48 protein-coding genes (1 of these 48 running past the window's edge) are annotated in these 57,671 nt (G+C 38.5%); 43 read left to right on the forward strand and 5 right to left on the reverse strand.

Annotation, left to right across the window (positions count from 1 at the left end):
• Positions 1-259: 259 nt before the first annotated feature.
• The 3 genes from QEZ38_RS08325 to QEZ38_RS08335 are packed head-to-tail and all read right to left on the reverse strand — an operon-like array spanning position 260 to position 2,071.
• Positions 260-991, reverse strand: a complete 732-nt coding sequence (locus QEZ38_RS08325; RefSeq protein WP_281335606.1) for a hypothetical protein — start codon at positions 989-991, stop codon at positions 260-262.
• Between the two features lie 15 nt (positions 992-1,006).
• Positions 1,007-1,702: an ABC transporter ATP-binding protein gene (locus QEZ38_RS08330; RefSeq protein WP_000173159.1), complete on the reverse strand. Its 696-nt coding sequence runs from the start codon at positions 1,700-1,702 to the stop codon at positions 1,007-1,009.
• Positions 1,703-1,705: 3 nt separating this feature from the next.
• Positions 1,706-2,071, reverse strand: a complete 366-nt coding sequence (locus QEZ38_RS08335) for a GntR family transcriptional regulator (protein WP_000119157.1) — start codon at positions 2,069-2,071, stop codon at positions 1,706-1,708.
• A 139-nt stretch (positions 2,072-2,210) separates the two neighbouring features.
• Here QEZ38_RS08335 and nrdR point away from each other — a divergent pair, with 139 nt between their 5' ends.
• The 12 genes from nrdR to glmS all read left to right on the forward strand — a co-directional run bounded on the left by nrdR (position 2,211) and on the right by glmS (position 18,284).
• Positions 2,211-2,684, forward strand: coding sequence for a transcriptional regulator NrdR (gene nrdR / locus QEZ38_RS08340; protein WP_001203674.1), 474 nt, complete (start codon positions 2,211-2,213; stop codon positions 2,682-2,684).
• Positions 2,685-3,851, forward strand: coding sequence for a DnaD domain protein (locus tag QEZ38_RS08345; protein WP_223338289.1), 1,167 nt, complete (start codon positions 2,685-2,687; stop codon positions 3,849-3,851).
• Positions 3,852-4,748: a primosomal protein DnaI gene (gene dnaI, locus QEZ38_RS08350; RefSeq protein WP_049549027.1), complete on the forward strand. Its 897-nt coding sequence runs from the start codon at positions 3,852-3,854 to the stop codon at positions 4,746-4,748.
• Positions 4,745-5,458, forward strand: coding sequence for an NADPH-dependent oxidoreductase (locus QEZ38_RS08355; RefSeq protein ID WP_281335607.1), 714 nt, complete (start codon positions 4,745-4,747; stop codon positions 5,456-5,458). The genes dnaI and QEZ38_RS08355 overlap by 4 nt, the downstream gene beginning before the upstream one ends.
• Before the next feature lie 13 nt (positions 5,459-5,471).
• Positions 5,472-6,782: a ribosome biogenesis GTPase Der gene (gene der, locus QEZ38_RS08360; protein WP_281335608.1), complete on the forward strand. Its 1,311-nt coding sequence runs from the start codon at positions 5,472-5,474 to the stop codon at positions 6,780-6,782.
• 643 nt (positions 6,783-7,425) lie between these two features.
• Entirely contained in the window at positions 7,426-9,939 is a 2,514-nt protein-coding gene (secA, locus tag QEZ38_RS08365; RefSeq protein WP_281335609.1) for a preprotein translocase subunit SecA, read from the forward strand.
• Positions 9,940-10,020: 81 nt separating this feature from the next.
• Positions 10,021-11,052: a 3-deoxy-7-phosphoheptulonate synthase gene (locus QEZ38_RS08370; RefSeq protein WP_000232201.1), complete on the forward strand. Its 1,032-nt coding sequence runs from the start codon at positions 10,021-10,023 to the stop codon at positions 11,050-11,052.
• A 1-nt stretch (position 11,053) separates the two neighbouring features.
• Positions 11,054-12,085, forward strand: coding sequence for a 3-deoxy-7-phosphoheptulonate synthase (locus QEZ38_RS08375; RefSeq protein WP_075228792.1), 1,032 nt, complete (start codon positions 11,054-11,056; stop codon positions 12,083-12,085).
• A gap of 45 nt (positions 12,086-12,130) precedes the next feature.
• Positions 12,131-12,493, forward strand: coding sequence for a holo-ACP synthase (gene acpS / locus QEZ38_RS08380; protein ID WP_281335636.1), 363 nt, complete (start codon positions 12,131-12,133; stop codon positions 12,491-12,493).
• Complete coding sequence (gene alr / locus QEZ38_RS08385; RefSeq protein ID WP_281335610.1) at positions 12,483-13,586, forward strand: alanine racemase; 1,104 nt, start codon at positions 12,483-12,485, stop codon at positions 13,584-13,586. Before acpS ends, alr begins: the two co-directional genes overlap by 11 nt.
• A 24-nt stretch (positions 13,587-13,610) precedes the next feature.
• Positions 13,611-15,626 carry an ATP-dependent DNA helicase RecG gene (recG, locus tag QEZ38_RS08390; RefSeq protein ID WP_281335611.1) on the forward strand — a complete coding sequence of 672 codons (2,016 nt, stop codon included), beginning with the start codon at positions 13,611-13,613 and terminating at the stop codon, positions 15,624-15,626.
• Between the two features lie 849 nt (positions 15,627-16,475).
• On the forward strand, positions 16,476-18,284 hold the full coding sequence (gene glmS / locus QEZ38_RS08395) for a glutamine--fructose-6-phosphate transaminase (isomerizing) (protein ID WP_281335612.1): 1,809 nt from the start codon (positions 16,476-16,478) through the stop codon (positions 18,282-18,284).
• A gap of 214 nt (positions 18,285-18,498) precedes the next feature.
• Here glmS and QEZ38_RS08400 read toward each other — a convergent pair whose 3' ends face one another.
• The gene (locus QEZ38_RS08400) at positions 18,499-18,774 is read right to left on the reverse strand and encodes a hypothetical protein (RefSeq protein ID WP_045762826.1); all 276 of its coding nucleotides are present in this window, start codon (positions 18,772-18,774) and stop codon (positions 18,499-18,501) included.
• Positions 18,775-18,953: 179 nt separating this feature from the next.
• Positions 18,954-20,438: a DUF1846 domain-containing protein gene (locus QEZ38_RS08405; protein ID WP_281335613.1), complete on the reverse strand. Its 1,485-nt coding sequence runs from the start codon at positions 20,436-20,438 to the stop codon at positions 18,954-18,956.
• A 152-nt stretch (positions 20,439-20,590) separates the two neighbouring features.
• On the opposite strand from QEZ38_RS08405, the gene QEZ38_RS08410 reads away from it, so the two are divergent.
• The 31 genes from QEZ38_RS08410 to QEZ38_RS08560 form a co-directional block, all read left to right on the forward strand.
• The gene (locus tag QEZ38_RS08410) at positions 20,591-22,201 is read left to right on the forward strand and encodes a glycoside hydrolase family 13 protein (protein ID WP_281335614.1); all 1,611 of its coding nucleotides are present in this window, start codon (positions 20,591-20,593) and stop codon (positions 22,199-22,201) included.
• A 167-nt stretch (positions 22,202-22,368) separates the two neighbouring features.
• Positions 22,369-24,336 carry a peptide ABC transporter substrate-binding protein gene (locus QEZ38_RS08415; protein WP_281335615.1) on the forward strand — a complete coding sequence of 656 codons (1,968 nt, stop codon included), beginning with the start codon at positions 22,369-22,371 and terminating at the stop codon, positions 24,334-24,336.
• 159 nt (positions 24,337-24,495) lie between these two features.
• Entirely contained in the window at positions 24,496-26,454 is a 1,959-nt protein-coding gene (locus QEZ38_RS08420) for a peptide ABC transporter substrate-binding protein (protein WP_281335616.1), read from the forward strand.
• Positions 26,455-27,115: 661 nt separating this feature from the next.
• Positions 27,116-28,561 (forward strand): LCP family glycopolymer transferase CpsA, encoded by a 1,446-nt coding sequence (cpsA, locus tag QEZ38_RS08425; RefSeq protein WP_281335617.1) that lies wholly within the window; start codon positions 27,116-27,118, stop codon positions 28,559-28,561.
• Between the two features lies 1 nt (position 28,562).
• Positions 28,563-29,294: a capsular polysaccharide biosynthesis protein Cps4B gene (gene cps4B / locus QEZ38_RS08430; protein WP_281335618.1), complete on the forward strand. Its 732-nt coding sequence runs from the start codon at positions 28,563-28,565 to the stop codon at positions 29,292-29,294.
• An 8-nt stretch (positions 29,295-29,302) separates the two neighbouring features.
• Positions 29,303-29,995 (forward strand): CspC family polysaccharide chain length determinant protein, encoded by a 693-nt coding sequence (locus tag QEZ38_RS08435; protein WP_281335619.1) that lies wholly within the window; start codon positions 29,303-29,305, stop codon positions 29,993-29,995.
• Positions 29,996-30,005: 10 nt separating this feature from the next.
• Positions 30,006-30,695 carry a tyrosine-protein kinase gene (locus QEZ38_RS08440; protein WP_281335620.1) on the forward strand — a complete coding sequence of 230 codons (690 nt, stop codon included), beginning with the start codon at positions 30,006-30,008 and terminating at the stop codon, positions 30,693-30,695.
• A 15-nt stretch (positions 30,696-30,710) separates the two neighbouring features.
• On the forward strand, positions 30,711-32,081 hold the full coding sequence (locus tag QEZ38_RS08445) for a sugar transferase (protein WP_281335621.1): 1,371 nt from the start codon (positions 30,711-30,713) through the stop codon (positions 32,079-32,081).
• Between the two features lie 3 nt (positions 32,082-32,084).
• Positions 32,085-32,828 (forward strand): WecB/TagA/CpsF family glycosyltransferase, encoded by a 744-nt coding sequence (locus QEZ38_RS08450; RefSeq protein ID WP_281335622.1) that lies wholly within the window; start codon positions 32,085-32,087, stop codon positions 32,826-32,828.
• On the forward strand, positions 32,825-33,646 hold the full coding sequence (locus QEZ38_RS08455; RefSeq protein WP_281335623.1) for a LicD family protein: 822 nt from the start codon (positions 32,825-32,827) through the stop codon (positions 33,644-33,646). The genes QEZ38_RS08450 and QEZ38_RS08455 overlap by 4 nt, the downstream gene beginning before the upstream one ends.
• A gap of 4 nt (positions 33,647-33,650) precedes the next feature.
• A complete protein-coding gene (locus tag QEZ38_RS08460; protein ID WP_281335624.1) occupies positions 33,651-34,532 on the forward strand; it encodes a glycosyltransferase in 882 nt (293 codons plus the stop codon).
• 25 nt (positions 34,533-34,557) lie between these two features.
• Positions 34,558-35,640 (forward strand): glycosyltransferase family protein, encoded by a 1,083-nt coding sequence (locus QEZ38_RS08465; protein WP_025170933.1) that lies wholly within the window; start codon positions 34,558-34,560, stop codon positions 35,638-35,640.
• 19 nt (positions 35,641-35,659) lie between these two features.
• Complete coding sequence (locus tag QEZ38_RS08470) at positions 35,660-36,904, forward strand: polymerase (protein WP_281335625.1); 1,245 nt, start codon at positions 35,660-35,662, stop codon at positions 36,902-36,904.
• Positions 36,905-36,911: 7 nt separating this feature from the next.
• A complete protein-coding gene (locus QEZ38_RS08475; RefSeq protein WP_281335626.1) occupies positions 36,912-37,814 on the forward strand; it encodes a glycosyltransferase family 2 protein in 903 nt (300 codons plus the stop codon).
• Between the two features lie 98 nt (positions 37,815-37,912).
• A complete protein-coding gene (locus tag QEZ38_RS08480) occupies positions 37,913-39,847 on the forward strand; it encodes an HAD-IA family hydrolase (RefSeq protein ID WP_281335627.1) in 1,935 nt (644 codons plus the stop codon).
• A complete protein-coding gene (locus QEZ38_RS08485; RefSeq protein ID WP_342760443.1) occupies positions 39,837-41,282 on the forward strand; it encodes a flippase in 1,446 nt (481 codons plus the stop codon). The genes QEZ38_RS08480 and QEZ38_RS08485 overlap by 11 nt, the downstream gene beginning before the upstream one ends.
• 60 nt (positions 41,283-41,342) lie before the next feature.
• On the forward strand, positions 41,343-42,431 hold the full coding sequence (wecB, locus tag QEZ38_RS08490) for a non-hydrolyzing UDP-N-acetylglucosamine 2-epimerase (RefSeq protein WP_281335637.1): 1,089 nt from the start codon (positions 41,343-41,345) through the stop codon (positions 42,429-42,431).
• A gap of 41 nt (positions 42,432-42,472) precedes the next feature.
• Complete coding sequence (gene rfbA / locus QEZ38_RS08495; RefSeq protein ID WP_281335629.1) at positions 42,473-43,342, forward strand: glucose-1-phosphate thymidylyltransferase RfbA; 870 nt, start codon at positions 42,473-42,475, stop codon at positions 43,340-43,342.
• Positions 43,343-43,936, forward strand: a complete 594-nt coding sequence (locus QEZ38_RS08500; protein ID WP_153225226.1) for a dTDP-4-dehydrorhamnose 3,5-epimerase family protein — start codon at positions 43,343-43,345, stop codon at positions 43,934-43,936.
• A gap of 12 nt (positions 43,937-43,948) precedes the next feature.
• Positions 43,949-44,998 carry a dTDP-glucose 4,6-dehydratase gene (rfbB, locus tag QEZ38_RS08505; RefSeq protein ID WP_153225224.1) on the forward strand — a complete coding sequence of 350 codons (1,050 nt, stop codon included), beginning with the start codon at positions 43,949-43,951 and terminating at the stop codon, positions 44,996-44,998.
• Between the two features lie 66 nt (positions 44,999-45,064).
• Positions 45,065-45,916, forward strand: coding sequence for a dTDP-4-dehydrorhamnose reductase (rfbD, locus tag QEZ38_RS08510; protein ID WP_281335630.1), 852 nt, complete (start codon positions 45,065-45,067; stop codon positions 45,914-45,916).
• A 234-nt stretch (positions 45,917-46,150) separates the two neighbouring features.
• On the forward strand, positions 46,151-46,789 hold the full coding sequence (locus tag QEZ38_RS08515; RefSeq protein WP_075231294.1) for a DUF1919 domain-containing protein: 639 nt from the start codon (positions 46,151-46,153) through the stop codon (positions 46,787-46,789).
• 606 nt (positions 46,790-47,395) lie between these two features.
• Positions 47,396-48,769 carry a cell division protein FtsA gene (ftsA, locus tag QEZ38_RS08520; RefSeq protein WP_281335631.1) on the forward strand — a complete coding sequence of 458 codons (1,374 nt, stop codon included), beginning with the start codon at positions 47,396-47,398 and terminating at the stop codon, positions 48,767-48,769.
• Between the two features lie 17 nt (positions 48,770-48,786).
• A complete protein-coding gene (gene ftsZ / locus QEZ38_RS08525; RefSeq protein WP_075231296.1) occupies positions 48,787-50,043 on the forward strand; it encodes a cell division protein FtsZ in 1,257 nt (418 codons plus the stop codon).
• A 5-nt stretch (positions 50,044-50,048) separates the two neighbouring features.
• A complete protein-coding gene (locus QEZ38_RS08530) occupies positions 50,049-50,720 on the forward strand; it encodes a YggS family pyridoxal phosphate-dependent enzyme (protein WP_248035604.1) in 672 nt (223 codons plus the stop codon).
• A 9-nt stretch (positions 50,721-50,729) separates the two neighbouring features.
• Positions 50,730-51,281, forward strand: a complete 552-nt coding sequence (locus QEZ38_RS08535) for a cell division protein SepF (RefSeq protein WP_075231297.1) — start codon at positions 50,730-50,732, stop codon at positions 51,279-51,281.
• Positions 51,281-51,544 (forward strand): YggT family protein, encoded by a 264-nt coding sequence (locus QEZ38_RS08540; RefSeq protein WP_281335632.1) that lies wholly within the window; start codon positions 51,281-51,283, stop codon positions 51,542-51,544. The genes QEZ38_RS08535 and QEZ38_RS08540 overlap by 1 nt, the downstream gene beginning before the upstream one ends.
• Complete coding sequence (locus QEZ38_RS08545) at positions 51,541-52,326, forward strand: YlmH family RNA-binding protein (protein WP_281335633.1); 786 nt, start codon at positions 51,541-51,543, stop codon at positions 52,324-52,326. The genes QEZ38_RS08540 and QEZ38_RS08545 overlap by 4 nt, the downstream gene beginning before the upstream one ends.
• 9 nt (positions 52,327-52,335) lie before the next feature.
• On the forward strand, positions 52,336-53,094 hold the full coding sequence (locus QEZ38_RS08550) for a DivIVA domain-containing protein (RefSeq protein WP_075231300.1): 759 nt from the start codon (positions 52,336-52,338) through the stop codon (positions 53,092-53,094).
• 274 nt (positions 53,095-53,368) lie between these two features.
• Positions 53,369-56,161, forward strand: a complete 2,793-nt coding sequence (gene ileS / locus QEZ38_RS08555) for an isoleucine--tRNA ligase (protein ID WP_281335634.1) — start codon at positions 53,369-53,371, stop codon at positions 56,159-56,161.
• 741 nt (positions 56,162-56,902) lie between these two features.
• Positions 56,903-57,671, forward strand: part of the annotated coding region (locus QEZ38_RS08560; RefSeq protein ID WP_281335635.1) for a lectin-like domain-containing protein (this coding region is incomplete at its 3' end). The annotated region continues 2,953 nt past the right edge of the window; 769 of its 3,722 annotated nt are in view.

The raw sequence follows: 57,671 nt of genomic DNA on the forward strand, positions 1-57,671 counted from the left end.
TCTTAGTATGTTTTCTACACAAAAATAGGTTCCATAATATCTATAGGGGATTTACCCACTACAAATATTATAGAGCCGATAATATGCGTTTTATCATAGACAGATCTATTTCATTTTCTACTATAGTTGATTGAAATAAGATATGAACAAAGAGGTTAGGAAAGTCAAAACAATGTCTAATAAATGTTTTAGAATCCATGGCATACTACTCTAAGTTCAATCCACTATAAAATTAAGTTTTTGACCATCCTCTGAATGATTACTGAAGATTAACCTTGTTTTTCAAGATGTAGTAGGTTCCGAGATAGAAGACTGCGATAAGGATTAGGTCTTTGAAGATTTCATAAGTAAGCATCATATTGTAATGGGTACCAAAGTTTAAGAAGAGATCACTGAATCCAAGGACAACATGAATGACAATATAGGCTAAAACTGCAAGAGCTGTACGGTATTCATTAAAGAGTTGTCCGATTGAGATTGCCAAGTAGATGCATAGTATGCCTGCTACAGTGCTGAGGATGAATGAAATCAGAGATAAGCTGATACTGTCTAGGTACTGTTGGAACAAGTCTTTAAAAGCAAGGAAATCAACAGAATTAGGCTCAATTATCACAAGAATGATATAAATGCTCAGAACCAAGACTGCTGAACTGATCAGAGACCAAATGAAGGCCCCCAAGAGTTTAGCTAAGATAATCTGGTGTTCGGAAACTGGCAAGGTCAAAGTGAGATAACCTTGTCGGTCATAGACACTACCCTTGAAGCGACGGATGATCAAAATCAAGGTTGAAATCCCAAGCGTAATCATCAAGCCACCAAATACGAGTGCTAGAAAAACAAGTAGAATAGGTTGACTTTCTTTGATGGGTAGATTGTTATAGGTCTTTGCTTGAATTCCGATAAGACCAGAAAGTGCTAACACAGCACCATAGAGGGCTAAATACCATTTGTTAACATTTTTAAATTCATAACGAACTAAATTCCAAAACATAATAATCTCCTTTATCTAGGCTTTGAATTCATGACGGAAGAGCTGGTCGATAGACTCTCCAGACTCATAGCGAATATCATCAACATTTCCTTGACGGACGACTTTTCCATCCTTGAGGAAGATAATCTCATCCAAGATTGGTTCGATATCTGAAATCAAGTGAGTTGAAATCAAGACAGTCGAAGTTGGAGAGTAGTTGTTAATGATGGTGTTCAAGATATAGTCACGAGCTGCTGGGTCGACACCACCGATTGGTTCATCAAGAACATATAGACGAGCATCACGACTCATGACAAGGATCAACTGAACCTTTTCTTTGTTCCCTTTTGAGAGTTTCTTGAAACGGCTATTTTCATCAATACCAAGGTCACGAAGAAGACCTTGAGCACGTTCCAGATTGAAATCTTGGTAGAAGGTCTTGAAATAAGTGAGAGCTTCCTTGACCTTCATCTGCTCGTTGAGGTAGGTCGTATCAGGGAGATAAGAAACAATTGCTTTAGTTGCTGGGCTTGGTTCCATGCCATTGATAAGGATACGCCCTTCCTCTGGCTGTAGCAAGCCGTTGATTAGTTTAATCAAGGTTGTCTTTCCAGAACCGTTTGGACCAAGGAGGCCAACGATTTTTCCAGCTGGAATTTCAAGGGAAACATTCGTAAGAGCAGGGCTTGCTCCATAGGATTTTGACACATTTTCAAATGCTAACAAGGTCATAGTTTAAACTCCTTCAATATAATCTCTCAAAACAGTCGGTAGTTCTTCTTTTTCATAGCCAAATTCTACCATGCCTGTTACAAACTGTTGCAGCTGTTCTTCTGACAGTTGCTTACGGGATTGGAGGATCAAGTCCAAATCCTCTGTGACAAAGCGTCCAGATGTCCGCTTGGTATAAACGAAGCCTTCTCTTTCCAAGTCCGATAGGGCGCGCTGGATGGTGTTGGGATTGACACCTGCCTCGCTAGCTAATTCTCTAACGGTTGGAAGCTGTTGATTGGGCTCGAGTTTATGGGAAATAATCTGTAATTTGATTTTCTCCATAATCTGCAAATAAATGGGTTTATTGTTATCAAATGTCCAAGACATCACGATCTCCTTTCTATTTACCTTTGTGTTAATTCAATAATACAACAAAACAAAAAACTTGTCAAGCCAAAAGGAGAATTATTTTGGGAATCTCCTAAAAAATGGTATAATGAAAAGAAAACGACAAGGAGGGAAAGGCATGCGTTGTCCAAAATGTGGCGCTACAAAATCAAGTGTGATCGATAGTCGCCAGGCTGAAGAAGGAAATACAATCAGAAGAAGACGTGAGTGTGAAGAGTGCCAGCATCGTTTTACAACCTATGAACGTGTTGAAGAGAGAACACTGGTTGTGGTAAAAAAAGATGGTACACGGGAACAATTTTCAAGAGATAAAATCTTTAACGGGATTATTCGCTCAGCCCAGAAACGTCCAGTGTCTAGTGATGAGATTGGCATGGTTGTCAATCGCATCGAACAAAAACTCCGTAGTCGCAATGAAAATGAAATTCAGAGTGAGGTTATTGGTTCCTTGGTTATGGAAGAGTTGGCAGAGCTAGATGAGATTACTTATGTCCGTTTTGCCAGTGTCTACCGTAGCTTTAAGGATGTGAGTGAGCTTGAAAGCCTACTCCAGCAGATTACACAATCCTCTAAAAAGAAAAAGGAAAAATAAATGAAGCCAAATGACCGTTTTTCTTTTGTAAAGAATAATCGGGTGTCGCAAGATACCTCATCAATGGTGCAGTGCTACCTCCCGATTATCGGTCAGGAGGCGCTGAGCCTCTATCTTTATGCTGTGATTTTTTGGGATGATGGTCAAAAGGAGCATCTCTTTGCAGCCATGCTCAATCATTTGAATTTTGGGATGGATAGTCTTTTAAAGGCTTTTAAAACTCTGACAGCCATGAAATTGGTGACCCTCTATCAACAGGGGGAGTCCTATAACTTGTTACTTCATTCTCCCCTATCGACTCAAGAATTTTTACAACATACAGTTTATCGGACCTTGTTAGAAAAAATGATTGGGGATAGTGCGGTTGCAGCCATGAGACAGGAAAGTGTTGAAGGGGAACCTATCTCGGTGGCCTTGAGTCAAATCTTCCCTCAGTTATCCGAGTCTGCGAGTCAAGAACCCTCTAGCAGTCAGCCAGTAGCAGATGATTTTGATTTGGAGCATTTTCGTCAGCTCATGGCCCGTGATGGTCTTCGTTTTCAAGATGAGACTTCGGATGTTTTGGCCTTGTTTGCAATAGCAGACGAGCAGAGGTGGACTTGGTTTGAAACTTATCAAGTAGCCAAAGCGACAGCAATGTCGCAAGTGATTTCTGTCAAACGCATCCGCGAAAAGATAGCGCAAAAGCCTGTGACTTCTGACTTTAGTCCCAAGGAAGCAACCATTATCCGAGAGGCTAAGAGAAAGACAGCCTTGCAGTTCCTTGCTGAGATTAAGCAGACCCGCAAGGGAAGTATTACTCAGACTGAACGGGACCTGCTCCAGCAGATGGCTGCCTTGGGCTTGCTGGATGAAGTGATTAATGTTATCTTGCTCCTGACCTTTAATAAGGTTGATTCGGCCAATATCAATGAAAAATACGCCATGAAGGTAGCTAATGACTACGCCTATCAAAATATCCGTAGTGCTGAGGAGGCTGTCCTCCGAATTCGTGAACGTGGCCAAAAAGCAAAAACGCAAAAGCAGAATCAGAATGCCCCAGCAAAAACCAATGTGCCTAAATGGAGTAATCCTGAATATAAGAATGAAACTAGCGAAGAAACTCGCTTAGAACTAGAACGTAAGAAAAAAGAAATGTTAGCTCGATTAGAAAAAGGAGGAGACTAGATGGAAAGTGTCGGAGACGTGCTCAAGCGTCAACCAAGCCGATTTCAGTATCAGGATTTAGTCCAGCAAATTGTGAAGGACCCTGATGTTGCAGCCTTTATCCAGAAAGAATCTCTCAGTCAGGAGGAGTTAAACCGTAGTATTTCCAAGTTTAACCAATACATTACTGAGAGAGATAAGTTCCTCCGAGGAGATACAGACTATATCGCGCGTGGCTACAAACCTATCCTAGTCATGAATCATGGCTATGCAGATGTCTCTTATGAAGAGACTCCAGAGCTAATTGCAGCGGAAAAAGAAGCAGCGATTAAAAACCGTCTCAAGCTAATCAATCTTCCAGCTAGTCTTAAAAAAGCTAGCCTAGCTCAAGTTGATTTAGATGATTTGGGGCGCTTGCCAGTTTTTGAAAAGCTCCTAGCCTTTGTGGAGCAATATCCAGCTATTCGAAAAGGTCTCTACTTATATGGAGACTTTGGTGTGGGTAAAAGTTTCATGGTGGCTGCCCTAGCCCATGATTTGTCTGAAAAACGTGGTGTTTCATCAACGCTCCTCCACTATCCTAGCTTTGTCATCGATGTCAAAAATGCTATCGGTGATGGAAATGTTAAGACCTTGGTGGACGAGATTAAGCTGGCTGAAGTTTTGATTTTAGATGATATTGGTGCTGAGCAATCAACAGCTTGGGTGCGTGACGAGATCCTGCAGGTTATCCTCCAATATCGTATGCAGGAAGATTTACCGACCTTTTTCACCTCCAACTTCAACTTTGAAGATTTGGAGAAGCATTTCGCTAAAGGGAAAAACGGAAATGACGAAACCTGGGAAGCTAGACGCGTTATGGAGCGTATCCGTTATTTAGCAGAGGAAACAAGATTAGAAGGAGAAAATCGTCGATGACAGAAACGATTAAATTAATGCAAAGCCACTCATCAGTGCGCAGATTTAAGGAGCAAGAGATTCCTCAAGAGGACTTGAATGAGATTTTGAAAGCTGCCCAAATGGCTTCAACTTGGAAAAATTTCCAATCTTATTCAGTGATTTTAGTAAGAAGTCAAGAGAAGAAAGATGCTCTGTATGAACTAGTTCCTCAGGAAGCTATTCGTCAATCAGCAGCATTCTTGCTCTTTGTTGGTGATCTAAACCGTGCAGAAAAAGGAGCTCGTCTCCATACAGATACTTTCCAACCTCAAGGGGTGGAAGGACTCCTCATCACTTCAGTAGATGCTGCGCTTGCTGGGCAAAATACCTTGCTTGCGGCAGAAAGCCTAGGCTACGGTGGAGTGATTATCGGTTTAGTGCGTTACAAGTCTGTTGAATTAGCAGAATTGTTCAAACTTCCTGACTATACCTATCCAGTCTTTGGGATTGCACTAGGTGTGCCAAATCAAAAGCATGATGTAAAACCAAGATTGCCACTTGAGAATGTTGTCTTTGAGGAAGAATACCAAGAACAGTCAACTGAGGCTATTGAAGCCTATGACCGTGTACAGACTGAATATGCAGGTGCGCGTGCGACTACAACTTGGAGTCAACGTTTGGCAGAGCAATTCGGCAATCCAGAACCAAGCTCGACTCGAGAAAATCTTGAGCAGAAGAAGTTATTGTAGAAAGTGAGAAAACATGGCCTTACCAACTGTTGCCATTGTGGGACGTCCCAATGTTGGGAAATCAACCCTATTTAACCGTATCGCGGGAGAACGCATCTCAATCGTAGAAGATGTTGAAGGTGTAACGCGAGATCGTATTTATGCCACAGGTGAGTGGCTTAACCGTTCTTTTAGTATGATTGATACTGGGGGAATCAATGATGTCGATGCTCCGTTTATGGAACAAATTAAGCACCAGGCAGAAATTGCCATGGAAGAAGCAGATGTTATCGTCTTTGTTGTGTCAGGTAAAGAAGGAATTACAGATGCGGACGAATACGTTGCCCGTAAACTTTATAAAACTCATAAACCAGTTATCCTAGCCGTTAACAAGGTTGACAATCCAGAGATGCGAAATGATATCTATGATTTCTATGCTCTAGGTTTGGGCGAACCACTACCGATTTCATCTGTGCACGGTATTGGGACAGGGGATGTACTGGATGCTATTGTGGAAAATCTCCCGCATGAAGTCGAAGAAGAAAATCCAGATGTTATTAAATTCAGCTTGATTGGACGTCCAAATGTCGGCAAATCTAGCTTGATCAATGCCATTTTGGGAGAAGATCGCGTCATTGCTAGCCCTGTCGCTGGTACTACTCGTGACGCCATTGATACCCATTTTACAGATGCTGACGGCCAAGAGTTTACCATGATTGATACTGCTGGTATGCGTAAATCTGGTAAAGTCTATGAAAATACTGAGAAATACTCGGTTATGCGTGCTATGCGTGCTATTGACCGTTCAGATGTAGTTTTGATGGTCCTCAATGCCGAGGAAGGTATTCGTGAGTATGACAAACGTATCGCTGGATTTGCCCACGAAGCTGGTAAAGGGATGATTATCGTGGTCAATAAGTGGGATACGCTTGAAAAAGACAACCATACCATGAAAAACTGGGAGGAAGATATTCGTGAGCAGTTCCAATACCTGCCTTACGCACCGATTATCTTTGTTTCAGCTTTGACCAAGCAACGTCTCCACAAGTTACCTGAGATGATTAAGCAAATCAGCGAGAGTCAAAATACCCGTATTCCATCAGCTGTCTTGAATGATGTGATTATGGATGCTATTGCTATCAACCCAACACCGACAGATAAAGGGAAACGCCTCAAGATTTTCTATGCGACTCAAGTGGCAACCAAACCACCAACCTTTGTTATCTTTGTCAACGAAGAAGAGCTCATGCACTTCTCTTACTTGCGTTTCTTGGAAAATCAAATCCGCAAGGCCTTTGTTTTTGAAGGAACACCAATCCATCTCATCGCAAGAAAACGCAAATAAAAAAGTAGAATCTGGAAGGACATTTCCAGATTTTTTGCTATAATAAAATAAGGAACGCGTTGGAGAGGTAAGGAGATGGAAAAACTATTAAAATTCTTGATTTTGGCACCCTACTTTTACTTTTTTCGTTGGCAAGGGAAGGTACAGCCAGGAAGTAAGTACTTTTCTGTCTTTTACTATTTTTCTTGGTTTTATATGCCTCTAGCAGCCTTGTTTAGTCTAGTTTTCACTCTTTTTTCGCTAGTCTTATTTAACTTTATTTTACAAGAACCAAGGGATCTTGCTAGATGGATGATCTGGCTACTTTTAGTCCTTTTATCCTTAGTCAATGACTGGAAAATCTATGCTTGTCTAAAATTTATGAATAAGCTGCGATTGGAAAAGAAAAAATCCAGTCTTCCTTGAAAGAAATAGGCAAACTTGTATCTGATAGAAAATGATGGTCAATTTTTCATGGAAAAACTAGCTAGAAGCATTAATGAAGAAAACTAGCCTCGGAATAGGAATTTTAAGGGAACTAATCACCTTGGTTAGCCCTTTTTTCGTCCTAAGGGAAAACGGAATATTTCTTGAAAAAATTGGGCAAATATGCTACAATAAAAAGAACATTCTAAAATATTCAGAATTTAAAGTAAGGAAAAAAATGGCAAATTTACTAAAAACAATCATCGAAAATGATAAAGGAGAGATTCGTCGTCTGGAAAAGATGGCGGACAAAGTCCTAAAATATGAAGATGAAATGGCTGCGTTAACAGACGAGCAATTGAAAGCAAAAACAGAAGAATTCAAACAACGCTACCAAAATGGTGAGACTCTTGACCAACTTTTGTATGAGGCGTTTGCTGTTGTGCGCGAGGGAGCTAAGCGTGTTCTTGGTCTTTTCCCGTATAAGGTTCAGGTTATGGGGGGAATCGTTCTTCACCATGGTGACGTTCCTGAGATGCGTACTGGTGAAGGGAAAACCTTGACAGCGACTATGCCTGTATACCTCAATGCTCTTTCAGGTAAAGGGGTTCACGTAGTTACGGTCAATGAATACCTTTCTGAACGTGACGCAACTGAGATGGGTGAGTTGTACTCATGGCTTGGCTTGTCAGTAGGGATCAACTTGGCGGCCAAATCTCCAATGGAGAAAAAAGAAGCCTATGAGTGTGATATCACTTACTCAACCAACTCAGAAATCGGATTTGACTACCTCCGTGATAACATGGTCGTTCGTGCGGAGAATATGGTTCAACGTCCACTCAACTACGCCTTGGTCGATGAGGTTGACTCAATCTTGATCGACGAAGCTCGTACTCCGTTGATCGTTTCAGGAGCCAATGCAGTTGAAACCAGCCAACTCTATCATATGGCTGACCATTTTGTGAAGTCTTTGGATAAGGATGACTATATCATTGATATTCAGTCTAAGACAATTGGTCTATCTGATTCTGGTATTGACAAGGCTGAAAGCTACTTTAAACTAGAAAATCTCTACGATATCGAAAACGTAGCCTTGACTCACTTTATAGACAATGCCCTTCGTGCTAATTACATCATGCTTCTCGATATTGACTACGTGGTCAGCGAAGAGCAGGAAATCTTGATTGTCGACCAATTTACAGGTCGTACTATGGAAGGTCGTCGTTATTCTGATGGCTTGCACCAAGCGATTGAGGCTAAGGAAGGTGTGCCAATCCAGGACGAAACTAAGACTTCAGCTTCTATCACCTACCAAAACCTCTTCCGTATGTACAAGAAGTTGTCTGGTATGACAGGTACTGGTAAGACTGAGGAAGAAGAATTCCGCGAAATCTACAATATTCGTGTTATTCCTATCCCAACAAACCGTCCAGTTCAACGTATTGACCATCCAGACGTACTTTATGCTAGTCTTGAAGCTAAATTTAAGGCTGTTGTCGAAGATGTAAAAGCTCGCTACCAAAAAGGTCAACCTGTCTTGGTAGGTACTGTTGCAGTTGAAACTAGTGATTATATTTCTAAAAAATTGGTAGCTGCAGGTGTTCCTCACGAAGTATTGAATGCCAAGAACCACTACAAAGAAGCTCAAATTATCATGAACGCTGGTCAGCGTGGTGCAGTTACAATCGCGACCAACATGGCCGGTCGTGGTACTGATATTAAGCTCGGTGAAGGTGTTCGTGAACTTGGTGGACTTTGTGTCATCGGTACAGAACGTCATGAAAGCCGTCGTATCGATAACCAGCTTCGTGGACGTTCAGGACGTCAAGGGGATCCAGGGGAATCTCAATTCTACCTTTCTCTTGAAGATGATTTGATGAAACGTTTCGGTTCAGAGCGCTTGAAGGGTGTCTTTGAACGTCTCAATATGTCAGACGAAGCGATCAAATCTCGTATGTTGACACGTCAGGTTGAAGCAGCACAAAAACGTGTTGAAGGAAACAACTACGACACACGTAAACAAGTCCTTCAATACGATGATGTCATGCGTGAGCAACGTGAGATTATCTACTCACAACGTTACGATGTCATCACTGCTGATCGCGACTTGGCTCCTGAGATTCATGCGATGATTAAACGCACCATTAATCGTGTTGTTGATAATCATGCGCGTGCTAAACAAGATGAAAAACTAGAGGCTATCTTGAATTTTGCAAGATACAACTTGCTTCCAGAAGATTCAATTTCACTTTCAGACCTAGAAGGTTTGTCAGACCAAGCAATCAAAGATGAACTTTACCAACGTGCCTTGCAAGTCTACGATAGCCAAGTTGCTAAGCTTCGAGATGAGGAAGCTGTTAAAGAATTCCAAAAAGTCTTGATCCTACGTGTTGTAGACAACAAGTGGACAGACCATATCGATGCTCTTGATCAGTTGCGTAATGCTGTTGGCCTTCGTGGTTATGCACAAAACAACCCTGTCGTTGAGTATCAAGCAGAAGGTTTCCGTATGTTTAATGATATGATCGGTTCCATTGAGTTTGATGTGACTCGTTTGATGATGAAAGCACAAATTCATGAACAAGAGCGTCCACAAGCAGAGCGTCATATCAGTACTACAGCGGCTCGTAATATTGCTGCACAACAGACTGAGCTTCCTGCAGATTTGGATCTTAGCCAAGTTAAGCGTAATGACTTGTGTCCATGTGGTTCTGGTAAGAAATTTAAAAACTGTCACGGTAAACGACGTTAAGAATGACTAATTTTCAGGCGGATGCCTAGTGAAAAGTGAATTTTCGCTTGGCATCCGTTTGCTTTATAAGGAGGATGAATCATGGTATTTACAGCCAAAAGCCCTAAAATTAATATTGAAGAAGTTCGTAGTTTGTCTAAATTAGAAGGACAAGCACTTGCCAATAAACAACAACGCGATCAAGAACTTGAAGCGATTATTCGTGGTGAAGATCAACGCATTTTGTTAGTGATTGGTCCGTGTTCGTCTGACAATGAAGAAGCAGTTCTTGAGTATGCCAAGCGTTTGGCAAAACTGCAAGAAGAAGTAAAAGACCGCGTCTTTATGGTGATGCGTGTCTACACTGCTAAACCACGTACTAATGGTGATGGTTATAAGGGCTTGATTCACCAACCAAATGCCAAAGAAGCACCTAGTCTCATCAATGGGATCAAGGCGGTTCGTCACCTGCATTACCGTGTTATTTCTGAAACAGGAATGACGACTGCGGATGAGATGTTGTACCCAGAAAACCTTCCTTTGGTAGATGACTTGATTTCTTACATGGCAGTTGGAGCTCGTTCGGTTGAAGACCAACAACACCGTTTTGTAGCTAGTGGAGCAGATTTTGCGACAGGTTTTAAAAATCCAACGTCTGGAAATCTCAATGTCATGTTCAACGGTATTTATGCGGCTCAAAACAAACAAAGTTTCCTTTTCCTAGGGAAAGAAGTTGAAACGACTGGAAATCCTCTATCGCATGCTATTCTCCGTGGTGCCCTCAATGAATACGGGAAAAACATTCCGAACTATTACTACGATAATTTAATGGATACTATTGCCCAGTATGAAAAGATGGGCCTTGAAAATCCATTTATCATCATTGATACCAACCATGATAACTCAGGCAAGCAGTATATGGATCAGATTCGTATTGTACGTCAGACCTTGATTAACCGCGACTGGAATGAAAAGATTAAAAAATATGTCCGTGGTTTCATGATTGAGTCTTATCTAGAAGATGGTCGTCAAAATGAACCAGAGGTCTTTGGAAAATCTATCACCGATCCATGTCTAGGATGGGAAAATACTGAGGCTCTTGTACGCGAAATCTACCAAAGACTAGGAGAATAATATGGCATTTATTGAAAAAGGTCAAGAAATCGATATTGAAGCGATCAAGGCGGAAACACAACTATCTGCAGAAGCCTTGCAACATAAGGAAAGCCGAGACCAAGAACTGGCTGATATTCTATCTGGTAAGGATGACCGTATTCTTTTGGTCATTGGACCTTGTTCATCTGATAATGAAGAAGCAGTGCTTGAATATGCTCGTCGTTTGGCAGACTTGCAGAAAAAAGTTGCGGATAAGATTTTCATGGTCATGCGTGTTTACACAGCTAAGCCACGTACCAATGGAGATGGCTACAAGGGTTTGGTTCATCAGCCAGATACTTCTAAAGCACCAAGTTTGATTAATGGTTTGCAGGCTGTTCGTCAGCTTCATTATCGAGTGATTACAGAAACTGGATTGACCACAGCGGATGAAATGCTTTATCCATCCAATCTAGTCTTGGTTGATGACTTGGTGAGCTACCATGCAGTGGGTGCGCGTTCAGTAGAAGATCAGGAACACCGTTTTGTAGCTTCAGGGATTGATGCACCAGTGGGTATGAAAAATCCAACCTCTGGAAATCTGTCTGTTATGTTTAATGCCATCTATGCTGCACAAAACAAGCAAACATTTCTTTACCATGGACAAGAAGTTGAGACTTCAGGTAATCCCCTAGCTCACGTTATCCTTCGTGGAGCTATGAATGAATATGGGAAGAATGAACCAAACTTCTACTATGAAACTCTCTTAAATGCTATCGGGCGTTACGAGTCTATGGGGCTTGAAAATCCCTTTATCATGATTGATACTAACCATGATAATTCAGGGAAGCAGTATATGGAGCAAGTTCGAATTGTTCGCCAAGCTCTGCTCAACCGTGACTGGAATGAAAAGATTAAGAAAACAGTTCGAGGTTTCATGATTGAATCCTACTTGGCAGATGGTCGACAAAATCAACCGGAAATCTTTGGTTGCTCTATTACAGACCCATGTCTAGGATGGGAAAACACAGTAGCCCTGGTAGAAGAAATCTATACTACCTTAACAAAATAAGTGAAAAGGATGGAGTTGGGGGTATCTCAACTCCTTTTGACGAAAATGATAGTTGGACACGGAATTGATATCGAAGCATTAGCTTCTATACAAAATGCAGTTGAAAAAAGAGAAGGATTTGCACGGCGTGTCTTGACAGACAAGGAAATGGAGCGCTTTGCCAGTCTCAAAGGTCGTAGGCAGATCGAGTATTTGGCTGGGCGTTGGTCAGCAAAAGAGGCTTTCTCAAAGGCTATGGGAACGGGAATTGGGAAATTAGGTTTTCAGGACTTGGAAGTTTTGAACAATGAAAGAGGGGCTCCCTACTTCAGCAAATCCCCGTTTTCAGGAAAAGTTTGGCTATCGATCAGCCATACAGATCAGTTTGTGACAGCTAGTGTTATTTTGGAGGAAGATTATGAAAACTAGTCCACATAGACCAACCAAGGCCCTCATCGATCTGGGTGCTATCCGCTACAATATCCAACAAATGGGTGCGCATATTCCCAAAGATACCCTAAAATGGGCGGTTGTGAAAGCCAATGCCTACGGACACGGAGCGGTAGCTGTTGCTACGGCTATCCAGGATGATGTCGATGGTTTTTGCGTTTCTAATATCGATGAAGCCCTCGAACTCCGTCAAGCAGGAATTTCTAAGAAGATTCTTATTTTGGGAGTATCTGAGGTTGAATCTCTTTCATTGGCCAAGGACTTTTATATTACCTTGACAGTGGCAGGATTGGAATGGATTGAGAATCTCCTTGCTACTGATTCAGATTTATCAGGCTTAACCGTTCACCTTAAAATTGATTCAGGTATGGGACGAATTGGTTTTAGAAGTGCAAGCGAGGTGGCACAAGCCCAAGCTTTACTCAAGGAACATGGAGCAAATGTTGAGGGAATCTTTACCCACTTTGCAACTGCTGATGAAGAATCAGATAGCTACTTTAATCAACAGTTAGAGCGTTTCAAGGAAATACTTGCTGGCTTGCAAGAAGTACCAGAATTGGTTCATGCGAGTAACTCTGCGACTACTCTATGGCATGCGGAAACTATTTTCAATGCGGTTCGTATGGGAGATTCCATGTATGGTCTCAATCCAAGCGGACAAGTTTTAGAATTGCCTTATGAACTAAAACCAGCCTTGACCTTAGAAACTGCTATTGTTCATGTCAAAACAGTAGAGGCTGGAGCTTGCATGGGATATGGAGCGACCTATCAGGCAGATAGTGAGCAAGTCATTGCTACTTTGCCAATCGGTTATGCGGATGGTTGGACACGAGATATGCAGAATTTCTCAGTTCTGGTGGATGGACAATTGTGCCCTATCGTAGGGCGTGTATCCATGGACCAAATCACGGTTCATTTACCTAAGCTGTATCCCTTAGGGACAAAGGTTGTCTTGATTGGTACAGACGGTGATCAAGAAATTACTGCAACAGATGTAGCAGTTTACCGAGGAACCATCAATTATGAGGTAGTTTGTCTCCTCAGTGATCGAATTCCGAGAGAATATCATTAAAAGAGAGAAGGAAAGGAGAGGAGCATGAATTTACATCAACCCTTGCATGTCTTGCCTGGAGTGGGACCAAAGTCAGCAGAGAAATATGCCAAACTAGGAATCGAAAACCTACAAGATCTCTTGCTCTACTTTCCTTTCCGTTATGAAGATTTTAAGACCAAGCAGGTGCTAGAACTAGAAGATGGTGAAAAGGCTGTCCTATCTGGTCAGGTAGTAACACCAGCTAGTGTTCAGTATTATGGTTTTAAGCGCAATCGCCTACGCTTTAGTCTCAAGCAGGGAGAGGTTGTGTTTTCAGTGAACTTCTTTAACCAACCCTACCTGGCTGACAAGATTGAGCTAGGAGCGACTCTAGCCGTTTTTGGTAAGTGGGATCGCGCCAAGGCTAGTCTAACAGGGATGAAGGTTTTAGCTCAAGTGGAGGACGACCTTCAACCTGTCTATCGTCTCGCACAAGGAGTTAGTCAAGCAAGCCTTGTTAAGATCATTAAAACCGCCTTTGATCAGGGGCTAGATCTCTTGATAGAGGAAAATCTCCCTCAGTCCTTGCTAGATAAATACAAACTCATGTCTCGCTGTCAGGCTGTTCGTGCTATGCATTTTCCTAAGGATTTGGCAGAATACAAGCAGGCTCTCCGTCGAATCAAGTTTGAGGAACTTTTCTATTTCCAAATGCAATTACAGACCCTCAAGTCTGAAAATAAGGTTCATGGAAGTGGTCTGGTCCTGAATTGGTCCCAAGAAAAACTAACTGCAGTTAAAGAAAAGTTACCCTTTGCTTTGACACAAGCCCAAGAAAAGAGCCTGCAAGAAATTCTGACCGATATGAAGTCGGACCACCACATGAATCGACTCTTGCAAGGAGATGTTGGTAGCGGGAAAACAGTGGTAGCAGGTCTAGCGATGTACGCAGCCGTAACGGCGGGTTATCAGGCTGCCCTCATGGTTCCAACAGAGATTCTTGCAGAGCAACACTTTGAAAGTCTAGAAAGTCTCTTTCCTGATTTGAAACTAGCTCTCCTAACAGGTTCATTAAAAGCTGCAGAAAAACGAACGGTTTTGGAGACCATTGCCAAGGGCGAGGTTGATGTGATTATCGGAACTCATGCTCTGATTCAAGATGGGGTAGACTATGCTAAACTCGGTTTGATTATCATCGACGAGCAACACCGTTTTGGTGTGGGACAAAGGCGTATTTTACGTGAAAAAGGAGAAAATCCAGATGTCCTCATGATGACGGCGACTCCGATTCCACGAACCTTAGCCATCACCGCCTTTGGAGATATGGATGTTTCTATTATTGACCAGATGCCAGCTGGACGTAAGCCAATCGTGACACGCTGGATCAAGCATGAGCAATTACCCCAGGTTTTGACTTGGTTGGAAGGTGAGATTCAAAAAGGGTCTCAAGCCTATGTCATTTCGCCCTTGATTGAAGAATCTGAAGCCTTGGATCTGAAAAACGCTATTGCTTTATCGGAAGAATTGACGACTCATTTTTCTGGAAAAGCAAAAGTTGCCCTCTTACACGGTAAGATGAAGAGTGATGAAAAAGACCAGATTATGCAGGAGTTCAAAGATAGAAAGACTGATATTCTGGTCTCTACAACGGTTATCGAGGTTGGGGTCAATGTGCCAAATGCGACCGTCATGATTATCATGGATGCTGACCGTTTCGGACTCAGCCAGCTTCATCAGCTCAGAGGTCGTGTCGGTCGTGGGGAGAAGCAGTCCTATGCAGTTCTAGTTGCCAATCCTAAGACTGACTCTGGAAAAGACCGCATGCGCATCATGACGGAAACGACTAATGGATTTGTCCTTGCAGAAGAAGATTTGAAAATGCGCGGTTCGGGTGAGATTTTTGGAACCAGGCAGTCAGGTTTACCAGAGTTTCAAGTGGCTGATATTATCGAAGATTTTCCGATTCTTGAGGAAGCACGTAAGGTAGCTAGTTATATCAGCTCCCTTCCTAACTGGCAGGAGGACCCAGAGTGGCATATGATTGCCCTAAATCTAGAAAAGAAAGAACATTTAGATTAAGCTTTCTCTAAGAAAATCTTAAGTTTGCTTTTAGGGTTATTGCCTATACTAGAGTCATCAAAAAGAAACGAGGACTCTCACATGACAATGACGATTAAAGTAAATTACCAAAAAACGTTTCAACAGGAGCAAGCACCTTCTCCTAAATACTAAGTAAAAGAGCGATAACGCTCTTTTTGTGTGGGGATTCGCAGCTAAGGGATTTAGAAAAATGCTTATGTTATAGTAGATTGAATCTAGAACAGTACACTACAACTGCTAAAAATATTTCTAGAAATTAGTTTGACTTTTCTAATCTCTCTGTTCACATCTTATTTCAATCCACTATAATTTGATTTACGGAATATATAAACTTAAACATCACTTCAAACAACGTCTTAGTCTATCTGGTAAACTAAAAGCAGTGCTTTGAGAAAGCTGTGACTAGCTTTCTAGTTTGCTCTTTCGTTTTCATTGAGTCAAGAATTACTTTTAGTTTTTTCTAAGGAAAATATAAGCTATGTTTTAGGAAGGGATTTTATACTAGGTTCATCAAAAAGAAACGAGGACTCTCACATGACAATGACGATTAAAGTAAATTATCAAAAAACCTTTCAAGAAGTAGTAGAGGCAGACAAGCTTGCTACAAAATAGTAGTTATTAAGGGCGATAGAGCCCTTTTTAAATACTTGCTTTAGGTGAAATAGAATAGACTTTTAGTATAAAGAATCAGTAGAATCATGCTATACCAATTTTTACTCTTGACAAGTGAAAGAAACAAGTATATACTGTTTTTGCTGATTCTATAAAAGAGAAATCAGACTATACCAATTTAAGGGGAAAGCACAGCTTGTCTGTGTCGTATATACTATGTGTGGAATTGTTGGTGTTGTTGGAAACACAAATGCAACTGATATTTTGATTCAAGGGCTTGAAAAGCTCGAATACCGTGGTTATGATTCTGCGGGAATTTTTGTCCTAGGTGGTGCTGAAAACCATTTAGTGAAGGCTGTTGGTCGTATCGCAGAATTATCTGCTAAAACTGCTGGTGTTGAGGGAACAACTGGTATCGGACATACTCGTTGGGCGACTCACGGGAAACCAACAGAAGATAATGCTCACCCACACCGCTCTGAGACAGGACGTTTTGTCTTGGTGCACAATGGTGTGATTGAAAACTATCTTGAAATCAAAGAAGAATACCTTGCAGGTCACCACTTCAAGGGACAAACGGATACTGAAATCGCCGTTCACTTGATTGGGAAATTTGCGGAAGAAGATGGCTTGTCAGTACTTGAAGCCTTCAAAAAAGCTCTTCACATCATCCGTGGTTCTTATGCCTTTGCCTTGATCGACTCTGAAAATCCAGATGTCATCTATGTGGCCAAGAACAAATCACCTCTCTTGATTGGTCTTGGTGATGGCTACAATATGGTCTGCTCAGACGCCATGGCTATGATTCGTGAGACCAACCAATACATGGAAATCCATGACCAAGAGTTGGTTATCGTAAAAGCTGATAGCGTTGAAGTGCAAGACTATGATGGTAACAGCCGTGAGCGTGCTAGCTACACTGCGGAGCTTGACTTGTCAGATATCGGTAAGGGGACATATCCTTACTACATGCTCAAGGAAATCGATGAGCAGCCAACGGTGATGCGTAAGTTAATCCAAGCCTACACAGATGAGGCTGGTCAAGTAGTGGTTGATCCAGCTATCATCAAGGCTGTTCAAGACGCAGACCGCATCTATATCCTCGCAGCTGGAACATCTTACCACGCAGGATTTGCTTCTAAGAAGATGCTGGAAGAATTGACGGATACACCAGTTGAACTTGGAATCTCATCTGAGTGGGGCTACGGTATGCCACTTCTCAGCAAGAAACCACTTTTCATCTTTATTAGCCAATCTGGTGAAACAGCAGATAGCCGTCAGGTTTTGGTCAAGGCTAATGAAATGGGAATCCCAAGCTTGACAGTGACAAACGTCCCAGGTTCAACCCTTTCACGTGAAGCCAACCATACCATGCTCCTTCACGCAGGTCCTGAAATTGCCGTAGCATCAACCAAGGCCTATACAGCGCAAATCGCAGCCCTTGCCTTCCTTGCAAAAGCAGTCGGTCAAGCAAATGGCAATGCTAAAGCGCAAGCCTTTGACCTGGTTCATGAGTTGTCAATCGTAGCTCAGTCTATCGAATCAACCCTTTCAGAGAAAGAAACCATTGAAGCCAAGGTTCGTGAGCTTCTTGAAACAACTCGTAACGCCTTTTACATCGGACGTGGTCAAGACTACTATGTAGCTATGGAAGCCAGTCTCAAGCTCAAAGAGATTTCGTACATCCAATGTGAAGGTTTTGCAGCTGGAGAGCTCAAGCACGGAACGATCGCATTGATTGAAGAAGGAACACCTGTTTTGGCTCTCTTATCAGACCCAGTTCTTGCCAACCACACTCGAGGAAATATCCAAGAAGTGGCAGCACGTGGAGCTAAGGTCCTCACCATTGCAGAAGAAAATGTTGCCAAAGATACAGATGATATCGTTCTTACGACCGTACACCCTTACCTCTCACCAATCTCAATGGTCGTACCAACGCAATTGGTCGCTTATTTTGCAACCCTACACCGTGGACTCGATGTGGACAAACCACGTAACCTTGCTAAGTCAGTAACAGTAGAATAAGCTAAAAAATTAAATCATAAGCAAAAGTGAACTAGATAGTTTTCTGGAAATCAGAATGCTGTCTTGTTCACTTTTTTGTATATTCAATGAAAATCAATGACCAAACTAAGGTGCTTAGGTAGATGTCTCACAGAATAGCTTTGAGGTTTTAGATAAGAGTGACGCAGTCAGTCTTATTACACCAAGTTGATATTGTAGAGAAAATGGATCAACCTCAGCCAAGGTAGTTCAAGTCAAGATTGAAGAGGATTGATTCATACTCTTCGAAAATCTCTTCAAACCGCGTCAACGTCGCCTTGCCGTAGGTATGGTTACTGACTTCGTCAGTTCTATCCACAACTTCAAAACAGTGCTTTGAGCTGACTTCGTCAGTTCTATCCACAACTTCAAAACAGTGTTTTGAGCTGACTTCGTCAGTTTCATCTACAACCTCAAAGCAGTGCTTTGAGCAACCTGCGGCTAGTTTCCTAGTTTGCTCTTTGATTTTCATTGAGTATCACTCCTTTTAAGGATTCATTAGAAATAAATCTAAAATTAAGTGTTATCCCAGTTTCTATTAAAATGAGAATTCTTTTTGAAAGATATGCTTGTGGAAGACTTGCAAGCTATAAAAAAACTCTAAGAGCTGGACGATAAGGATCCAACTCTTAGAGGAGTGAGTGTCGTATTTTACTTGCGATACAAACGATCGTATTGGTAGTAAGGATCAAAGGTTACATTGATACCTAGTTTGCGAAGAACATTTTTATCTTCGTCTGTTAGGATAATCGTAGAGTGAGCTTCGCTTCCTTTGAGATTTCCGAGTTCTTTCATGGCACGATCTGCATCAGGATTCTGCATTGCTGTGATAGCAAGGGCGATGAGGATCTCGTTAGAATGAAGTCGAGGGTTACGGCTACCCAAGTGATTGATTTTCAAACCTTGAATTGGTTTCACCACTTCTGGTTCAATTAATTTTGTTTCAGCATCAATGTTAGCGGACATCTTAATAGCATTGATCAATGCAGCCGCTGTTGGACCAAAGAGTTCTGAATTCTTACCAGTAACGATTTCACCAGAAGGTAATTCAAGAGCTAGGGCAGGTCCGCCTGTTTCTTCTGCTTTTTGTCGTGCAGCGACAGCAACCTTGCGGTCAGCTGGAGTGATGCCGAGGTCATTCATGAGAAGCTCAATCTTCTTCACAGCAGTTTCTCCAACCTTCTCAGCTTTGAAGTCAAGAACGGTCTGGTAATAGCGACGGATAATTTCCTGTTTAGATGCTTCAATGGCAGCGTCGTTATCAGTGATTGCAAAACCAACCATATTGACACCCATGTCAGTTGGAGACGCATAAGGAGACTCACCGAGAATACGTTCCAGCATACGCTTAAGGACAGGGAAAATTTCAATGTCGCGGTTGTAGTTGACTGTGGTTTCTCTATAAGTTTGGAGATGGAATGGGTCAATCATATTGACATCATCTAGGTCTGCTGTAGCAGCTTCATAAGCTAAGTTTACTGGATGATGAAGTGGGAGATTCCAAACTGGGAAGGTTTCAAATTTAGCATAACCAGACTTGATACCATTGATTTGGTCGTGGTACATGTTAGACATACAAGTTGCCAATTTACCTGAACCAGGCCCAGGAGCTGTAACGACAATCAAGTTACGGCTAGTTTTGATATAGTCGTTTTTCCCCATACCTTCAGGAGAAATGATGTGATCCATATCTGTCGGATACCCCTTGATAGGGTAGTGAAGATAAGAGTCGATACCATTCTTCTCTAATTGATTACGGAAGGCATCTGCTGCCGGTTGGCCTGCATATTGAGTAATGACAACTGAACCAACAAAGATACCAAGTTCATTGAATTTATCGATCAAACGAAGCACTTCTTGGTCATAAGAAATGCCCAAGTCTCCACGAGCTTTTGAGTGCTCGATATTGCTAGCGTTAATAGCGATAACAACCTCAACTTGCTCCTTCAACTCTTGCAAGAGCTTGATTTTATTGTCAGGTTCATATCCAGGAAGGACACGAGCAGCGTGGAAATCTTCTAACATTTTGCCACCAAACTCCAAGTAGAGTTTGCCGTCAAATTGGTTGATGCGCTCCAAGATATGGTCGCGTTGTAGATTCAAATATTGTTCAGAACTAAAAGCTTGTTTTTTCATTTTTTTACCTCTGAGCTCTATTATATAAAAAAAATGGAAGATTAGAAACTAGAGAGTCGCAAAAGTGAGAAAAAAAGATAAAGCAAACGCTTGCATAATTTTGATAAAAGGTCTATGATGGAGTAAAGTCGATTTTAAATAGAGGTAAAAAGATGCAAGAAAAATGGTGGCACAATGCCGTGGTCTATCAAGTTTATCCCAAGAGTTTTATGGACAGCAACGGAGATGGAATTGGTGATTTGCCAGGAATTACTAGTAAGTTGGACTATCTAGCTAAGTTAGGAATTACAGCGATTTGGCTTTCTCCTGTTTATGACAGTCCTATGGATGATAATGGCTATGATATTGCTGATTATCAAGCTATTGCGGCTATCTTTGGAACCATGGAAGATATGGATGAGCTGATTGCTGAGGCTAAAAAACGAGATATCCGAATCATTATGGATTTGGTGGTCAATCATACATCAGATGAGCATGCTTGGTTTATTGAAGCTTGTGAAAATCCTGATAGTCCTGAGCGAGACTACTATATCTGGCGTGATGAACCTAACGAATTGGAGTCAATTTTCAGTGGCTCTGCCTGGCAATACGATGAAAAGTCTGGTCAATACTACCTGCACTTTTTCAGCAAGAAACAACCAGACCTCAACTGGGAAAATGAAGAACTTCGCCAAAAAATCTATGAGATGATGAATTTCTGGATTGATAAAGGGATTGGTGGATTCCGTATGGACGTCATTGACATGATTGGGAAGATTCCTGATCAGAAGATTGTCAACAATGGTCCTATGCTCCATCCCTACCTCAAGGAAATGAATCAGGCTACTTTCGGCGACAAAGAGCTCTTGACAGTAGGGGAGACTTGGGGAGCAACACCAGAGATTGCCAAACTCTATTCAGATCCTAAAGGACAAGAACTGTCTATGGTCTTCCAGTTTGAACATATCTGTCTTCAGTATCAGGAAGGGCAACCTAAGTGGCAGTACCAAAAAGAGCTAAATGTTGGGAAGTTAAAAGAGATTTTCAACAAATGGCAAACAGAGTTGGGAGTTGAAGATGGCTGGAATTCCCTCTTCTGGAACAACCATGACCTCCCTCGTATTGTCTCTATCTGGGGGAATGACCGAGACTACCGCGAAAAATCTGCCAAAGCGTATGCCATCTTGCTTCATCTCATGAGAGGGACTCCTTATATTTACCAAGGGGAGGAGATTGGGATGACCAATTTCCCATTTGAAAAGCTAGATCAAGTAGAGGATATTGAATCCCTCAACTATGCGCGTGAAGCTCTTGAAAAAGGTGTTCCAATGGAAGAAATCATGGATAGCATTCGTGTGATTGGACGAGACAATGCCCGTACCCCAATGCAGTGGAATGGAATAAAAAATGCTGGTTTCTCAGATGGTCAACCTTGGCTTGCTGTAAATCCAAACTATGCGAAGATAAATGTAGAAGAAGCTTTAGCAAACCCAGATTCTATCTTCTATACTTATCAAAAATTGGTAAACATTCGAAAGGAAAAAAGCTGGTTGATTCGCGCTGACTTTGAACTTCTTGATACGGCTGAAAAAGTCTTTGCTTATATCCGTAAAGATGGAGAACGTCGTTTCCTAGTGGTGGCCAATTTGTCCAACCAGCAGCAAGAGTTTGCAGTAGAAGGGCCAGTCCAGTCTATCTTGATTGAAAATACCTCAGTACAAGATGTTTTAGAGAAACAAAACTTGTCTCCATGGGATGCCTTCTGTATCGAATTAGCTGATTAAAACCAGAAACTCAAGTGTCTAAGATGCTTGAGTTTTTTCTAAAATAAGTGTATAAATTTCTTAAAAAAATATTAGTTTGAATTTTCTAAAAAATCACCTGAAAATCCTTGCTTTTATATAAAAATAGGGTATAATGGTGAAAAATAGTATTTTAAAGGAGAATACCGATGAAATCGAAAAAGTGGCTCGCAGTAGCAGGGATAACGATGAGCGCAGCTCTTCTTTTGGCAGCTTGTGGCAAGACTGAGAAAAAAGCAGATGCTCCAACAACATTTTCGTATGTATATGCCATTGATCCAACAACATTGGACTATAGCGTTACTAGTAAAAGTTCAACATCAGACGTCATTGCCAACTTGGTCGACGGACTCTTGGAAAATGACAAATATGGAAACTTGATTCCATCTCTTGCTGAAGACTGGTCTGTTTCACAAGACGGTTTGACCTACACCTACAAGCTACGTAAAGGTGTCAAATGGTATACTTCAGAAGGAGAAGAGTACGCTGAAGTCAAGGCCCAAGACTTTGTGACAGGTTTGAAGCATGCTGCAGATGGTAAATCAGATGGCCTAACTCTTATCCAAGACTCTATCAAAGGTTTGGCAGAGTATGTCAGCGGTGAAACAAATGACTTCTCAACAGTCGGTGTCAAAGCAGTTGACGATTATACAGTTGAGTATACCTTGAACAAACCAGAAAGCTTCTGGAATTCTAAGGTGACAACAGCAACTATGCTCCCAGTTAATGAAGAATTCTTAAATTCTCAAGGAAAAGATTACGGTGCGGCAGCGCCTTCAGGTATTCTCTACAATGGTCCATATATTTTGAAGAACTTCACTTCAAAATCCGTGATCGAGTACGAAAAGAACCCGAATTATTGGGACAAAGACAATGTTAAAATTGACCACGTCAAGCTTACCTTCTACGATGGTTCTGACCAAGAATCATTGATTCGTAGCTTTGCGTCAGGCTCATATACGACAGCTCGTCTCTTCCCAACTAGTTCAAGTTTTGATTCAACTAAGAAAGAATACGGCGCTAAGATCGTTTATAGCCCGCAAGAAGCGACAAGCTATTACTTTACTTTCAACGTAAATCGTCAGTCTTACAATAAAACAGCTAAGACAGATGATGCCCAAAAAACATCAACTAAAGAAGCGCTTCTCAATAAAAACTTCCGTCAAGCTATCAACTTCGCTCTTGACCGTCATGCTTACTCTGCACAGATGAATGGCGAAGAAGGTGCAGACAAGATTATCCGTACCAGCCTTGTGCCTTATGACTATGTTCAAGTTGGTGAAAAGACCTTCGGTGAATTGGCTCAAGAACAATTGGTAACATACGGAGACCAGTGGAAGGATGTAGCTTTGACAGATGGTAAAGATACCCTTTACAATCCAACAAAAGCAAAAGCTGCTTTTGCAAAAGCAAAATCAGAATTGCAAGCTAAAGGTGTAACCTTCCCAATTCATTTGGATATTCCAGTTGAGCAGACTGATGTCATTGCTGTACAGCAAACCAACTCTCTCAAACAGTCTGTCGAAGCAGCACTTGGAAGTGAAAATGTTGTTATTGATGTACTTCAAATGACTGACAATGAGAAAATGAGTATCACATCTCAAGCCAAAGTGCCTTCTCAAAAAGACTATGACTTGAACGGAACTGGTTGGGGACCAGACTATCAAGACCCAGCAACCTACCTCAATATCTTAGATGCTAAGAAAGGTTCTGCCCTTAAACACTTGGGTATCACAAAAGGTAAAGATCCAGAAGTCATGGCTCAAGTTGGACTTGATGAGTACAAGAAACTCTTGGATGATGCAGCGTCAGAAACAAGCGATCTTAACAAACGCTATGAAAAATATGCCAAAGCACAAGCTTGGGTTTCAGATAGCTCACTTCTTATCCCTGTAGCTTCTTCAGGTGGTTCTCCGACAGTTAGTCGTACAGTGCCATTCACAAAAGCTTACTCTCAAGTTGGTATCAAGGGAGATCCATTTGTATTCAAAGGTTTAGAATTGCAAAATGATATTGTAACAGCTAAAGAATACGAAGAAGCTCTCAAGAAATGGCAAAAAGAGAAAATTGAAACAAATGCCAAATACCAAAAAGAACTAGCAAATCACGTTAAATAGTCTTTTGTAATGAATAAAGAAATCCTGTTTTGAAGCAGGATTTCTTTCTTTTTTTCTATTGCCAATGAGAGCACAAACAGTATATAACTTTACTTTTAGGCTAAAATTTGATAAAATAGTTATATGTTATAAAACCTAACATATAAGGAGAAATGAATCATGAGCATGAAAAAACGCTTATTAGGAGCAGGTTTGACGCTTGCTGCTGCGGTCCTATTGACAGCATGTGGCCAGTCAGCATCAGACGGTAAAACATACTCGTCGACCTTTGGTGCAGATCCAACAACCTTCAACTATCTCTTGGACTACGCTGGTGATAACACTGCTATTGTAACCAATTTGGTTGATGGTTTGCTTGAAAATGATAACTACGGAAACCTCATTCCTGCCCTTGCAGAAGATTGGAGTGTTTCTAAGGATGGTTTAACTTATACCTACAAACTTCGCCAAGATGCCAAGTGGTTTACAGCTGACGGTGAGGAATACGCTCCCCTTAAAGCACAAGACTTTGTAACTGGTATCAAGTATGCTGCTGACAACAAGGGACAAGCTTTGGACTTGATTCAGAACTCTATCAAGGGCTTGGATGATTATGTAACAGGTGCAAATACTGACTTCTCAAATGTTGGTGTCAAAGCCTTAGATGACTATACTGTCCAATATACCTTGACACGACCAGAACCATTCTGGAACTCAAAAACAACCAACAGTATCTTATTCCCTGTAAACGAAGAATTCCTTGCTTCTAAAGGTAAAGACTTCGGAACTTTGAAACCTGACAGCATTCTTTATAGCGGACCATATTTGTTAAAAGATTTTACATCTAAGTCTTCTATCGAATATGTGAAAAACCCACATTACTATGACCAAGAAAAAGTAACGATTGAAAAGGTAAAATTGGCCTACTTTGATGGTTCAGACCAAGACTTGACAATTCGTAACTTTGAAAGTGGTGCTTACTCATCTGCAGGTGTTTATCCAAATAGCTCAAACTTCGCTAAGACAAAGGAAAAATACAAGGACAATATCGTTTATAGCTTGCAAGATGCAACATCTTGGTACTATAACTTTAACGTCAACCGTGGTGCTTATAACCATACTGCAAAAACAAGCGATGAACAAAAACAAGCAACTCAAGCTGCAGTTTTGAATAAAAACTTCCGTCAGGCAGTTAACTTCGCCATTGATCGTACAGCCTACTCAGCTCAATCAAATGGTGAAGAAGCAGCTAAGAACACTCTTCGTAACTCGCTTGTACCACCAACTTTCGTACAAGTTGGAGACAAGACTTTTGGTGAAACAGTTGCTTCCAAATTGGTCAACTATGGTACACAATGGTCAAATATGAATCTTGAAGATGCTCAAGACGGTTATTTCAATAAAGATAAAGCACAAGCCAAGTTTGCAGAAGCTAAAAAAGAATTAGAAGCCCAAGGTGTGAGCTTCCCAATTCATTTGGACTTGCCTGTAGACCAGGTAAACAAGACTTTGCTTTCTGGAACAAACTCAATCAAACAATCAATCGAATCAACGCTCGGTTCTGAAAATGTAGTGGTTGATGTTATCCAATTGTCGACAGATGATTATACAAATGCAACAGTTCAAGCACCAACTCCAGCTGATCATGACTATGATTTGAACTTGGATGGATGGTCAGCTGACTACCAAGATCCTTCAACTTACCTCAATCCTTTCAACGCTGAAGATGGATTCTATCTCAAGATTTTAGGACTTGATCCAAGCAAGGATGCTGATAAGATTACAAGTATCGGTTTGGACCAATTTACTCAAAAATTAAAAACAGCAGATGCAGAAAATACAGACGTAGCGAAACGCTATGAAAACTACGCAGATGCACAAGCTTGGTTGATTGATAGTTCCCTTCTAATCCCAGTTGTGTCAAACGGTGGTGGAGCTTCGGTGACACGCGTGACACCATTTACACGTGCTTACTCACTAGTTGGTATCAAAGGAACTGGAAGCAACTACAAGTACATGAGATTGCAGACAGATGTTGTTACAAGCTCTCAATTTGCTGAAGCCAAGGCTAAATGGGAACACGAACGTAAAAATTCTGTCGAGAAGAGTCAAAAAGACTTTGAAAGTCACGTGAAATAAGTTTAAGAAGATAGGTTGGGTAAAAACTCAATTTGAAAATGAAATTGAGTGAAGTTTTCAAGTATAAAATGCATAGTATAAAGTTTTTGAACACTTAATACTATGTGTTTTTTTTATTTTGAAGACTTTTACCCTGCCTTTTGTTTTTTATTATAGTAGATTGAAATAAGGTATGAACAGAAAGGTTAGGAAAGTCAAACTAATTTCTAGAAATATTTTTAGCAGTTGTAGTGCACTGTTCTAGATTCAATCTACTATAATTTCTAAAAATGTTTTAGAATTCGTAGCGTACTATTCTAAGTTCATTTTACTATAACGATAAGTCTTTGCTGCGACAGCGGGTTGTTTTTTTTGTTTTCAAGACTCTAAAAGTCTGTTTTTATAAAAATTTGAGTATCTCTAGTTAAATTCTTCTACTTTCTTGGTAATTATTGAAAGTTTTAGAGTGTGAGAGTATGGGATTGAGAACTTGTCAACCGATTTCTATCTCCTGGTATTTTTGTTGGCAGTCTTCTTCCAAAAAAAGATATGAGGCATTTAATGATTGAAATATAGTATTTTTGGTTTTGAGGTGAAATAAAACGGTTGCAATTCAGGTGTTGATAGCATCCGGTGTTAGTTTGTGATATAATAGAAATAAAATAATTAATAGAGGTGTAAGGTGGGGAGACGTTTAAAAGAAAATAAAACGAGCAAGTTTCAGCAAAGTTTCAATATTATTTTGTTGTTTCTATATATAGTGCTTACTTGTTTTTTGCTGTTTTTAATATTCAGATATCATATCTTAGCCGTCAGTTATATCAATCTTCTTCTAGCAGCTATTATGGTGTTCATTGCGCTAGTAGCTTTATTTTTAATATCAAATAGAAAAGCTAAGAAGTTTACTTTAATCATGCTCTTGCTATCTATTGTAGCTAGCTCACTAGCCTTGGTTGGAGTTCATCAGTTCGTTAGTTTGGCCAATCATTTAAATGCAACATCTAACTATTCTAGTTACTCCATCAGTGTTGCAGTTTTGGCGGATAGTGAGATTGGTAATGTGTCCCAACTATCCAGTGTGACAGCTCCGACAAAAACAGATGCGGAGAATATCAAAAAACTGCTCGATGATATTAAGACAAGTCAGAATAAAGACCTAAAGGTTGAGGATAGTTCTTCGTATCTTGCGGCTTATAAGAGTCTCTTAGCTGGAGAGACCAAGGCAATTGTTTTGAATAGTGTCTTTGAAAATCTGATTGAACAAGAGTATCCAGAACACGCCAAAAAAATCAAGAAAATTTATACCAAAGAACTAACAAAAACTGTTGAGGCACCTAAGTCTTCTCAAAACAAGGCTTTTAATATCTATATTAGTGGGATTGATACATACGGACCGATTAGCTCTGTTTCTCGTTCGGATGTCAATATCATCATGACGGTTAATCAAGAAACCAAGAAAATTCTCTTGACAACGACCCCTCGTGATGCTTACGTGCCCATAGCTGATGGAGGCAATAACCAAAATGATAAATTGACCCATGCAGGTATTTATGGTGTGGATGCTTCGATTCATACTTTGGAAAATCTTTATGGAATTGACCTAAATTACTATGCACGACTCAACTTCACTTCCTTCTTGAAATTAATTGATCTCTTAGGTGGTGTCGATGTTAATAATGACCAAGAATTTACCTCGCTTCATGGTAATTACCATTTTCCTGTTGGAAATGTTCATCTAGACTCTGAGCAGGCCCTAGGCTTTGTACGCGAGCGGTATTCATTAGCAAATGGCGATGGAGACCGTGGGCGCAATCAACAGAAAGTCATTTCTGCAATTGTCCAGAAACTAACTTCGGCAGAAGCATTGAAAAATTTTGATGATATTATGCAAAGTTTACAGGATTCTATCCAAACTAATATGCCTCCTGAAACAATGGTTAGTTTAGTGAACACCCAACTAGTAAGTGGAGGGAAATATACTGTCATCACTCGAGATCTAAAGGGAACTGGTCGTATGGATCTTCCTTCCTATGCCATGCCTGACAGCAGCCTTTATATGCTAGAGGTAGATCCAAATAGCTTAGAGACACTCAAAACAGAAATTAAAGATATCATGGAAGGAAAATAAGATGATTGATATCCATTCACACATAGTTTTTGATGTAGATGATGGTCCTAAGGATAAGGCAGAAAGTGTAGCGCTTCTGAAGGAGGCCTATGCTCAAGGAGTCCGTACCATCGTTTCGACTTCCCATCGTCGAAAGGGGATGTTTGAAACACCAGAAGAGGACATATTAAGAAATTTTAAAGTTGTCAAGGAGTTGGCTAAAGAGGTTGCTCCTGATTTAACCATCTTGTATGGAGCAGAGATTTATTACAGCAGTGATGCTTTAAACAAATTAGAGAATCAGCAGATTCCACAACTAAACGGCACCCGTTATGCCTTGATAGAATTCAGCATGAATACTCCTTACCGAGACATTCATAATGCACTAACGAATGTTCTCATGTTAGGGATAACACCTGTAATAGCGCATATAGAGCGATACGCTGCTTTGGAAAATAATGAAAAAAGAGTGCGAGACCTCATCAACATGGGATGTTATACACAGGTCAACAGTTCGAGTATCCTTAAACCAAAATTGTTTGGTGATACTTATAAATTCATGAAAAAACGGGCTCGTTATTTCTTAGAGAGGGATTTGGTTCATATAGTTGCTAGTGATATGCACAATCTAGATGGTCGCCCTCCTTATATGAAGGAAGCCTACGAAATAGTGAGTAAAAAGTATGGCCAAGATAAGGCTCGGGAACTCTTTATATTAAATCCCGAAAAAGTCATTAAAGATCAAATTATTTAGGAGTTATAATGAAAGAAAAAGATACTATTGAAATCAATGTTATTCAGTTGTTAAAGGCACTATGGAAAAAGAAACTGCTAATCCTTCTTGTAGCCATCGTAGCAGGAACTGCTGCATTTGCATATAGTAGTTTTGTTGTTAAACCTGAGTATAGAAGTACAACTCGGATCTATGTAGTTAATCGAAACCAAAGTGATAAACCGGGATTGACAAATCAAGATCTACAAGCAGGAGCTTACCTGGTTAAGGACTATCGTGAGATCATTCTTTCCCAAGATGTCCTAGAGAAAGTAGTTGCTGATCTTGGTTTAAACATTAATGCGAAAATATTAGCTAAGAAGATTCAAGTAACGGTTCCCGCAGACACACGTATCGTATCTATTTCAGTTAGTGATCACAAGCCTGACGAAGCAAGTCGAATTGCAAATGCTCTTCGAGATGTTGCGGCACAAAAGATTATTGCGGTCACCCGTGTTTCTGACGTAACTACCTTGGAGGAAGCACGTCCAGCAACTGGACCGTCTTCACCAAATATTCGTCGAAATACCATTATGGGAGTTGTAGCAGGTGCAGGATTAGTGATTGTAGTGGTCTTGTTGCTTGAACTATTCGATGATCGTGTTAAACGTCCAGAAGATATCGAAGATGTTATGGAAATTTCACTCCTTGGAGTCATTCCAGATATGGATAAATTAAAGTAAGGGAGAACTTATGGCGAAGTTAGAATTATCACAACAAAAACTGAACTCTGTAAAAAAAGCAGAAGAGTACTACAATGCTTTACGTACAAATATACAACTGAGTGGGAATAACTTAAAGGTTATTGCCGTTACATCGGTTGACCCTAGCGAAGGAAAGTCTACAACAGTTACTAATGTTGCTTGGGCTTTTGCGCGTGCAGGCTACAAGACACTCTTGATTGATGCTGATATCCGAAATTCAGTTATGTCTGGAGTATTCAAGTCAAGAGAACGAATCACAGGTTTAACTGATTATCTAGCTGGGACACAAGATTTATCTCATGGCCTTTGTGAAACAAACATTGATGATTTGTTTATAATCCAATCAGGGTCACCTTCTCCAAACCCAACAGCTCTTCTTCAAAGTGCCAATTTTGGCTTGATGATTGAAACCTTACGGAAATATTTTGATTACATTATTGTTGATACAGCACCAATCGGAGTTGTAATTGATGCAGCAATTATTGTGCAAAAATGCGATGCATCGATTTTGGTTACAGAAGCTGGCGGAACAAAAAGAAGAGACATTCAAAAAGCTAAAGTTCAGCTAGAACAAACAGGGGTTCCGTTTTTGGGTGCGATTTTAAATAAATTTGATGTTAAACGAGAAAAATATGGATCTTATGGAACTTACGGTTCTTATGGTAAAAGAAAAAAATAAGATAGGGAGTTCAGTATGGAAGGAAGAGGCCTCTACAATATAACTCTGGCACTCTTGCAGAGTATACTTGTTAGTTTATTAGCTTATGTACTGATTGCAATTTCAGAAACTGACATTGTTTTAAATACAGTATTTGTTCTGTTTTTTCTTCACTTTGTCACCTTCTATATCAGTGGATACGGTAAGGATTTTTTTAAACGAGGCCAGTATGTTGAGTTAGTAAAAACAATTAAATATATTATCTTTTATGCTCTGCTGATTAGTTTTTCAAGTTTTTTCTTGAAAGAAAAGTTTGTAATTTCAAGGCGTGGGATGGTATACTTTCTTTCCTTGTATAGTGTTTTGAATTATCTACTCAGTTTCTTTGTGAAGAAATATTGGAGAATCTTCAAACATAATTTGAAGGGGAGTCGTAATATTTTATTGATTACGGCGATGTCACGTACCGAAAAAGTATTGGATCGATTATTAACAGCTAATGATGTTCCAGGGAGAATCGTTGCAGTAAGCGTTTTAGACATGCCAGAGTTTACTCATGATAAGGTCGCCGTTGTGCCGAGGGAACAGTTGCTTTCTTATGCCACGCATGGAGTGGTGGATGAAGTTTTTGTCAATCTCCCAAGTGAGGGCTATGATATCGAGACTGTTATTTCTCAGTTTGAAATAATGGGGATTGATGTAACAGTTAACTTAAATACTTTCGATAAAAGTTTAGGTCGAGATAAACAAATCCATGGGATGGCAGGTTTGAATGTGGTGACATTTTCTACAAACTTTTACAATCCTAGTCATATAATTGCCAAACGAATCCTTGATATTTGTGGAGCTATTGTTGGGTTGCTCCTTTGTGGAATTGCTAGTCTATTTTTGGTCCCCTTGATTCGTAAAGATGGTGGACCAGCTATTTTTGCTCAAACTCGTATAGGGAAAAATGGTCGACATTTTACCTTTTATAAATTTAGATCAATGTGTATTGATGCAGAAGATATCAAGGATCAATTGATGGAGCAAAACACCATGCAAGGTGGGATGTTTAAGATGGATAACGATCCTCGAGTGACCAAGATTGGACACTTTATTCGAAAGACCAGCTTGGATGAATTGCCACAATTTTGGAATGTTTTGATTGGAGACATGAGTTTGGTAGGCACACGCCCACCAACCATAGATGAGTATGAAAAGTACACACCTGAGCAAAAACGTCGTCTCAGCTTTAAACCTGGTATTACAGGTTTGTGGCAAATTAGTGGTCGCAGTGCAATCACAAACTTCGATGATGTTGTAAAACTGGATGTAGCTTATATTGATGGTTGGACCATTTGGAAAGATTTTGAAATATTGCTAAAAACTGTAAAAGTTGTGTTGATGAGAGATGGAGCGAAGTGAGGGATGACAAATAGAATCAAAGTTTTAGGTATTAACATTGATCCTCTTACGATGAGGGAAACAGTGGATGCTGTTGAACAATACGTACTGGGGAAAAGAGCATTACACTTAATGGGAGTTAATGCTGATAAAATTAATCAGTGCCATACAGATGAGAAAATCAAAAAAATTGTTAATGACTCAGGAATCATAAATGCCGACGGCGCTTCCGTTGTTCTTGCAAGTAAGTTTTTAGGAACACCTGTTCCTGAACGAGTGGCAGGGATTGATTTGATGCAATCTCTTTTAGAGTTGTCTAATAATAAAGGGTATTCCGTTTACTTTTTTGGAGCAAAAGAAGAGGTTTTGCAAGATATGCTCAAAGCATTTAAGAATGATTATCCTAATTTGATAGTTGTTGGACACAGAAATGGTTATTTTTCTGCAGATGATGAGCAAGATATTCAAGAAGATATTCGTGAAAAGAACCCTGATTTTGTGTTTGTTGGTATTACGTCTCCTAAAAAAGAATATATTATTCAAAAATTTATGGATAACGGTGTCAATTCGGTATTTATGGGAGTTGGTGGTAGTTTTGATGTCTTGTCTGGTCATATCCAACGAGCACCTCTATGGATGCAAAAGTCAAACCTTGAGTGGTTGTTTCGTGTAGCAAATGAGCCTAAACGCCTCTTTAAGCGTTATTTTGTAGGGAATGTTTCATTCATAGGAAAAGTTTTAAAAGCAAAAAGAGGTGTAAAATATTGAACCAGACAGAAATGGTAAAATTGATTCAGCAAGTTGAATTAGATGCTATAAAAGAGTTTCAAAAAATTTGTAAAGAGAATAATATAGACTTCTTCCTCCGTGGAGGTAGTGTACTTGGGGCAGTCAAATACGATGGCTTTATTCCATGGGATGACGATATGGATATTGCAGTACCTCGTGAAGGCTACGATAGACTTCCGGAAATTTTTAAGGATAGAATTATCGCAGGCAAATATCAGGTTCTTGCTTATCAATATTGCGACACTTTGCATTGTTACTTTCCTCGCCTATTCCTTTTGGAAAATGAAAGAAAACGTTTGGGCTTGCCACGAAATACAAATTTAGGATTGCATTTGATTGATATCATTCCTTTGGACGGTGCTCCAAATCATTCGTTTTTAAGAAAGCTATACTTTGGCAAAGTATACTGGTATCGTTTTTTAGCAAGTTTAGGAACAACCTATGTTGGCGACCATGTGGATATGCATTCCGCTAAGCAAAAACTAATTATTGGTTTATTTAAAAAACTAGGATTTGCAAAACTATTTCCTCAAAATTCTGTCTATAGACGATTGGATAGTCTTTATAAGAAGTATGATTGGAAAAAGCAGCAGTATGCTGGAACTATCAATGCTTCTTTATTTGCTAAAGAAGTTATGCCGGTAGAAATTTGGGGAGAAGGAGTAGAGAAGCCTTTTGAGGATACCTTCTTTAAAGTTCCAACGGAGTATGACCGCTACCTGAAAAGACTTTACGGAGAAAACTATCTTCACGAAGAGCCTAGTGATGATGAAAAGAAATCGCATTTAGGAGGATAAAAATTTGTTTTGTTATATTATTTTGCATTACAAAGTCTTAGAAGAAACTATTTCTTGTGTTAAATCTATAAAAGAAGGCAATTCTAATGCAAAACAGATTGTCATTATTGATAATTTTTCTAATAATGGTACAGGTGAAAAACTACAAGAGATTTATGAATCAGATTCAGAAATTGATGTTTTGATTAACCATGAAAATGCTGGTTTTGCTCGTGGAAATAATGTAGCTTATCAATTTGCTAAGGAAAAGTATAACCCCGATTTCATGGTTATCATGAATAACGATATTGAGATAGAAACAGAAGATTTTGAAAAAATCGTGACAGATATCTATCGTGAGGAAAAATTCCATTTGCTCGGGCCAGATATCTTCTCAACTACTTACCAACTTCACCAAAACCCAAAACGGTTGACACATTATACTTATGAAGAAGTTAAAGCTCTAAATGAAAAATTTAAAAAAGGGAGCCAAGTTAGTCTAGCTTTAAAAATCAAATGTTGGTTGAAAGCTAGTAAATTTCTTCGAACAGCAATCTATCAAAATAGACGTAAAAAAGGCTCAGTGGACTATAGAAAACAGGTAGAAAACCCAATCCTTCATGGTTCCTTTATCGTATATTCGAGAGATTTTATCGAAAAAGAGGAGTATGCTTTTAACCCTAATACCTTCTTTTACTATGAAACAGAGATATTAGATTATGAAGCTGAATTAAAAGGATACAAGAGAATTTATACACCGAAGATTAAGATATTGCACCATCAAAATGTTGCAACTAATCAGGTTTATACAAACTTAGTAGAAAAAACCTTATTTTCAAACAAATGCAACTTTGAATCCACTAGTTATTTTTTAACTTTAATGGAGAAAAACAAAATTAGTCGGTAATTATTAAAAGTGAATAAAAAAAATGATGAAAAAAATTTTATATGTGACAAATGTTGATTGGAATTGGATAAAACAGCGTCCACAATTTATTGCAGAAAGCTTATCTAATTTTTATGAGATACTAGTTCTGTATCGCTATTGGTATAATAGAAAAGGGTTGACTGAGGATAGAAATACTAATATTACAAATATATCACGTATTTATGCCCTACCTTTTGTTAATAGGTCACCTAAACTAAAGCAACTGAATGATAAAATTGTTGCTTGGAATATTCGAAGAAAAGTTAAGGCTTTTAAACCAGAATATGTATATTTGACAAATCCAATGCAGTTTGCCTCTCTTGTAGACAATTCAGAACAAAAAATAATATATGATTGTATGGATTATCATGTGGCTTTTATAGAAGATAGAGAAGAACGCCAGCGATTAAAGGATTTAGAAGAGAAACTGGTCAATAGAGCTAATTTAATCTTGGTTTCGAGTGAGAAATTAAGAGAAAATATTATTTCTGATTATAACTTGGAAGAACAGGTTGATAAAATAGTGGTTGTTAGAAATGGTTATAATGGTAAAATTTTAAGCATTCCTACTCAGCATAAAAAGAATAACCAAAAGCTTGTACTTGCATATGTTGGAACTATCAGTCATTGGTTTGATTTTGATATCATTTTACGAAGTTTAGAAGATTTTGATAATATTGAATATAAGTTGATTGGTCCGATTAGCAAAGCTGTTATTCCTGAACATGATAGAATTCATTATTTAGGAAGTGTACCACACGAGAAGATTTATCAGTATATTGAGAATGCAGATGTTCTTATTATGCCGTTTCAAATTAATGATATTGTTGAAGCAGTGGATCCGGTTAAGTTGTATGAATATATTAACTTTAACAAAAATATACTTACGGTATGTTATAAGGAAATTCTGAGATTTGAACCATTTGTATACATGTATTCAAATTATTCAGATTACCAAATGAATCTGGTGCAATTGATTGAAAATAATAATTTGAAATATGACAGTATAGCTAGAGAAGATTTTTTGAAAAGTAATACTTGGGAAAAAAGAGCGGAGATGATTCATCAGCTGATTAATCAATTGTAGTTTTTTTGTGGAGAGATGAATGAAGAGACAGAAGTTTGAATTTATAGAGATTCTATACTATTTTACAGTGATGCTATCAGTGGGAATGTTTCTTATGTTTTCCCTCAACTTATATTGGCATAGAAACTTATTAACTATTTTATCTATTGCACTCTTATTTTTAATGATTCCTATACTGATTGTTAATGCTAAAAGAATTTCTAAATCTGCTTTTATCTATGGAACTTTTTTATCTATATGTATTATATATGAGATATTAAGAGCTAAAACTCTTTATAATTACAGTGTGAGTAATATTTTTTTGGCATCCCGGCAATATATATGGATTTTTCTATTTTTTGTATTGATTTACCTTTTTAAAAACAAACAAGAAAACATGAGAAAAATTTTAGATAATACACTCAATATTTTTATGTTTTCTCTTGGGATTAGAGCATTCACTTGGTTTTTATATACACTATTTCAAGTTGAACTATTTCCATCTATTTTAAGAGAATTCGGAGATTTGTGGTATCGAAATGAATTTTCGGTACGAATAGATGGAACGCCATTAATTATAGTAGGTTTACTAATCTCCTCTTTTTTCTATTTTAAATTTGGAAATAGGAAATACTTTTATTATTTGTTCTTGATATTAATGTATATAACATTTGTAAATCAGACAAGAATGCTACTGGTTTCTGTTTTGATTTCAATTTTCCTCATGTTTGTATATTCTAGAAGAACTTCTAGATTGCTCACCTCTTTAAGTTTTATAATTGTAATTATAGTATTCGTTTATGGAGGTGGATTGGATTATATTAAAGCGTATTTAAATATAGATACTGGATCATTTGATATGGGGTTAGGATTTAGATACTGGGAGTTGAAATACTATCTTGGTTTATTATCTAATGATGTATGGAAACTAGGAGTTGGAATTCTAACATCAAGCAACATAAATAGTAATTTTATTTTGGCTGGACCAGGTGCCGTTAAGATGTATCTAGATGATTTAGGTTTTTTAGAGTTATTCGTTCAATTTGGTGTAGCTGCAATTTTTATGTATGGTTATATATTTTATAAAATAATCAATTTAATTCTAAGAATGTCAAATGATAAATATAGAGTTGACCGAGCCTTTTTTATTGCACTCTTAACTAATTTAATAATTACTTCAATTTCTTTAAATATCTTTGGAGCGCAGAGAAGTTTCTCATTGGCAATTGTTCTTGCATTAATATTCTACTATGACTATAGGCTAAAAAATGACATAGAAAATTAGGTGTATAATGGATAAAGTATGTATAGTTATTCTCAATTATAATAATTATGAAGATACGATTGAATGTGTACAAAGTTTGAGAAGTACTATAAAATCAAATAAGTATGACATCGTGATTGTAGATAATAATTCGGTTAATGATAGTGTCAAAGAGTTATCCAGGGCGCTATCCCCTATTAAGATTATTACTAGTTTAGAAAATAGAGGATATGCGAATGGAAACAATATTGGAATAAAGTATGCTGAGGATAATGGATATGATTACATTTGTATACTAAACAACGATACACTAATTGAGGTTGATTTTTTGGAATCGTGTAAACGAGAACTAGAAGATAATTCCTCTGTTGCTTTTGTTAGTCCAGTGTTAGTTGAATATAAAAATAATAACTTGGTACAATCTACAGGTGGTGATATTTTTATTAATAGAGGAATTGTAACTTTAAAAAATCATGGTGCTCAGAGAGACAAACTTCCTTCTAAAATCGAAAGTGACTATATTGGGGGAGCGTGTTTAATGTTCAAAACCTCTATCTTGAAAATTATTGGATATATACCTGAAAGCTATTTTCTATTTTATGAAGAAACTGAATGGTGTTATAGAGCTAAAAAGTTAGGCTATAAGAATATATGTCTTACTCAAAGTTATGTTTATCATAAAGGTTCGGTCTCTATAAAAGCGGTCAATGGACTTCAAGAATATTTAATGGCGAGAAATAGAGTTGTATTTGTTCGTAGAAATGTAAATAGTAAACTAAGGTATACTGTTTTCTTGATCTATTTATTCATGCAACAACTTTATCATTGTTTCTCGAGAAGTGATTGTTCTAAAAGAAAGTATAAATATTATTTAGATGGTGTATTTAATAGAATTGATCCAACCTACCCATTTATTTTCATAAACGAATAAGTTACTACTTATAACTGTAGATATACCAAGATAGGTAGATTAAATAAGCAAAGAAAGTGGTCATTATAGGACCATAATTAAAAATAGTTAGGTGAAACATGGAAGTGTTTGATATATCTCAAATAAAAACAAAAACAGTTGCATTTGATTTTTTTGATACTGTTGTACATAGGAATTGTCATCCTGAGCAAACTTTGTATCAGTGGGCTAAGGAAATGGCTTTGGAGCTGAATTTTGATGTATCTCCTGCAATATTATACAAGATCAGAAAAAGTGTCGAAAACAATAAAGAGTTAGGCACTGAAGAAATGTGTTATCTAGATCTTTTGTCTGGAATATATAATAAAATTAAAGATAAGATAAAAAATACATCGAAAGAAGAGTTTATTCATAGAGCTAAAATTCTAGAGTTGAAAATTGAGTTACAACATATTTACTTGGATTCGGAAATTAAAGAAGTTTTAAAAAAATTGAAAAGTGATTCAAAACAGATTATCTTAGTTTCGGATTTTTATACTGATAAGGAATTAATAGAAACTATATTAAAAAAATTTGAAATTTTTGATTATTTTTCTTCTATCTATATTTCGAGTGAGAAAGCTTGCCGTAAATCCACAGGAAATTTATATAAGTTAATTTTAAAAGAATTAGGCTTAAATCCTATAGACATTACCATGATAGGAGATAATTATAAATCTGATTATGAAGTACCGCGTTCTCTAGGATTAAATGCTATTTATAGACAATACATAGATAAAAATACAACGGTAGCAGAGAAAGAGTTGGTAAGACTCTATAATCAAATTTTATTTTCTAACAGTAAAAAAGCACCGTTTAATATTTTTTTAGCTGACATCGTATTCTTTATTTCGAAATTGCATAAAAAGATGATTCAAGATGATGTTCAAATAGCACTCTTTTGCTCAAGAGAAGGACAGTTATTGAAAAGACTTTTTGATATATATCAAGATACTTTTTTGGGGAAAAATCAAAAGATTTGTACAGAATATTTTTATGTTTCTAGACGATCGACATTATATTCTTCTTTTACTTCTTTAGAGAATGAAGAATTTGAGATGATTTTTCGTCAATATAAAAAAATTACATTACAAAATTTCTTGTTAAATTTAAACTTTTCTGATAATGAAATCATATTGATTTGTCAAGATTTAAAAGAGAAACCAACATATGTATTAACAGTAGACGATCATTTATTAGAGAAATTAAAAAAACATCCTCAGTTCATTACGAAGTTCAATAAAGAGAAAAAAGACAGTCAATTACTACGTGATTATATAGAACGTTTAACTAAAAACCAAAATGAAGTATATTTAGTCGATGTGGGTTGGAAAGGAACGATACAAGATAGTATCAAAAAGGCTCTTCCAGACAAGAGAATAGTAGGTTATTATCTAGGATTGATGCTCAATGTTTACTCAGTAGAAAATAAAACGGATAAAACTGGTCTATTATTTTCTGATTATCCAAATAAATCGGAATTTTATGATATTGTAAGTAGAAATTTTGAATTTTATGAAGATATTTTTGTAGCAGATCATGGTCCAGTTTTGAAATATAAAAAAGATAGTGAAATTATTCCCATTCTTGAAGATGATAAGAAACATGTGAGTATTTATCAGGCAGTTAAAGATTATCAAGAAGAGTTAGTATTTGGATTTTCAGAAATTTTGGAAGCTTATAAGAAAATGAAGTTTCTCCCTTTTGAACAAAAAAATCTATGGCTAATGATGTCGCTAAAAAAAGAATGTATTTATATACCTAAGTTACAATCATTTTCTGAATCTTTAAAAGAAAAAGTTGTTGAAAATTTTGGTGAGATAGTAACTCTTAAGACTACGAAAAAATCTTTAAAAACGTTATTAAGAGAGAAAAGCGATCTACTTTGGGTTGATTTCGTTTATAGATTGTTTGGTGGTGTCAATTTCCTATTTATTCCAGAATTATATACAAGAGTTATATTTTTATTGAAATATTTAGATTTGAAATTGAGGTTGAAAAATTATGGGGAATAAATCCATAAAGTTGAATGCATTATTAAATATTGTCCTGACGCTATCAAATATCATCTTCCCATTAATCACTTTTCCTTATATATCTAGAATATTGAATCCAACTGGTATAGGTTTAACTTCATTTTTTAGTTCAATAGGGAATTATGGTATTTTACTTGCTTCTCTGGGAATTTCAACTTATGGTATCAAAGCAGTAGCAAGTGTTAGAGATGATAGAGACAAGTTGTCAAAGGTAGTGCAGGAGTTAATGATTATAAACGTTGCTATGTCTATAATAACAACTGCAATACTATTACTTTTGACTATATTTATAACACAATTGAATAAAGAATTTTCACTCTTATTGCTCACATGTGGGACAATTTTATCTTCTCCTTTTGCCTTAAATTGGTTGTATAGTGGAATGGAAGAATATACTTATATTACTACCCGGTCAGTAGTGTTTAAAATTTTATCATTAATATTGATTTTTCTACTTGTGAAAAGGCCAGAGGATTATATTGTTTTTGCTAGTATTTCATTGTTTTCTTCTCTAAGTTCAAATATCTTAAATCTATGGCATAGCCGACATTTCATTAATATTAAATTATATAAAAATTTACAATTTAAACATCATTTTAAACCAATGTGGTATTTATTTGCCTCATTACTTGCGGTAAATATTTATACTAATTTAGATACAGTTATGCTCGGTTTTATTAATGGTAATGAGGCTGTGGGATACTATTCTGTGGCATCAAAGGTTAAGTGGATTTTGCTTTCTCTTATTACATCTATTAGTGCAGTTTTGCTACCGAGACTTTCATTTTATATTAGTAAAAATGACACCTCGAATTTTAGAAAAATATTAAAGGAGTCATCTGCGGTTATATTTTTTATTGCGATTCCATTGATGGTATTCTTTATTGTAGAGGCGAAAGATAGTATCTTATTACTAGGAGGAAGTCAGTATCTTCCTGCGACCTTAGCCATGCAAATACTTATGCCAATTTTACTTATTTCTGGTTTCTCGAATATTACAGGAAATCAAATATTGATTCCAATGAATAGAGAAAAATATTTTATGGTTGCAGTAACGATTGGTGCTGTGATTAATCTTATTTTGAATCTACTGTTAATGCCTAATTTTGGAATTATTGGTGCTTCTGTCGCAACTCTTTTTGCGGAATTGTCGCAGATGATGGTACAACTACATTTTTCAAAAGAATATTTAGTATCAAATATATCGATAAAGAGTTTGGTTAATGTGATAATTGCAACAGTTGTTTCTACAATACCACTAATCATTTTGAATCAGCTGATAACGATAACTATACCATTTTATTCTCTAATGCTAGCAGGTTTTGCTTTCTTTTCATTATATTTAGTAATTCTGCTTTTATTAAAGGAGGAAGTGACGATTCAATTATTTTCTCTTCTTGCAAAGAAGAAGTAAATTGGTCAAAAATTGAAATGTATAAACAAATAAAGAATTTAATTATTGATTTAGGAGGAAATCATGAAGATAATGCTAGTTTTTGGTACACGTCCAGAAGCGATAAAAATGTGTCCATTAGTGAATGAGTTGAAAAAACAGGCAGATATGGAAACAGTTGTTTGTGTAACTGGTCAGCACAAGGAGATGGTTATCCCTGTTTTGGAATTGTTTGGAGTTCAACCAGACTATGATTTAGAAATAATGAAAGCTAATCAAACCTTGTTCTCTATAACAACAAGTATTTTAGAAAAAATTAAACCTGTTTTAGAAGAAGAACAACCAGATATTGTTCTAGTTCACGGTGACACTACTACAACATATGCAGCAGCTTTGGCAGCATTTTATCTTGGAATTAAGGTTGGCCATGTTGAAGCTGGGTTACGAACTTACAACCTGCAAAGTCCCTTCCCAGAAGAATTTAATAGACAATCGACTTCTATTATTGCAAATTATCATTTTGCTCCAACTGAATTGGCTAAAGAAAATCTTTTAAAAGAGGGTAGAGAGAATGTTTATGTAACTGGAAATACAGTTATTGATGCACTTACAACTACAGTACAAAAGGATTATACACACCCTGATTTAGATTTAAACGTTGACACTCGTCTTATTCTACTAACTGCTCATAGACGTGAAAATCTCGGAGAACCTATGAAACACATGTTTAGAGCTGTTAAACGAGTTTTAAATGAATACGATGATGTTAAGGTAATTTATCCAATTCATAAAAATCCCTTGGTGCGTGAAACAGCTGCGGAAATTTTTGGAGACACAGAACGTATTCAGATTATTGAACCTTTGGATGTTCTTGATTTTCATAATTTCATGAATCATAGTTACATGATTTTAACTGATTCAGGAGGAGTTCAGGAAGAGGCTCCTTCTTTAGGAAAGCCTGTATTGGTCATGCGAGATACGACAGAAAGACCTGAAGGAGTAGCTGCCGGAACGTTGAAATTGGTTGGAACTGATGAGGAGACTATTTATCAAAACTTTAAGATGCTTTTAGACGATTCCGAAGAATATAAAAAAATGAGTCAAGCTAGTAATCCTTATGGAAATGGTGATGCTAGTAAACAGATAGTTCGTATTTTACGCGGAATTTAAGCGAGGCTAGGTAAAGTAATAATATAGAAAGGTACCCTACTATGAAAGGTATTATTCTCGCGGGTGGTTCGGGGACACGTTTATATCCATTGACTCGAGCTGCATCAAAACAACTGATGCCGGTTTATGATAAACCGATGATTTACTATCCACTTTCAACTTTGATGTTGGCTGGGATTAGGGATATTTTGATTATCTCAACTCCTCAAGATTTGCCTCGTTTCAAAGAACTTTTGCAAGATGGCTCTGAGTTCGGGATTAAACTTTCTTACGCGGAGCAACCGAGTCCAGATGGTTTGGCGCAAGCCTTTATCATTGGTGAAGAGTTTATTGGTGATGATAGAGTTGCTCTGATCTTGGGTGACAATATCTATCACGGTCCTGGCCTTTCGAAGATGCTACAAAAAGCGGCTAGTAAGGAGTCAGGAGCGACTGTTTTTGGTTACCATGTGAAGGACCCAGAACGGTTCGGTGTTGTTGAGTTTGATGAAGACATGAACGCCATTTCTATCGAAGAAAAGCCAGAACATCCTCGTTCAAATTATGCAGTTACAGGTCTCTATTTTTACGATAATGATGTAGTAGAAATTGCCAAAAGTATTAAACCAAGCCCGCGTGGTGAATTGGAAATTACAGACGTTAACAAGGCTTACCTAGATCGCGGAGATTTATCCGTTGAGGTTATGGGACGTGGCTTTGCCTGGTTGGATACGGGCACTCATGAAAGTTTGCTAGAGGCTTCACAATATATCGAAACAGTCCAACGTATGCAAAATGTTCAGGTTGCAAACTTGGAAGAAATTGCTTACCGCATGGGCTATATCAATCACGAAGATGTGTTGGCCTTAGCCCAACCACTTAAGAAAAATGAATACGGACAGTATCTGCTCCGTTTGATTGGAGAAGCATAGATGACAGATAATTTTTTCGGCAAGGCACTTGCAGCACGTAAGGTTGATGCAATTCCAGGTATGTTGGAGTTCGATATTCCCGTTCATGGAGATAATCGTGGCTGGTTTAAAGAAAATTTCCAAAAGGAAAAAATGCTTCCACTTGGATTTCCAGAGTCTTTCTTTGCAGAAGGAAAATTGCAAAACAATGTATCTTTCTCACGTAAAAATGTCCTTCGAGGCCTCCACGCAGAGCCTTGGGATAAGTACATCTCTGTAGCAGATGGAGGGAAAGTTCTGGGTTCTTGGGTTGATCTACGCGAGGGTGAAACCTTTGGGAATACCTATCAGACAGTCATTGATGCAAGTAAGGGAATCTTTGTTCCTAGAGGTGTGGCCAATGGTTTCCAAGTCCTATCAGATACAGTTTCTTATAGTTATCTGGTCAATGACTACTGGGCTCTCGAGCTCAAACCTAAGTATGCCTTTGTGAACTACGCTGACCCAAGCCTTGGCATTGAATGGGAAAATCTTGCAGAAGCAGAGGTTTCAGAAGCTGATAAAAATCATCCACTACTTAAGGATGTAAAACCTTTGAAAAAAGAAGATTTGTAAAAAGGGAAGAATATGACTGAATACAAAAAAATTATCGTGACAGGTGGAGCTGGTTTTATCGGTTCCAACTTTGTCCACTATGTTTACAAGAATTTTCCAGATGTTCATGTGACAGTCTTGGACAAGTTGACTTATGCTGGGAACCGCGCTAATATTGAGGAAATTTTAGGTGATCGTGTTGAGTTAGTTGTTGGGGACATTGCGGATGCAGAGTTGGTAGACAAGTTGGCAGCTCAAGCAGATGCTATCGTTCACTATGCTGCTGAGAGTCACAATGATAATTCACTCAATGATCCATCGCCATTTATTCATACTAACTTTATCGGAACCTATACTCTTTTGGAAGCAGCTCGTAAATATAATATTCGTTTCCACCATGTGTCTACAGATGAAGTTTATGGAGACCTTCCTCTACGTGAGGATTTGCCAGGTCATGGTGAAGGTCCAGGTGAGAAATTTACCGCTGATACCAAATACAATCCAAGCTCTCCTTACTCTTCAACCAAGGCAGCTTCAGACTTGATTGTCAAAGCCTGGGTACGATCATTTGGAGTCAAGGCAACGATTTCTAACTGTTCAAATAACTACGGTCCTTATCAACACATTGAAAAATTTATCCCACGTCAGATTACCAACATCCTAAGTGGAATTAAGCCAAAACTTTACGGTGAAGGTAAGAACGTTCGTGACTGGATTCATACCAATGACCATTCTTCAGGTGTATGGACAATCTTGACAAAAGGGCAAATCGGTGAAACCTACTTGATTGGTGCTGATGGCGAGAAGAACAACAAGGAAGTTTTAGAACTAATCCTTAAGGAAATGGGACAACCTGCCGATGCCTATGATCATGTGACTGATCGTGCAGGACATGACCTTCGTTATGCGATTGACGCAAGCAAGCTCCGTGATGAGTTGGGCTGGAAACCAGAATTCACCAACTTCGAACAAGGTCTCAAAGAAACCATTCAATGGTACAGAGATAACCAAGAATGGTGGCAAGGAGAAAAAGAAGCTGTTGAAGCCAACTACGCTAAAACACAAGAGGTTCTTGAAAAATAAAAGGCAGAAACTTTCTGCTTTTTATTGCTATACCGAAGAATTGTGAATCAGTTGAAAGGAAGAAAAATGATTTTAATTACAGGGGCAAATGGCCAATTAGGAACGGAACTTCGTTATTTATTAGATGAGCGTAATGAGGAATATGTTGCGGTTGATGTGGCTGAGATGGATATTACCGATGCAGAAATGGTGGAGAAAGTTTTTGAAGAGGTGAAACCTACTTTAGTTTACCACTGTGCAGCCTACACCGCTGTTGATGCAGCAGAGGATGAAGGGAAAGAATTGGACTTCGCCATCAATGTGACAGGGACAGAAAATGTCGCAAAAGCATCCGAAAAGCATGGTGCAACTCTAGTCTACATCTCTACAGATTATGTCTTTGACGGTAAGAAACCAGTTGGACAGGAGTGGGAAGTGGATGACAAACCAGATCCTCAAACTGAATATGGTCGTACTAAGCGTATGGGAGAGGAACTTGTAGAAAAACACGTTTCAAACTTCTATATTATCCGTACTGCCTGGGTTTTTGGAAATTACGGCAAAAACTTCGTCTTCACAATGCAAAATCTTGCTAAAACTCATAAGACCTTGACAGTTGTAAATGATCAACATGGTAGACCAACCTGGACGCGTACCTTGGCCGAGTTCATGACTTTCCTAGCTGAAAATCGCAAGGAATTTGGTTATTATCATTTGTCAAATGATGCGACGGGAGACACAACTTGGTATGACTTTGCGGTTGAAATTTTGAAAGATACAGATGTCGAAGTCAAGCCAGTAGACTCAAGCCAATTTCCTGCCAAAGCTAAACGTCCCCTAAACTCAACGATGAGTCTGGCCAAAGCCAAATCTACAGGATTTGTCATCCCAACTTGGCAAGATGCCTTGAAAGAATTTTATAAACAAGAAGTGAGATAAGCAATAGAATGATTTTCTAGTCTAATAAAAGAGGCGGATAATGAACTCCAAAGGAGCTTAAGATGTACGATTATCTGTTGTAGGTGTGGGCCTTTTTTGGTGCAGTGTTTGTCCATGAAGCGACCTTAAAAGGCAAAAAGTAAAAGTCATTGAAAAAGGAATCACATCGCGGGTAATATCTATACCCGTGAAGAGGAAGGTATTCAAGTTCATCAGTATGGAGGGAAGAATAGTATGATAAAATATTTTTTAAAAGCATTAGAATTTAATATGATTAAGAAGAAAAGATTAGATTTAAAAAATTCTGACTTCACGATAATAAGCTCTAACTGTCTTGGAGGTGTAATAAGTCATAAATTAGGGCTTAAATTTATGTCTCCAACAGTGAACTTGTTTATCGAACCCAGCTCATTTGTTAAGTTTTGTAAGAATTTGACTTACTATTTTGAGCAACCACTAGCGGAAAAAGAATGGTCAGGTGATTATCCGATCGCTTTATGTAATGATATAGAGATACATGGTTTACATTATAAAAATTTTTCAGAATTAAAAGATAAATGGAATGAAAGAAAGAGAAGAGTAAATTTGGACAATTTATTTATTTTCATGATAGAGCGGGATGGATGTACATATGAAGATATATTGGAATTTGATAAATTATCCTATAAAAATAAAGTTGTGTTCGTAAGTAAGGAGATGCCAGAAATAAAGTCTGCCATACATATTCCAAAAGCTAATGAAACAATTAATGGTAAAATACAAGTGAAAAGTCTACTAGGATATAGAAATATACTGGTAGGAAAAAGAGATATTGATCTTTTTGATTATATTAAATTTTTTAATGAAGGAATAATACAATTAAATAGAAAATAGGGATATTTTTGAAATAAAATATGAAATTTTGATTAATAAAACTCTAAGCAGGCAGATCCTGCTAACTCATGACAAAATAAGATGAAATCCGTCATTGCTTGCACCCATAAGATTCTTAGAATCATTTACAAACTACTCTCCATCAAGCAGACTTATCAAACAGAAAAGGCGCTAGGACTGAGGAAACAGTTCTAACGCCCAAAATAAAAAAATTCAATTCAATTATAGTATAGGACAAGAAGTGATTTTTTGCGCTTTTTTACTGTTTTTTTCAAATAAAAGTCGGAGGAGGTAAAAACTCAATTTGAAGATAAAATTGAGTAAATCTTTCCGTTATAAAACGCATAGTATCAAGTTTTTTTTGAACATCTGATATTATGCGTTTTCTTATTTTAAGGGGGCGTTTGCCCAGCCGTTTTCTTTTTATTTACCCACCGATGAAATCGTCGGATAATTATAAAAATTCAAGAAAAAGCTTGCGTAAATGTTAGAAAATTCGAGCACGAATGTTTTTTTTGTGTTATAATATTCTGTGAGTAGTTATGCCTTGGTGTAGCTATTAAAAATAGAAGTGTGAAACTGGTAAGATAGAGAGGACGCAGTGTAATGACTAGGAATGGTTTTTTTACAGGCTTAGATATCGGAACTAGCTCTATTAAAGTGTTGGTTGCAGAGCTTGTAAATGGTGAAGTAAATGTAATTGGCGTAAGTAATGCCAAAAGTAAAGGTGTCAAAGATGGGATTATCGTTGACATCGAAGCAGCAGCGACTGCTATTAAGTCTGCAATTTCTCAAGCAGAAGAAAAAGCAGGAATTTCAATCAAGTCTGTAAACGTTGGTTTGCCAGCTAATTTGCTACAAGTTGAGCCAACTCAGGGCATGATTCCGGTGACATCAGATACAAGAGAAATTACAGATCAAGATGTTGAAAATGTGGTTAAATCAGCTTTGACTAAAAGTATGACTCCAGACCGTGAAGTTATCACCTTTATTCCAGAGGAATTTGTCGTAGATGGATTCCAAGGAATTCGTGATCCTCGTGGAATGATGGGGGTGCGTTTGGAAATGCGCGGTCTCTTGTACACTGGCCCACGTACGATTCTCCATAATCTTCGTAAAACTGTAGAGCGTGTAGGCATTCAAGTCGATAACGTGATTATTTCACCTCTTGCAATGGTTCACTCTGTCTTGAATGAAGGTGAACGTGAGTTTGGTGCGACTGTTATCGACATGGGTGGTGGTCAAACGACTGTTGCCACTATTCGCAACCAAGAACTTCAATATACAAATGTCAACCAAGAGGGTGGCGATTATGTCACAAAAGACATTTCAAAAGTTCTTAAGACTTCTAAGAAAATTGCAGAAGGTCTAAAATTGAACTATGGTGAAGCTTATCCACCGCTAGCTAGCAAGGAAACTTTCCAAGTTGAAGTAATCGGTGAAGTTGAACCAGTTGAAGTAACTGAAGAATACTTGGCTGAGATTATTTCAGCAAGACTTAAGCACATTTTTGAGCAAATTAAGCAAGATTTGGAAAGACGTCACCTATTAGACTTGCCAGGAGGTATTGCTTTGATTGGTGGGAATGCCCTCCTTCCAGGTGTCGTTGAATTGGCTCAAGAAGTATTTGGAGTCCGTGTTAAGTTATTCGTACCAAATCAAGTTGGGATTCGCAATCCTGCTTTTGCCCATGTCATTAGCTTGTCAGAATTCGCTGGAAGCCTTACTGAAGTGAATGTTCTAGCTCAGCGAGCAATTCGAGGGGAACATACTTTAAGCCACCAGCCACTTGACTTTAGAAGTTCAGCTCAACCTGTTTCACCTGTTTCTCCACGACCAGTATTTAATACAGTGACAACACCTGAGCCTGAAACAAACCAATCTGTTGAACCAGTAGCTCCTCTTCAATCAGAAGAAAAGAGCAAAGGTAAATTAACAGATCGTTTCCGTAGCTTGATTGGAAGCATGTTTGACGAATAAAATAGAGGAATATAAATATGACATTTTCATTTGATACAGCAGCAGCACAAGGTGCAGTAATTAAAGTAATCGGTGTCGGCGGTGGTGGTGGGAATGCCATCAACCGTATGGTTGACGAAGGCGTTTCTGGCGTTGAATTTATCGCAGCCAACACAGATGTACAGGCTTTGAGCAGTACAAAAGCTGAGACAGTTATCCAGCTCGGCCCTAAATTGACTCGTGGACTTGGTGCAGGAGGTCAACCTGAAGTTGGTCGTAAAGCTGCAGAAGAAAGCGAAGAAGTATTGACAGAAGCGATCAGCGGTGCTGATATGGTCTTCATCACTGCTGGTATGGGTGGTGGTTCTGGTACAGGTGCTGCACCAGTTATCGCTCGTATTGCAAAAAGTCTTGGTGCTTTGACAGTCGGTGTTGTAACTCGTCCGTTTGGCTTTGAAGGAAGCAAACGTGGACAATTTGCCATCGAAGGGATTAACGAACTTCGTGAGCATGTTGACACACTCTTGATTATCTCAAACAACAACTTGCTAGAAATCGTTGACAAGAAGACTCCACTTCTTGAAGCATTGAGTGAAGCAGATAACGTTCTTCGTCAAGGTGTGCAAGGGATTACAGATTTGATTACAAATCCTGGTTTGATCAACTTGGACTTTGCAGACGTTAAGACTGTTATGGCCAATAAAGGGAACGCCCTTATGGGAATTGGTATCGGTAGCGGTGAAGAACGTGTTGTAGAAGCTGCTCGTAAAGCAATCTACTCACCACTTCTTGAAACAACTATCGATGGCGCTGAGGATGTGATCGTTAACGTAACTGGTGGTTTGGACTTGACTTTGATTGAAGCTGAAGAAGCATCAGAGATTGTTAACCAAGCAGCTGGGCATGGAGTTAACATCTGGCTTGGAACATCTATTGATGAGACAATGAAAGACGAAATCCGCGTGACGGTTGTTGCGACAGGAGTACGTCAGGATAAAGTTGAGAAAGTTGTAACTCCTCAACCACGCCAAGCAACACACCGTGAACCTGCTCGAACTAGTCATGCGCAGACTTTTGATCGTAATTTTGATATGGCTGATACAGCAGAAATTCCAACTCCAAGTTATCGTCGTCAAGAAGCTCCAAAGACATCAGCTTTTGGTGACTGGGACTTGAGACGCGATGCCATCGTTCGTCAAGGAGAGCCAGTTGTTTCTCCAGTGGAACGTTTTGAAGTTCCAGCAGCTACGGATGAAGATGAGTTGGAAACACCACCATTCTTTAAAAATCGTTAATGAAGATGAATTTAAAAGAAAATACGAACCTTGTTTTTCAACAGATATCGAATGCAGTTCAGGAAGCTGGTCGTGAAAACGACTCGGTTTCTGTGATTGCGGTGACCAAATATGTAGATGTTGAAACAGCCTCAGCTTTGGTTTCGCAAGGAGTGCAACACATTGGTGAGAACCGTGTTGATAAATTTCTTGACAAGTATCATGCTCTAAGTGATAAGAATCTTACCTGGCATTTGATTGGAACCTTACAGAGACGTAAAGTCAAGGAAGTGATTTCTTATGTGGATTATTTTCATGCTTTAGATTCATTAAAGCTAGCTCAGGAAATTCAAAAACGAGCAGACCACAAGATTAAGTGCTTTTTGCAAGTAAATATTTCTAAGGAAGAGAGCAAGCACGGTTTTTCGAAAGAAGAATTGTTAGCCCTCTTACCAGAACTTTCAGAATTAGACCAGATTGAGTATGTGGGACTGATGACCATGGCTCCATTTGAAGCAACTAGTCAAGAGTTACTAGAGATATTTAAAGAAACGCAAGAATTGCAAAAAAACATTCAAGAAAAACATCTCCCCAATATGCCGATGACAGAACTAAGTATGGGTATGAGTCGAGACTTCAAAGAAGCGATTCAATGTGGTTCAACTTTCGTTCGAATCGGCACAGCATTTTTTAAGTAGGAAATAACCATGTCACTAAAAAATAAATTTGAAAAGTTTATAGATTATTTCACTGAAGATGGAGAAGAAGTGGCACCAAACGTTGCTGAATTAAAGCCTGAAAAAACGCTAACATCAGTTTCTGCCCCCATGGAAGAACTTCCACAAGCTCAACAACTTCCCCAGCCTTCACAAGTGAATTCAAAGGAAAAAAACATTACGCGCCTTCATGCTCGTCAGCAAGAATTAGCGATGAAGAGTCATCGTAGTACAGAAAAGGTAACCATTGATGTTCGTTATCCTCGTCGCTACGAAGATGCAACGGATATCGTTGATTTACTAGCAGGCAATGAAAGTATTTTAATCGATTTCCAATACATGACTGAAGTACAAGCGCGTCGTTGTCTAGACTATTTAGATGGAGCTCGTCATGTACTTGCTGGTGAATTAAGAAAGGTTGCAAATACCATGTACCTTTTGACACCAGTAGGAGTTGTGGTTAACATCGAAGATATTCGTTTGCCAGAGGGAACTCATGGTGAAGAGTTTGATTTCGATATGAAGAGAAAACGAGTGAGATAATGATATTTCTAGTTCGCTTTATTCAAAACGCTACAGATATCTATTCTATGATACTTGTAGCGTTTGCTCTCTTATCCTGGTTTCCAAATGCCTATGAGACTAGAGCAGGCCGTTTGTTGACTAATTTAGTCAAACCGATTCTTCAACCCTTGAGATGTCTGCCGCTGAGTATTGGTGGTTTAGATTTTTCAGTTTGGGTGGCCGTCCTTTTAGTTCATTTAGTCGGTAACTATCTGATCCGTTTTCTTTTAATACTAGCATGAGAAAAGATATCTATCAGCATTTCTCAGTCGAGGATATTTCCTTTATTGATAAAGGATTGGAGTGGCTTAGGCAGGTTGAAGAGCATTACGCTCCCATCCTAACTCCCTTTATCAATCCCCATCAGGTCTTTATTTTAAAGACATTGGGCAATCATCAAGGGATTAAAGTTTTTTCTAGCAATGATTTTGTAGCTAGCGAGTATAGTCGTGTACTACTTGCACCAGATTATTTCATACCGACTTTGACGGATTTTGAAATGGACTTGCTTGAGATTGTTTATTCTAGCAAGTTTGACCAATTGACTCATTCCAAGATTTTAGGAACTGTTCTGAATCGTCTGGGAATCGATCGCAAGTTATTTGGTGATATATTGGTAACGGAAAATAGGGCTCAAATCATTGTGGACCGGAAATTCACTTCCCTCTTCCAAGACGGGATTCAAAAGATTGCTCGATTGCCTGTCAAACTTGAAGTCAAATCCTTTGAAGAATTGGTAGAAGCCGAGAGTGATTATCAGGAAAAGGAAGTTTTAGTTCCGAGTATGCGCTTGGATGCTTTCTTGTCAAATGTTCTGAAATTGTCTCGCTCGCAGACAGCTGATTTGTTAGAAAGAAAATATGTTCAGGTAAATTATCATCTGGTTGAAAAATCTGATTATCAAGTTAAGATTGGTGATTTAGTAAGTGTCAGACGTTTTGGAAGGATTAGTGTTCTGAGAGAAAATGGTCAGACAAAAAGGGATAAGAAGAAATTGACAATACAATTATTATTAAGTAAGTGAGGGGAAAATATGCCAATTACATCGTTAGAGATTAAGGATAAAAGCTTTAGTACTAAGTTTAGAGGTTTTGATCCTGAAGAAGTTGATGAATTTCTCGATATTGTAGTTCGAGACTATGAAACATTGGTTCGAAGTAACCATGATAAAGAGCAACAAATTAGAAATTTAGAAGAGCGTTTGTCTTATTTTGATGAGATGAAAGATTCATTGAGTCAGTCTGTTTTAATTGCTCAAGATACTGCTGAGCGAGTTAAACAAGCAGCTACTGAACGCTCTCATAATATCATTCATCATGCTGAACAGGAATCACAACGTTTGCTTGATGAAGCTAAGTACAAGGCAAATGAAATTTTACGTCAAGCAACTGATAATGCTAAGAAGGTTGCGATTGAGACAGAAGAACTGAAGAATAAGAGTCGCGTCTTCCATCAACGCTTGAAATCTACAATTGAAAGTCAATTGGCCATCGTTGATTCATCTGATTGGGAAGAAATTTTACGTCCAACAGCAACTTATTTACAAACCAGTGATGAGGTCTTTAAAGAGGTGGTTAGAGAGGCTTTGGGGGAAAATATTTCAGCATTTCATGAGGAGGAAGCCAATGATTTGACTCGTCAGTTTTCACCTGAAGAGGTTGCTGAGCTCCAAGCACGTATAGAAGCAACTAATCGTGAATTGATGGAAGCACAGGATGAATCAACTTTATCTGACTTATCTTCGTTAGTAAATAATGAAATGAGTTCTGAGTCTAAAGAGGATTCAGAATAACAATTTCTCAACATTTGTAATTGTAAAATCTGAGAACAAGATCTTATCAAACATATTTTTAGCGAGTAGGAGATGGTGGAAGTCCTACAATCCCTGTTGATAAGATTATCCTCTCAAGTTATCAAGTCTGAAGTTAGTAGGATTTGACGTTGCCCACGTTACGGGAAAAGAGGGAGAAAGACTAGTTCTTTTTCCGAACAAAGGTGGTACCACGATTTTCGTCCTTTTTAGCGAGTCGTGGTTTTTATTTTGCCTATATAAAAAAGGAGATATCATGAAACTCAAAGAAACTTTAAATCTTGGGAAAACTGACTTCCCAATGCGTGCAGGCCTTCCTACAAAAGAGCCAGTCTGGCAAAAAGAGTGGGAAGAAGCAAAACTCTACCAACGTCGTCAAGAGTTGAATGAAGGGAAACCTCACTTCACTCTTCATGATGGGCCTCCGTACGCTAACGGAAATATCCACGTTGGTCATGCTATGAACAAGATTTCAAAAGATATCATTGTTCGTTCTAAGTCTATGTCAGGATTCTACGCACCATACATCCCAGGTTGGGATACACACGGACTACCAATCGAGCAAGTTTTGGCTAAACAAGGTGTTAAACGTAAAGAGATGGACTTGGTTGAGTACTTGAAACTTTGCCGTGAATACGCTCTTTCTCAAGTAGATAAACAGCGTGAAGACTTCAAGCGCTTGGGTGTTTCAGGTGACTGGGAAAATCCTTATGTGACTTTGACTCCTGACTATGAAGCAGCCCAAATCCGTGTCTTCGGTGAGATGGCAAACAAAGGTTATATCTACCGTGGTGCTAAGCCAGTTTACTGGTCTTGGTCATCTGAGTCAGCTCTTGCTGAAGCGGAGATTGAATACCACGACTTGGTATCAACATCACTTTACTATGCCAACAAGGTTAAAGATGGCAAAGGTGTTCTAGATACAGATACTTATATCGTTGTCTGGACAACTACTCCATTTACTATCACAGCTTCTCGTGGTTTGACAGTTGGTGCAGATATTGATTACGTTTTGGTTCAACCTACTGGTGAAGCTCGTAAGTTTGTGGTCGCTGCAGAATTATTGACTAGCTTGTCTGAGAAATTTGGCTGGACTGATGTTCAAGTTTTGGCGACTTATCGTGGTCAAGAATTGAACCATATCGTGACAGAACACCCATGGGATACTGCAGTAGATGAACTCGTTATCCTTGGTGACCACGTTACAACTGACTCTGGTACAGGTATCGTCCATACAGCTCCTGGTTTTGGTGAGGACGACTACAATGTTGGTGTGGCTAATGGTCTTGAAGTTGCTGTGACAGTTAACGAACGTGGTATCATGATGGCTAATGCTGGCGCTGAGTTTGAAGGTCAATTCTACGACAAGGTAGTGCCAACTGTCATTGAAAAACTAGGCAACCTCCTTCTTGCTCAAGAAGAAATCTCTCACTCCTACCCATTTGACTGGCGTACGAAAAAACCAATCATCTGGCGTGCAGTTCCACAATGGTTTGCTTCAGTATCAAAATTCCGTCAAGATATTTTAGATGAAATCGAAAAAGTGAAATTCCATTCAGAATGGGGTAAAGTCCGTCTTTACAACATGATCCGTGACCGTGGTGACTGGGTCATCTCTCGTCAACGTGCTTGGGGAGTTCCTCTTCCAATCTTCTACGCAGAAGACGGCACACCAATCATGACAGCTGAAACGATTGAACATGTAGCTCAACTCTTTGAGGAACATGGTTCAATTATCTGGTGGGAACGTGATGCTAAAGCCCTCTTGCCAGAAGGATTTACACATCCAGGTTCACCAAATGGTGAGTTCAAGAAAGAAACAGACATCATGGACGTTTGGTTCGACTCAGGTTCATCATGGAATGGTGTCGTGGTTAACCGTCCAGAACTCAAATACCCAGCCGACCTCTACCTTGAAGGTTCTGACCAATACCGTGGTTGGTTCAACTCTTCTCTTATCACATCTGTGGCTAACCATGGTGTGGCACCATACAAACAAATCTTGTCACAAGGTTTTGCCCTTGATGGTAAAGGTGAGAAGATGTCTAAATCTCTTGGAAATACCATTGCTCCAAGCGATGTTGAGAAACAATTTGGTGCTGAAATCTTGCGTCTCTGGGTAACAAGTGTTGACTCAAGCAACGATGTACGTATCTCTATGGATATCTTGAGCCAAGTTTCTGAAACTTACCGTAAGATCCGTAACACGCTTCGTTTCTTGATTGCCAATACATCTGACTTTAACCCAGCTGAGGATGCAGTAGCTTACGAAGAACTTCGTTCAGTTGATAAGTACATGACCATCCGCTTTAACCAACTTGTTAAGACCATTCGTGACGCTTATGCAAACTTTGAATTCTTGACAATCTATAAAGCCCTAGTGAACTTTATCAACGTTGATTTGTCTGCCTTCTACCTTGATTTTGCCAAAGATGTTGTTTACATCGAAGGTGCCAAATCATTGGAACGCCGTCAAATGCAGACTGTCTTCTATGACATCCTGGTGAAAATCACTAAACTCTTGACACCAATCCTTCCTCACACTGCGGAAGAAATCTGGTCATATCTTGAGTTTGAAGCAGAAGACTTTGTTCAATTGTCAGAATTGCCAGAAGCTCAAACATTTGCTAATCAAGAGGAAATCTTGGACACATGGGCAGCCTTTATGGACTTCCGTGGTCAAGCTCAAAAAGCCTTGGAAGAAGCTCGTAATGCCAAAGTCATCGGTAAATCCCTTGAAGCTCACTTGACTGTTTATCCAAACGAAGTCGTGAAAACTCTTCTTGGAGCTGTTGATAGCAATGTAGCTCAACTTTTGATTGTGTCTGAGTTGACCATCGCAGAAGGTGCAGCTCCAGAAGGTGCAGTAGCCTTTGAAGATGTAGCTTTCACTGTAGAACGTGCAGCTGGTGAAGTGTGTGACCGTTGCCGTCGTATCGACCCGACAACAGCAGAACGTCATTACCACGCAATCATCTGTGACCACTGCGCAATCATCGTAGAAGAAAACTTTGCGGAAGCAGTCGCAGAAGGATTTGAAGTAAAATAAAAGTAAAAAATGGCGAGGGTAGTCCAAAGGGTAATTTGAAAAGAAAGGCCAATAGCACTCTCCAACATTAAACGCATAATATCAAGACTTTTGCAAGTCTGGTATTATGCGTTTTTTTATTGTAATGCCCTTTTTACCAAGTATCTTTTTTGTATAGTGGATTGAATCCATAATATAGTAGATTGAATCTAAAATCATACATTATGACTGCTAAAAATATTTCTAGAAATTAGTTTGACTTTCCTAATCGAATTGTTCATACCTTATTTCAATCAAATATAGTATAGCACACTGTTGCTTCTAAAATATGGATAGAAATTGATTTGATTTCCCTAGTCAATTTGTTCAGATTTGATTTCATTACACTATAAAATAAAATTGCACTTTTTGTTAGCAGGCTGCTTAAGAAATATCTAAGTCCGTGTGTAAATTTGGAATTCTAGTAGCTAATCAACGTATTCTAGGAAGCTAAGGAAAGAGTTTCTAACAAAACATACAATATATATGGTTGTGTGGTGAAAATTTCTGCTCTTTTTGATTTTAAAAGAACATCAAGTTTTTAAGAAAAAAACTAACAAAATAGAGAAAAACTATATTTAGATATTATAAAAACTTATATGTATATATTTGGAATGTAATAAACTGAAAGAAATCTAAAGAATAAATTTGATTTATTTAAGTAAAAAGATTATAATAAAATTGTATTTATAATACTACATAAACACAAAAGGAGAAATAAATATGTGTTTTAATCGTAAAAATGCAGAACAAAAGAATTGGCGTATGATCAAAAAAGGAAAACATTTCTTGTTTGGTTGTTCGCTAGTCTTTGCGGTTGGAGCTACACTAGCTACTCCAACGGTTCACGCTGACAGTGTAGAAGCTAAGACAGAAGCTACAAATTCAGCAACACAAAATGAACCTACTGCAGAGGCGACGACCTATGCGGCACCAGCTGCAACTAGCCCAGTTGCGACTGAAGCAGTAGAAGCAAATTCAGCAACTACTGCAGTTTCAGTTGATAAGACTCAACTAGAAGCTCTTTTGGCACAAGCTAAAGCTAAAAACTTGGATGGTCAAGAAGCTTCAGTTAAAGATGAGGTAGAAGCTGCAATTGCAGAAGCTGAAGCATTAGTTGCTAACGGATCTGCAAGTCAAGATCAAATCAACCAAAGTGTTGAACGCTTGACTCAAGCAGTGGCAAGTGTGAAGGAAGTGACTGAAGTAGCAGCTGAAACAACTGCAGAATCTTCAGAAACTCCTAAAGTAAGAAGCAGACGTGCTGTTGAAGGTTCAGTACGCTCAGTGGATGAAAACAACCTGCAAAGAGCGATAGTTACCAAAGAAAACTTTGAAAGTTTCTTCCAAGAAGGCGGAACTGCTTCCTATGATAAATCTTCAGGAACTATTAAGTTGACAGAAGATGTATCAGGACAGGCTGGTAATGCCTACCTACGTTTTAAAATCGATCCTAACCAAGATTTCTCTTTCACTGGTAAGGTAGATATTG

This window comes from Streptococcus taonis (assembly GCF_029948085.1).
GTDB classification, from domain to species: Bacteria; Bacillota; Bacilli; order Lactobacillales; family Streptococcaceae; genus Streptococcus; species Streptococcus taonis.

What these genes read in the sequence shown, in the direction of transcription:
- QEZ38_RS08330 (WP_000173159.1), bottom strand. Translation starts at nt 1,702, where the DNA reads ATGACCTTGTTAGCATTTGAAAATGTGTCAAAATCCTATGGAGCAAGC.
- QEZ38_RS08550 (WP_075231300.1), top strand. Translation starts at nt 52,336, where the DNA reads ATGCCAATTACATCGTTAGAGATTAAGGATAAAAGCTTTAGTACTAAG.
- QEZ38_RS08470 (WP_281335625.1), top strand. Translation starts at nt 35,660, where the DNA reads ATGAAGAGACAGAAGTTTGAATTTATAGAGATTCTATACTATTTTACA.
- acpS (WP_281335636.1), top strand. Translation starts at nt 12,131, where the DNA reads ATGATAGTTGGACACGGAATTGATATCGAAGCATTAGCTTCTATACAA.
- alr (WP_281335610.1), top strand. Translation starts at nt 12,483, where the DNA reads ATGAAAACTAGTCCACATAGACCAACCAAGGCCCTCATCGATCTGGGT.
- QEZ38_RS08485 (WP_342760443.1), top strand. Translation starts at nt 39,837, where the DNA reads ATGGGGAATAAATCCATAAAGTTGAATGCATTATTAAATATTGTCCTG.
- QEZ38_RS08400 (WP_045762826.1), bottom strand. Translation starts at nt 18,774, where the DNA reads ATGAAAATCAAAGAGCAAACTAGGAAACTAGCCGCAGGTTGCTCAAAG.
- QEZ38_RS08445 (WP_281335621.1), top strand. Translation starts at nt 30,711, where the DNA reads ATGGAAGGAAGAGGCCTCTACAATATAACTCTGGCACTCTTGCAGAGT.
- rfbA (WP_281335629.1), top strand. Translation starts at nt 42,473, where the DNA reads ATGAAAGGTATTATTCTCGCGGGTGGTTCGGGGACACGTTTATATCCA.
- QEZ38_RS08345 (WP_223338289.1), top strand. Translation starts at nt 2,685, where the DNA reads ATGAAGCCAAATGACCGTTTTTCTTTTGTAAAGAATAATCGGGTGTCG.
- dnaI (WP_049549027.1), top strand. Translation starts at nt 3,852, where the DNA reads ATGGAAAGTGTCGGAGACGTGCTCAAGCGTCAACCAAGCCGATTTCAG.
- rfbB (WP_153225224.1), top strand. Translation starts at nt 43,949, where the DNA reads ATGACTGAATACAAAAAAATTATCGTGACAGGTGGAGCTGGTTTTATC.
- nrdR (WP_001203674.1), top strand. Translation starts at nt 2,211, where the DNA reads ATGCGTTGTCCAAAATGTGGCGCTACAAAATCAAGTGTGATCGATAGT.
- secA (WP_281335609.1), top strand. Translation starts at nt 7,426, where the DNA reads ATGGCAAATTTACTAAAAACAATCATCGAAAATGATAAAGGAGAGATT.
- QEZ38_RS08515 (WP_075231294.1), top strand. Translation starts at nt 46,151, where the DNA reads ATGATAAAATATTTTTTAAAAGCATTAGAATTTAATATGATTAAGAAG.
- QEZ38_RS08535 (WP_075231297.1), top strand. Translation starts at nt 50,730, where the DNA reads ATGTCACTAAAAAATAAATTTGAAAAGTTTATAGATTATTTCACTGAA.
- QEZ38_RS08410 (WP_281335614.1), top strand. Translation starts at nt 20,591, where the DNA reads ATGCAAGAAAAATGGTGGCACAATGCCGTGGTCTATCAAGTTTATCCC.
- QEZ38_RS08500 (WP_153225226.1), top strand. Translation starts at nt 43,343, where the DNA reads ATGACAGATAATTTTTTCGGCAAGGCACTTGCAGCACGTAAGGTTGAT.
- QEZ38_RS08540 (WP_281335632.1), top strand. Translation starts at nt 51,281, where the DNA reads ATGATATTTCTAGTTCGCTTTATTCAAAACGCTACAGATATCTATTCT.
- cps4B (WP_281335618.1), top strand. Translation starts at nt 28,563, where the DNA reads ATGATTGATATCCATTCACACATAGTTTTTGATGTAGATGATGGTCCT.
- glmS (WP_281335612.1), top strand. Translation starts at nt 16,476, where the DNA reads ATGTGTGGAATTGTTGGTGTTGTTGGAAACACAAATGCAACTGATATT.
- QEZ38_RS08480 (WP_281335627.1), top strand. Translation starts at nt 37,913, where the DNA reads ATGGAAGTGTTTGATATATCTCAAATAAAAACAAAAACAGTTGCATTT.
- QEZ38_RS08415 (WP_281335615.1), top strand. Translation starts at nt 22,369, where the DNA reads ATGAAATCGAAAAAGTGGCTCGCAGTAGCAGGGATAACGATGAGCGCA.
- QEZ38_RS08475 (WP_281335626.1), top strand. Translation starts at nt 36,912, where the DNA reads ATGGATAAAGTATGTATAGTTATTCTCAATTATAATAATTATGAAGAT.
- QEZ38_RS08375 (WP_075228792.1), top strand. Translation starts at nt 11,054, where the DNA reads ATGGCATTTATTGAAAAAGGTCAAGAAATCGATATTGAAGCGATCAAG.
- ileS (WP_281335634.1), top strand. Translation starts at nt 53,369, where the DNA reads ATGAAACTCAAAGAAACTTTAAATCTTGGGAAAACTGACTTCCCAATG.
- QEZ38_RS08355 (WP_281335607.1), top strand. Translation starts at nt 4,745, where the DNA reads ATGACAGAAACGATTAAATTAATGCAAAGCCACTCATCAGTGCGCAGA.
- QEZ38_RS08435 (WP_281335619.1), top strand. Translation starts at nt 29,303, where the DNA reads ATGAAAGAAAAAGATACTATTGAAATCAATGTTATTCAGTTGTTAAAG.
- QEZ38_RS08420 (WP_281335616.1), top strand. Translation starts at nt 24,496, where the DNA reads ATGAGCATGAAAAAACGCTTATTAGGAGCAGGTTTGACGCTTGCTGCT.
- ftsZ (WP_075231296.1), top strand. Translation starts at nt 48,787, where the DNA reads ATGACATTTTCATTTGATACAGCAGCAGCACAAGGTGCAGTAATTAAA.
- ftsA (WP_281335631.1), top strand. Translation starts at nt 47,396, where the DNA reads ATGACTAGGAATGGTTTTTTTACAGGCTTAGATATCGGAACTAGCTCT.
- rfbD (WP_281335630.1), top strand. Translation starts at nt 45,065, where the DNA reads ATGATTTTAATTACAGGGGCAAATGGCCAATTAGGAACGGAACTTCGT.
- QEZ38_RS08325 (WP_281335606.1), bottom strand. Translation starts at nt 991, where the DNA reads ATGTTTTGGAATTTAGTTCGTTATGAATTTAAAAATGTTAACAAATGG.
- QEZ38_RS08450 (WP_281335622.1), top strand. Translation starts at nt 32,085, where the DNA reads ATGACAAATAGAATCAAAGTTTTAGGTATTAACATTGATCCTCTTACG.
- QEZ38_RS08465 (WP_025170933.1), top strand. Translation starts at nt 34,558, where the DNA reads ATGAAAAAAATTTTATATGTGACAAATGTTGATTGGAATTGGATAAAA.
- QEZ38_RS08335 (WP_000119157.1), bottom strand. Translation starts at nt 2,071, where the DNA reads ATGTCTTGGACATTTGATAACAATAAACCCATTTATTTGCAGATTATG.
- QEZ38_RS08405 (WP_281335613.1), bottom strand. Translation starts at nt 20,438, where the DNA reads ATGAAAAAACAAGCTTTTAGTTCTGAACAATATTTGAATCTACAACGC.
- QEZ38_RS08440 (WP_281335620.1), top strand. Translation starts at nt 30,006, where the DNA reads ATGGCGAAGTTAGAATTATCACAACAAAAACTGAACTCTGTAAAAAAA.
- QEZ38_RS08545 (WP_281335633.1), top strand. Translation starts at nt 51,541, where the DNA reads ATGAGAAAAGATATCTATCAGCATTTCTCAGTCGAGGATATTTCCTTT.
- recG (WP_281335611.1), top strand. Translation starts at nt 13,611, where the DNA reads ATGAATTTACATCAACCCTTGCATGTCTTGCCTGGAGTGGGACCAAAG.
- QEZ38_RS08370 (WP_000232201.1), top strand. Translation starts at nt 10,021, where the DNA reads ATGGTATTTACAGCCAAAAGCCCTAAAATTAATATTGAAGAAGTTCGT.
- der (WP_281335608.1), top strand. Translation starts at nt 5,472, where the DNA reads ATGGCCTTACCAACTGTTGCCATTGTGGGACGTCCCAATGTTGGGAAA.
- QEZ38_RS08530 (WP_248035604.1), top strand. Translation starts at nt 50,049, where the DNA reads ATGAATTTAAAAGAAAATACGAACCTTGTTTTTCAACAGATATCGAAT.